Annotated in this window: 47 protein-coding genes and 2 tRNA genes (1 of these 49 running past the window's edge); 17 read left to right on the top strand and 32 right to left on the bottom strand. The window is 71.4% G+C overall.

The genetic code is table 11. From position 1 onward, the window contains the following. Both AB0C36_RS02650 and AB0C36_RS02645 read left to right on the top strand, forming a co-directional pair. A protein-coding gene (locus tag AB0C36_RS02650) for an acyl-CoA carboxylase subunit beta (protein WP_358348116.1) crosses the window boundary here: on the top strand, nucleotides 1–1,158 show its 3' portion. It extends 264 nt beyond the left edge of the window; only the last 1,158 of its 1,422 coding nucleotides appear in the window; its start codon lies off the left edge, out of view; its stop codon occupies nucleotides 1,156–1,158. 176 nt (nucleotides 1,159–1,334) lie between these two features. Next, a complete protein-coding gene (locus AB0C36_RS02645; RefSeq protein ID WP_358348113.1) occupies nucleotides 1,335–1,580 on the top strand; it encodes a hypothetical protein in 246 nt (81 codons plus the stop codon). A gap of 111 nt (nucleotides 1,581–1,691) precedes the next feature. Here the strand turns inward: AB0C36_RS02645 and AB0C36_RS02640 are convergent, their stop codons facing one another. Further along, nucleotides 1,692–2,186, bottom strand: a complete 495-nt coding sequence (locus AB0C36_RS02640) for a DUF3145 domain-containing protein (RefSeq protein ID WP_358348110.1) — start codon at nucleotides 2,184–2,186, stop codon at nucleotides 1,692–1,694. Between the two features lie 528 nt (nucleotides 2,187–2,714). On the opposite strand from AB0C36_RS02640, the gene AB0C36_RS02635 reads away from it, so the two are divergent. Continuing rightward, on the top strand, nucleotides 2,715–3,824 hold the full coding sequence (locus AB0C36_RS02635) for an SGNH/GDSL hydrolase family protein (protein ID WP_358348107.1): 1,110 nt from the start codon (nucleotides 2,715–2,717) through the stop codon (nucleotides 3,822–3,824). Nucleotides 3,825–4,098: 274 nt separating this feature from the next. On the opposite strand, the gene AB0C36_RS02630 is transcribed toward AB0C36_RS02635, so the two are convergent. Both AB0C36_RS02630 and AB0C36_RS02625 read right to left on the bottom strand, forming a co-directional pair. Next, nucleotides 4,099–4,172, bottom strand: a tRNA-Ile gene (locus AB0C36_RS02630). Nucleotides 4,173–4,686: 514 nt separating this feature from the next. Further along, nucleotides 4,687–4,759, bottom strand: a tRNA-Asn gene (locus tag AB0C36_RS02625). 263 nt (nucleotides 4,760–5,022) lie between these two features. Here AB0C36_RS02625 and AB0C36_RS02620 point away from each other — a divergent pair. After that, nucleotides 5,023–5,331, top strand: coding sequence for a YtxH domain-containing protein (locus tag AB0C36_RS02620; RefSeq protein ID WP_358348105.1), 309 nt, complete (start codon nucleotides 5,023–5,025; stop codon nucleotides 5,329–5,331). Nucleotides 5,332–5,457: 126 nt separating this feature from the next. On the opposite strand, the gene AB0C36_RS02615 is transcribed toward AB0C36_RS02620, so the two are convergent. The 3 genes from AB0C36_RS02615 to AB0C36_RS02605 form a co-directional block, all read right to left on the bottom strand. Next, nucleotides 5,458–6,924 carry an FGGY family carbohydrate kinase gene (locus AB0C36_RS02615; RefSeq protein ID WP_358348102.1) on the bottom strand — a complete coding sequence of 489 codons (1,467 nt, stop codon included), beginning with the start codon at nucleotides 6,922–6,924 and terminating at the stop codon, nucleotides 5,458–5,460. A 130-nt stretch (nucleotides 6,925–7,054) separates the two neighbouring features. Further along, the gene (locus AB0C36_RS02610; RefSeq protein WP_435838974.1) at nucleotides 7,055–8,107 is read right to left on the bottom strand and encodes a sigma-70 family RNA polymerase sigma factor; all 1,053 of its coding nucleotides are present in this window, start codon (nucleotides 8,105–8,107) and stop codon (nucleotides 7,055–7,057) included. 233 nt (nucleotides 8,108–8,340) lie between these two features. Continuing rightward, nucleotides 8,341–9,141 (bottom strand): TetR/AcrR family transcriptional regulator C-terminal domain-containing protein, encoded by an 801-nt coding sequence (locus AB0C36_RS02605; RefSeq protein ID WP_358348099.1) that lies wholly within the window; start codon nucleotides 9,139–9,141, stop codon nucleotides 8,341–8,343. Between the two features lie 119 nt (nucleotides 9,142–9,260). Between AB0C36_RS02605 and AB0C36_RS02600 the strand changes: the two genes are divergently transcribed. Next, nucleotides 9,261–9,878 carry an NADPH-dependent FMN reductase gene (locus AB0C36_RS02600; RefSeq protein ID WP_358348096.1) on the top strand — a complete coding sequence of 206 codons (618 nt, stop codon included), beginning with the start codon at nucleotides 9,261–9,263 and terminating at the stop codon, nucleotides 9,876–9,878. A 68-nt stretch (nucleotides 9,879–9,946) separates the two neighbouring features. Beyond that, on the top strand, nucleotides 9,947–11,416 hold the full coding sequence (locus tag AB0C36_RS02595) for a DHA2 family efflux MFS transporter permease subunit (protein ID WP_358348093.1): 1,470 nt from the start codon (nucleotides 9,947–9,949) through the stop codon (nucleotides 11,414–11,416). A 115-nt stretch (nucleotides 11,417–11,531) separates the two neighbouring features. On the opposite strand, the gene dnaG is transcribed toward AB0C36_RS02595, so the two are convergent. Further along, nucleotides 11,532–13,442, bottom strand: a complete 1,911-nt coding sequence (dnaG, locus tag AB0C36_RS02590; protein ID WP_358348090.1) for a DNA primase — start codon at nucleotides 13,440–13,442, stop codon at nucleotides 11,532–11,534. Nucleotides 13,443–13,543: 101 nt separating this feature from the next. On the opposite strand from dnaG, the gene AB0C36_RS02585 reads away from it, so the two are divergent. Beyond that, nucleotides 13,544–14,470 (top strand): hypothetical protein, encoded by a 927-nt coding sequence (locus AB0C36_RS02585; RefSeq protein WP_358348089.1) that lies wholly within the window; start codon nucleotides 13,544–13,546, stop codon nucleotides 14,468–14,470. On the opposite strand, the gene AB0C36_RS02580 is transcribed toward AB0C36_RS02585, so the two are convergent. From AB0C36_RS02580 to AB0C36_RS02465, 24 genes are all read right to left on the bottom strand, one after another. Beyond that, on the bottom strand, nucleotides 14,442–14,885 hold the full coding sequence (locus tag AB0C36_RS02580) for a GNAT family N-acetyltransferase (RefSeq protein WP_358348086.1): 444 nt from the start codon (nucleotides 14,883–14,885) through the stop codon (nucleotides 14,442–14,444). The two genes, AB0C36_RS02585 and AB0C36_RS02580, sit on opposite strands and share 29 nt — an antisense overlap. Before the next feature lie 119 nt (nucleotides 14,886–15,004). Continuing rightward, on the bottom strand, nucleotides 15,005–16,249 hold the full coding sequence (locus AB0C36_RS02575; protein WP_358348083.1) for a deoxyguanosinetriphosphate triphosphohydrolase: 1,245 nt from the start codon (nucleotides 16,247–16,249) through the stop codon (nucleotides 15,005–15,007). Between the two features lie 165 nt (nucleotides 16,250–16,414). Beyond that, on the bottom strand, nucleotides 16,415–17,035 hold the full coding sequence (locus tag AB0C36_RS02570; RefSeq protein WP_358348080.1) for a YdcF family protein: 621 nt from the start codon (nucleotides 17,033–17,035) through the stop codon (nucleotides 16,415–16,417). 315 nt (nucleotides 17,036–17,350) lie between these two features. Next, on the bottom strand, nucleotides 17,351–18,196 hold the full coding sequence (gene whiG / locus AB0C36_RS02565) for an RNA polymerase sigma factor WhiG (RefSeq protein WP_358348078.1): 846 nt from the start codon (nucleotides 18,194–18,196) through the stop codon (nucleotides 17,351–17,353). Further along, nucleotides 18,171–18,806 carry a tyrosine-type recombinase/integrase gene (locus AB0C36_RS02560; RefSeq protein ID WP_358348075.1) on the bottom strand — a complete coding sequence of 212 codons (636 nt, stop codon included), beginning with the start codon at nucleotides 18,804–18,806 and terminating at the stop codon, nucleotides 18,171–18,173. Before AB0C36_RS02560 ends, whiG begins: the two co-directional genes overlap by 26 nt. A 133-nt stretch (nucleotides 18,807–18,939) precedes the next feature. Beyond that, nucleotides 18,940–20,097 (bottom strand): DNA-processing protein DprA, encoded by a 1,158-nt coding sequence (gene dprA, locus AB0C36_RS02555; RefSeq protein ID WP_358348072.1) that lies wholly within the window; start codon nucleotides 20,095–20,097, stop codon nucleotides 18,940–18,942. Continuing rightward, nucleotides 20,097–21,890: a YifB family Mg chelatase-like AAA ATPase gene (locus AB0C36_RS02550; RefSeq protein ID WP_358348069.1), complete on the bottom strand. Its 1,794-nt coding sequence runs from the start codon at nucleotides 21,888–21,890 to the stop codon at nucleotides 20,097–20,099. Before AB0C36_RS02550 ends, dprA begins: the two co-directional genes overlap by 1 nt. Before the next feature lies 1 nt (nucleotide 21,891). Further along, nucleotides 21,892–22,302, bottom strand: a complete 411-nt coding sequence (locus tag AB0C36_RS02545; RefSeq protein ID WP_358348066.1) for a YraN family protein — start codon at nucleotides 22,300–22,302, stop codon at nucleotides 21,892–21,894. Between the two features lie 245 nt (nucleotides 22,303–22,547). Beyond that, nucleotides 22,548–22,874, bottom strand: coding sequence for a DUF2469 domain-containing protein (locus tag AB0C36_RS02540; protein WP_345673291.1), 327 nt, complete (start codon nucleotides 22,872–22,874; stop codon nucleotides 22,548–22,550). 76 nt (nucleotides 22,875–22,950) lie between these two features. Continuing rightward, nucleotides 22,951–23,538, bottom strand: coding sequence for an NUDIX hydrolase (locus tag AB0C36_RS02535; protein ID WP_358348063.1), 588 nt, complete (start codon nucleotides 23,536–23,538; stop codon nucleotides 22,951–22,953). 87 nt (nucleotides 23,539–23,625) lie between these two features. Continuing rightward, nucleotides 23,626–24,675, bottom strand: coding sequence for a signal peptidase I (gene lepB / locus AB0C36_RS02530; protein ID WP_358348060.1), 1,050 nt, complete (start codon nucleotides 24,673–24,675; stop codon nucleotides 23,626–23,628). A gap of 222 nt (nucleotides 24,676–24,897) precedes the next feature. Beyond that, entirely contained in the window at nucleotides 24,898–25,842 is a 945-nt protein-coding gene (gene lepB, locus AB0C36_RS02525; protein WP_435838973.1) for a signal peptidase I, read from the bottom strand. 274 nt (nucleotides 25,843–26,116) lie between these two features. Further along, complete coding sequence (lepB, locus tag AB0C36_RS43180) at nucleotides 26,117–26,782, bottom strand: signal peptidase I (RefSeq protein ID WP_435838972.1); 666 nt, start codon at nucleotides 26,780–26,782, stop codon at nucleotides 26,117–26,119. A gap of 1,593 nt (nucleotides 26,783–28,375) precedes the next feature. Next, nucleotides 28,376–28,744 carry a 50S ribosomal protein L19 gene (gene rplS / locus AB0C36_RS02515; RefSeq protein WP_358348052.1) on the bottom strand — a complete coding sequence of 123 codons (369 nt, stop codon included), beginning with the start codon at nucleotides 28,742–28,744 and terminating at the stop codon, nucleotides 28,376–28,378. A gap of 168 nt (nucleotides 28,745–28,912) precedes the next feature. Then, nucleotides 28,913–29,722, bottom strand: coding sequence for a tRNA (guanosine(37)-N1)-methyltransferase TrmD (gene trmD, locus AB0C36_RS02510; protein WP_358348050.1), 810 nt, complete (start codon nucleotides 29,720–29,722; stop codon nucleotides 28,913–28,915). Next, the gene (gene rimM, locus AB0C36_RS02505) at nucleotides 29,719–30,348 is read right to left on the bottom strand and encodes a ribosome maturation factor RimM (RefSeq protein WP_358348047.1); all 630 of its coding nucleotides are present in this window, start codon (nucleotides 30,346–30,348) and stop codon (nucleotides 29,719–29,721) included. Before rimM ends, trmD begins: the two co-directional genes overlap by 4 nt. Before the next feature lie 176 nt (nucleotides 30,349–30,524). Next, nucleotides 30,525–30,764 (bottom strand): RNA-binding protein, encoded by a 240-nt coding sequence (locus AB0C36_RS02500; RefSeq protein WP_235052715.1) that lies wholly within the window; start codon nucleotides 30,762–30,764, stop codon nucleotides 30,525–30,527. Nucleotides 30,765–30,766: 2 nt separating this feature from the next. Beyond that, nucleotides 30,767–31,228, bottom strand: a complete 462-nt coding sequence (gene rpsP, locus AB0C36_RS02495; RefSeq protein ID WP_358348044.1) for a 30S ribosomal protein S16 — start codon at nucleotides 31,226–31,228, stop codon at nucleotides 30,767–30,769. A gap of 196 nt (nucleotides 31,229–31,424) precedes the next feature. After that, nucleotides 31,425–32,837, bottom strand: a complete 1,413-nt coding sequence (gene proS, locus AB0C36_RS02490; protein WP_358348041.1) for a proline--tRNA ligase — start codon at nucleotides 32,835–32,837, stop codon at nucleotides 31,425–31,427. Between the two features lie 56 nt (nucleotides 32,838–32,893). Continuing rightward, on the bottom strand, nucleotides 32,894–33,442 hold the full coding sequence (locus tag AB0C36_RS02485) for a GNAT family N-acetyltransferase (RefSeq protein WP_358348038.1): 549 nt from the start codon (nucleotides 33,440–33,442) through the stop codon (nucleotides 32,894–32,896). 52 nt (nucleotides 33,443–33,494) lie between these two features. Beyond that, nucleotides 33,495–35,042, bottom strand: a complete 1,548-nt coding sequence (ffh, locus tag AB0C36_RS02480) for a signal recognition particle protein (protein WP_358348036.1) — start codon at nucleotides 35,040–35,042, stop codon at nucleotides 33,495–33,497. Between the two features lie 118 nt (nucleotides 35,043–35,160). Next, nucleotides 35,161–37,554 carry a [protein-PII] uridylyltransferase gene (locus tag AB0C36_RS02475; RefSeq protein WP_435838963.1) on the bottom strand — a complete coding sequence of 798 codons (2,394 nt, stop codon included), beginning with the start codon at nucleotides 37,552–37,554 and terminating at the stop codon, nucleotides 35,161–35,163. Between the two features lie 148 nt (nucleotides 37,555–37,702). Further along, complete coding sequence (locus tag AB0C36_RS02470) at nucleotides 37,703–38,041, bottom strand: P-II family nitrogen regulator (protein WP_358348032.1); 339 nt, start codon at nucleotides 38,039–38,041, stop codon at nucleotides 37,703–37,705. Continuing rightward, the gene (locus AB0C36_RS02465; RefSeq protein WP_358348029.1) at nucleotides 38,038–39,351 is read right to left on the bottom strand and encodes an ammonium transporter; all 1,314 of its coding nucleotides are present in this window, start codon (nucleotides 39,349–39,351) and stop codon (nucleotides 38,038–38,040) included. Before AB0C36_RS02465 ends, AB0C36_RS02470 begins: the two co-directional genes overlap by 4 nt. Nucleotides 39,352–39,977: 626 nt before the next feature. On the opposite strand from AB0C36_RS02465, the gene AB0C36_RS02460 reads away from it, so the two are divergent. The 10 genes from AB0C36_RS02460 to AB0C36_RS02415 all read left to right on the top strand — a co-directional run bounded on the left by AB0C36_RS02460 (nucleotide 39,978) and on the right by AB0C36_RS02415 (nucleotide 56,426). Then, nucleotides 39,978–40,904, top strand: coding sequence for an ABC transporter permease (locus tag AB0C36_RS02460; protein WP_358348026.1), 927 nt, complete (start codon nucleotides 39,978–39,980; stop codon nucleotides 40,902–40,904). Beyond that, complete coding sequence (locus AB0C36_RS02455) at nucleotides 40,901–41,809, top strand: ABC transporter permease (RefSeq protein ID WP_358348024.1); 909 nt, start codon at nucleotides 40,901–40,903, stop codon at nucleotides 41,807–41,809. The genes AB0C36_RS02460 and AB0C36_RS02455 overlap by 4 nt, the downstream gene beginning before the upstream one ends. Before the next feature lie 64 nt (nucleotides 41,810–41,873). Next, nucleotides 41,874–42,953, top strand: coding sequence for an ABC transporter ATP-binding protein (locus tag AB0C36_RS02450; protein ID WP_358348021.1), 1,080 nt, complete (start codon nucleotides 41,874–41,876; stop codon nucleotides 42,951–42,953). Further along, nucleotides 42,950–44,347, top strand: coding sequence for an ABC transporter ATP-binding protein (locus AB0C36_RS02445; RefSeq protein ID WP_358348018.1), 1,398 nt, complete (start codon nucleotides 42,950–42,952; stop codon nucleotides 44,345–44,347). Before AB0C36_RS02450 ends, AB0C36_RS02445 begins: the two co-directional genes overlap by 4 nt. Nucleotides 44,348–44,839: 492 nt before the next feature. Then, nucleotides 44,840–46,456 (top strand): ABC transporter substrate-binding protein, encoded by a 1,617-nt coding sequence (locus AB0C36_RS02440; protein WP_358348015.1) that lies wholly within the window; start codon nucleotides 44,840–44,842, stop codon nucleotides 46,454–46,456. 435 nt (nucleotides 46,457–46,891) lie between these two features. After that, entirely contained in the window at nucleotides 46,892–48,427 is a 1,536-nt protein-coding gene (locus tag AB0C36_RS02435; protein ID WP_358348012.1) for an ABC transporter substrate-binding protein, read from the top strand. A gap of 310 nt (nucleotides 48,428–48,737) precedes the next feature. Then, nucleotides 48,738–50,210, top strand: a complete 1,473-nt coding sequence (locus AB0C36_RS02430; protein ID WP_358348010.1) for an ABC transporter substrate-binding protein — start codon at nucleotides 48,738–48,740, stop codon at nucleotides 50,208–50,210. 598 nt (nucleotides 50,211–50,808) lie between these two features. Continuing rightward, nucleotides 50,809–52,443 carry an ABC transporter substrate-binding protein gene (locus AB0C36_RS02425; protein ID WP_358348008.1) on the top strand — a complete coding sequence of 545 codons (1,635 nt, stop codon included), beginning with the start codon at nucleotides 50,809–50,811 and terminating at the stop codon, nucleotides 52,441–52,443. A gap of 364 nt (nucleotides 52,444–52,807) precedes the next feature. Continuing rightward, complete coding sequence (locus AB0C36_RS02420; RefSeq protein ID WP_358348005.1) at nucleotides 52,808–54,466, top strand: ABC transporter substrate-binding protein; 1,659 nt, start codon at nucleotides 52,808–52,810, stop codon at nucleotides 54,464–54,466. Between the two features lie 595 nt (nucleotides 54,467–55,061). Then, nucleotides 55,062–56,426 carry a hypothetical protein gene (locus tag AB0C36_RS02415; protein WP_358348002.1) on the top strand — a complete coding sequence of 455 codons (1,365 nt, stop codon included), beginning with the start codon at nucleotides 55,062–55,064 and terminating at the stop codon, nucleotides 56,424–56,426. A 274-nt stretch (nucleotides 56,427–56,700) separates the two neighbouring features. On the opposite strand, the gene AB0C36_RS02410 is transcribed toward AB0C36_RS02415, so the two are convergent. Then, a complete protein-coding gene (locus AB0C36_RS02410) occupies nucleotides 56,701–57,621 on the bottom strand; it encodes a glycerate kinase (RefSeq protein ID WP_435838971.1) in 921 nt (306 codons plus the stop codon). Nucleotides 57,622–57,671 lie beyond the last annotated feature (50 nt).

Genomic DNA, 57,671 nt, shown 5'->3' with positions numbered 1-57,671 from the left:
GCCGAGAGCTGCCCGATCATCGCCCTGTTCCACTCCGGCGGCGCGCGCCTCCAGGAAGGGGTGGCCTCGCTGAACGCGGTCGGCCGCATCTTCCACGCGATGACGCTGGCCTCCGGCAAGATCCCGCAGATCTCTGTGGTGCTCGGTGCCGCCGCGGGCGGCGCCGCCTACGGCCCGGCGCTGACCGACCTGGTCATCCTCGCGCCCGAGGGCCGCGTCTTCGTCACCGGTCCGGACGTCGTGCGCTCGGTCACCGGCGAGGACGTCGACGCCCTGCGTCTGGGCGGCCCGGAGCCGCACGGCCGCCGCAGCGGCGTCGTGCACGTCGTCGCGGACTCCGAGCAGGACGCCCTCGACCGCGCCCGGCAGCTCGCCGACCTGCTGGCGAACCAGGGCGAGATCGACGGCGCGCGCCTGGACCGCCGCGAACTGGCGGCCCTGCTGCCGGAGTCGGCGAAGCGGGCGTACGACGTGCACCCGGTCGTCGAGAACCTGCTCGACCAGCCGGGCCTCGAACTGCACCCGAAGTGGGCGCCGAACATCACCACCACGCTCGGCCGCCTCGGCGGGCGCACGGTCGGTGTCGTGGCCAACAACCCGCTGCGCCTCGGCGGTTGCCTGGACTCGGCGTCGGCGGAGAAGGCCGCGCGCTTCGTGCGCATGTGCGACGCGTTCGGTGTGCCGCTGGTCGTGGTCGTGGACGTGCCGGGTTACCTGCCGGGCGTCGGGCAGGAGTGGGACGGCGTCGTACGCCGCGGCGCGAAGCTGCTGCACGCGTTCGCCGAGTGCACGGTGCCACGCGTGACGCTGGTGACCCGCAAGTCGTACGGCGGCGCGTACATCGCCATGAACGCCGCGTCGCTCGGCGCCACGAAGGTGCTGGCCTGGCCGACCGCCGAACTGGCCGTCATGGGCGCCGTCGCCGCGATCCGCATCCTGCACCGCCGCCGCCTGGCCGAGGTGCCGGACGAGCTGAAGGCACAGGTCGAGCAGGAGCTCGCGGCCGAGCACGAGAAGGTCGCGGGCGGGCTGCAGCGCGCCGTCGAGATCGGCGTCGTGCACGAGATCATCGACCCGGACGAGAGCCGCGTGGCGCTGGCGAAGGCCATCGCCGAGGCCCCGCAGGTGCGCGGCGCCCACGGGAACATCCCGCTGTAGGGACACGAACGCAGGTGCGCGGGCCGAGGGTTGTTCTCCTCGGCCCGCCCACCGGCGTTTGCGCTTCCCGGGCGACCGTGGACAACCGTTGGGCCGTCAGGGTGACGCGGTGTGCCGAAGCGCGGCGTCCGGTCGTTGGGCGGGGTGTCCGTCCGTCCAGCCAGGAAGGTCCTCTCATGCGCGTAAGCCGAGCCGCCGTGGCCACCGCCGTCGCCTTCGGAGTCGGGGCGGCCGTCGCACCCGCCGCCCACGCCGACGCCGCCGACTCCACCGCGCTCACGGTGCCCGTCGAGCAACTGAACCCCGTGTCGAACTGGTTCGGCCCCACCGACCTCTGGTACGCCGGAGGTTCCTTCGGCGGCTCCGGAACGACCTCGTTCGGTGGCTCGGGCGACACGTCCTTCGGCGGCTCCGGCAGCTGAGGCGGACGGTACGACGAGGGGCCGCTCCCGGTCGGGAGCGGCCCCTCGTCGTACCGCTGCGGTGCGTGCCGGTTGTCGGGTCGGCGCCGGCCCGATCGGGGGCGGCCGGGCTCAGACCACCTGGTGCAGCCAGCGCACCGGCGCACCCTCACCCGCGTAGCGGAACGGCTCCAACTCGTCGTCCCACGGCTTGCCGAGCAGCTTCTCGATCTCGCTCTGCAGGTCGCACTCGCCGCGCGCGGCCCGGCCGAGCACCGCGCGCAGGCGGTCCTCGGGGATCAGGATGTCCCCGTGCGCGCCCGTGACGGCATGGAAGATGCCGAGGTCCGGGGTGTTGCTGTAGCGCTCGCCCTCGGCGCCGGGGGACGGCTCCTCGGTCACCTCGAAGCGCAGCAGGTGCCATCCGCGCAGCGCGGACGCCAACTTGGCCGCGGTGCCGGGGCGGCCGTGCCACGACATCTCGGCGCGCAGCATCCCTGGCGCGGCCGGCTGACGGACCCAGTCCAAGCTCAGGCGCACGCCAAGAACGCCCTGTGCGGCCCACTCGACGTGGGGACACAGCGCGCGCGGCGCGGAGTGCACGTACAAGACTCCACGTGTCGTCACCGGGACCTCCAGGCTAAGGACGAGGTTCGCCTTCCCCAGCGGCCTCGGGACCTGCCTTGATCACCTGCTCCGACCCACGTGCCCTACCGTGCGTCCGTCTTCTTGCGTCCTGCTGTTCTGCTGTTGTGCGGTTCAGCTCCTCGGCTGCCGGCCGGAACCGGCCGCATGTGCTCCTACGTGCGGTTTGTGCGATTCATTGTGCCTCACACAGTGCCTCACGCACATCGGAAGCACCACGCGAAACAATCACTCTCCGTATACACGATCAGGATTACACCGGAAACCGGAGTTCCAAACGTCACTCACAGTCTCGGATTTTGTGAGCCACTGCACTCACCCTGCCCCGCGGATCCCGAACCCATCCCTCCGCACCCCAGCATTCACCCGAAGGGATGACATACCGTCAGGAGGAGCCGCAAACGCCAACCGCCCGCGACACCCGATGTGTTCGAGGGTAGGCGGCGGGGCGCGGATGCGCAGGAGGATTCGACCGGGCAATCCGCGTGGGTGGGGACGGAGGGGGCAACAGTGGGCATCGGGAGCGGGGCGGGGCTGCCGCGCGCACGGGCGACCGTGCCGCGCGCGAGGGCGGCAAAGGCTCGGGCCGAGGGCGCCGGCGGGCGAACACCGGGGCGTGGCACGGGCGTACGCGGAACGCTCCGCCGCAGAGCCGGCGCCGTCCTGGCCTCTCTCACCCTCGCCGCGGTCGCCGCGTGCTCCTCGGGCGGCGGCTCCGACAACGTGCAGCGCGCGGGCGACGAGCTGGGCGTGGTTCCGGCCGGGCCGCCCGGGACGTCGGCCGCTCCCCTTGCCACGTCCTCGCCGACCACATCCGCACGGACCACCACCCCGTCGACGGGGCCGTCCGCGGCTACGAGCAAGGCGCCTGCGCGGCCGTCCGGCCCGTTCCCCAAGCCGAGGTCGATGGCGGCGCTCGGCGACTCCATAACGCGCGGGTACGACGCGTGCTCGGTGCCGCTGAAGGACTGCCCGTCGAAGTCGTGGGCGACGGGCGACGACGTCGACAGTCACGCCAAGCGCCTCGGGGTGCCGCGCGACGCGGTGCACAACGACGCGCGTACGGGCGCGCGGATGAACGAACTCGACGACCAGGCCCGCGTCGCCGTCGGACAGGGCGTGGAGTACGTCACGATCCTCCTCGGCGCGAACGACGCCTGCCGCGACAAGGAGTCGCAGATGACGTCGGTCTCCGACTTCGAGCAGCAGCTGCGCGAGGGGCTGGCCGTGCTGCGCCAGGGGCTGCCTGGTGTGCGCGTGCTCGTGGTGAGCGTTCCGGACGTCGCACGCCTGTGGGAGGTGGCGCGCGGCGAGCGCCTGGCCCGGGCGGTATGGTCGACCGGCATCTGCCAGACCGTGCTGGCCGATCCGGAGTCCACCAAGCCGGACGACATCGAACGGCGCCAACGGGTGCGGGACCGGGTCGTCGCGTACAACGAGGTGTTGCGCAAGACGTGCAACGAGTGGGCGGAGCAGTGCCGCTACGACGGCGGCGCGGTCAACGCGCACCGGTTCACGAAGAACGACCTGAGCCACTGGGACTGGTTCCACCCGAGCGGCCAGGGCCAGGGAGTCATCGCCGAACTCACAAGCCGCAACGGCTTCCGCTGGCAGGCGTAGTCGGTTTCCGGTCGGCGGGGATCGGCGTCGTGGACGCGCGGCACCTAGCGGACCGGAGGACGCGCCGCTCGGGCGCCACCCCAACGCCACCCACCCGAACGGGTGAAACGTCGCGGTTCGTTGCGGACAGTGTTGCTAAGCTCGCGGGCGAAGCGCGACAGTAGCCGGGCAAACACAATCCGTGATCGGCATTCGCACCTGGTGCGTACGGTTCCCTCCGGACCTTCGGAGGAAACCACGTGACCGGTCGGCCGATCATGCGCGCCGACGTGAGTGGGGCGGGTGGGACTCGAACCCACGACCGAGGGATTATGAGTCCCTTGCTCTAACCGGCTGAGCTACCGCCCCGTGCCGACACCTACCTGTATCGGCCCCGGCAGCATAGCCGTTCGCGATGCAACCCTGCTCGCCGGGTTTCCTCTCGGCCGCCCTCCGCGCTCCCCGCACGCTCTCCCGGTACGCCGTCCGCGCACCGGTCCTGCCGTCGCGTACCGCCTGTGTTCGGGCGAAAAGCCGTGCCAGGCAGCCGTTTTCGCGTTCCGCTCCGCCGGCATGCTGCGTTCGGGTGAAGGCCGAGTGCGGCCACACCGCGACCAGAGGGCTGCCAGCGGGCTGCCGGGCCCACCCCGAGCCCGCACCGGGAGCCGTGTCGGTTGCGGGGTGGCGGCGGGTCGAACGCGCGCGGAGCGGGATCGACACGAGCTGCCTGCGGGCTGCGCGCCGGCTGTCCGCGGCTGCGTATGGGCAACGCACGACGACAGCACGGCGACGGCCGACGACGGAACGGCGGACGAAACCGCGACAACACAAAGCCCCATGGCGATGACCATGGGGCTTGCCTGTCGGGATCTTCGTGGGGCTGCTCCCCCGACTGGACTCGAACCAGTAACCTGCCGGTTAACAGCCGGCTGCTCTGCCAATTGAGCTACAGGGGATTGCGCTGACCGCCTTGGCGATCGCTGCGTGGAATACATTAGCGCACTCCGAGGGGTGCCTCGTACACGGGTTTTCCGGGGCGATACGCCCGCGGTCGGCGGGGCACACCCGACCTGCGGGCCCCCACCTGGCAGACTCGCGACCGACCCCGGCTTCCCGTGCCGTGCCCCGGCCTGCCCCCGCGGCGGTTGTCCTGCCGTCGTCGCGGGTAGTCGTGGACTCGCAGCAATCGACGGGACCGCACCTTATGGAGGGATTCCCCATGGGCACCCGCATCACCTTCGTCGCCGGCCTCGCGGTCGGGTACGTCCTGGGCGCCAAGGCCGGACGCGACCGGTACGAGCAGATCCGCAAGGCGACCCGCAGCGTCGTCGACAGCGCGCCCGTGCAGAGCGCCGGCCACGCGGCGGCGGGCTTCAGCCGCGACGCCGGCGGCAAGGCCGTGCAGAAGCTCGGCGAGCACCTGCCGGAGCGCGTCGGCCGCCACCTGCCGGACAAGTTCGCCTCGTCGGACGGCGTCCACCACAACGGGCACACCGCGGCGAACCGGCGGTACGACGACGGCCTGTAGGGCCGCCGACCGGTAGGACGGCCGGTCGGCCCGGCGGGCGTACCGCGTGCGTCACCGGCGCGCCGCCCGGGTCCCGGCCGGACGGCGGCCGGACTTCGTCGGCACGCGCGATTCCGCGCCGACCGGTCAGCCGCGGCGGTGCCGGCCGGTCACCCCGCCCGCGTCGCGCGACGCGGCCTCCGGATGCAGCCCGTCCCGTACCTCCGCGTACTGCTCGCGTACCGCGATGCCGACCGCGAGGTCCTCCTCGCCTGCCCCCGCGAACACCGTGGCGGGCCGGGGCCATGCCGGGACGTCCGGCTTGCCGGACAACGCCCAGGCCGCCTGCCGGGCCACCCCGAGCGCGGCCGCGCGGGCCGCCTCGGTCGGCTCCGGGACGGCGACCGGGACGCCGAAGAGCATGGGGGCGACCGAGCGCACCGCCGCGGAGCGGGCCCCGACGCCGACGAGGATCACCCGTTCGACGACCACCCCGCAGGCCCGCAGCACGTCGAGGGCGTCGGCCAGCCCGCACACCATGCCCTCGACCGCGGCCCGGGCGAAGGCCTCGGGCGTCATGCTCTCGCGGTGCAGCCCCGTCAACGTGCCCGCCGCGTGCGGGAGGTTGGGCACGCGCTCCCCGTCCAGGTAGGGCAGCATCACCAGCCCGCACGCGCCCGGGGTCGCCCGGAGCGCGAGTTCGTCGAAGCCGGCCGTGTCGACGCCGAGCATCGCGGCGGCACCGCGCAGCACGCGGACCGCATTGAGGGTGCGGACGATCGGCAGCCGCCGCCCCGAGGCGTCCGCCAGGCCCGCGACCATGGGGTCCGCGGTGGGGGCGTCGTGCACCGCGAACGCCGCGCCCGCCGCGCCGACCGCGATGACGACGTCGCCGTGTTCGAGGCCGAGGCCGAAGGCGAGAGCCGCCTCGGCTCCCGCGCCCGCCGAGATGACCAGCCCCTCGGGGGTACGCCCGGCCGCCTCGCCGGGGCCGACGAGGCGCGGCAGGCGTACCGGGCGCCCGAAGGCCTGCTCGGCCAGGTCCTCGCGCCAGCCGCCGGTATGCGGCGACCAGTAGCCGGTGGTCGAGGCGTCCGAGCGGTCGGTGGTCAACTCGGCCGGGCAGCCGAGGAGTTGCCAGGTGAGCCAGTCGTGCGGGAGAGCGGCGGCCACGACGCGGGCGGCGGCCTCGGGCTCGAAGCGCAGGAAGCGGCGCAGGTGGGACACCGCGGTGGCGGCGTTCGGGACGAGTCCGGTGGCGGTCAACCACTCCTGCGGCCCGCCCAGTTCCTCGACGAGTTCGGCTGCGGCGCCCGATGCGCTGATGTCGTCGTGCGGCAGGGGCGGGGCGACCACGACGCCCGTGGCGTCGAGCGCTATGAGGCCGTGGCCCTGGGCGGTGACGCCGATGGCCTCCACGTCGTCGAGGGTGCCGCCGCCGGCCGCCTCGCCGAACGCCCGCAGCCACGACACCGGGTCGCCGTGCGCGCCGTCCGCGAAGCGGACCACGGCCTGGCGGCGGATGTCGCCGGTGTCACCGTCGCACACGACGATCCGGGCGGCCCGGTGCGAGCAGTGGACCCCGGCGACGAGACGACCGCGCATGCTGACCATGGCGGCAGTTTAGGAGGCGGCGGGGACGGCGCGAGGCCGGACGGTACGTCCCGGACCCGACCGGCGCCGGGCCCGGGACGGGGTCCCGACCTGGGCCCGGCCGTTGGTACGGCCCTTGGTACGGCTGGTGTCACGTGTCGAGGTAGCCGCGCAGTTGGTCGGCGTACGACCGGTCGCGGAGCTTGGACAACGTGCGCGATTCGATCTGCCTTATGCGCTCGCGCGTCACGCCGAACTTGCGTCCGATCTCCTCCAGGGTGCGCGGCTGCCCGTCGGCCAGGCCGTAGCGCATCTGCACGACGCTCTTCTCCCGGTCGCCGAGCGTCGAGAGCAGCGCCTCCAGATGTTCGCGGAGCATCAGGTACGCCGCGGACTCGGCGGGCGAGGCCGCGTCGGCGTCCTCGACGATGTCGCCGAGCAGCACCTCGTCCTCGCCGACGGGCGTGTGCAGCGACACCGGTTCCTGGGCGAGCCGCAGCACGTCCACCACCCGCGCGGGGTCGAGGTCGAGCACGGCGGCCAGGTCCTCGGGGGTCGGTTCCTCGCCGCGCTCCTGCACGAGGCGGCGTTGCACGCGTACTACCCGGTTGATGAGTTCGACGACGTGCACCGGTACGCGGATCGTGCGGGCCTGGTCGGCGAGCGCGCGGCTCATCGCCTGGCGGATCCACCAGGTCGCGTACGTGGAGAACTTGTAGCCGCGCGTGTAGTCGAACTTCTCGACGGCTCTGATGAGTCCGAGGTTGCCCTCCTGAACCAGGTCGAGGAGGCTCAGGCCGCGTCCGACGTACCGCTTGGCGACCGAGACCACGAGCCGCAGGTTGGCCTCGATCAGGCGGCGCTTGGCCGCGCACCCTTCCGCGACGAGGTGTTCGAGCGCGGCCCGCAGGGCGGGGTCGTCGAGGGAGGGCTCGCGGGCGAGCTTCTCCTCGGCGAAGAGCCCGGCTTCGACGCTCCGGGCGAGTTCGACCTCGTCGGCGGCGGTGAGGAGCGGGATGCGGCCGATCTCGCGCAGGTATTGGCGCAGGAGGTCGGCGGAGGGGCCGTGCGAGTCGTCGGGAACCGGGGCTTCGGGAGCGGGCTCGGCATCATCGGACGCGGACTCGGACGCGGACTCGGGCGGGGGTTCGGGCGGAGGGTCGGGCCCCGTCGCGCGTGCGGGCGTGCCGGGGTCCGCGGTCACGGCCGGGTCGTCGGGGGCGTCCGTCCTCGTGTCCTGCGGAGGCGGCCGGCCGGGCGCCTCCGCGCGCCTCGTCGTGTGCTGCTGCACGTCCCCCAGTTTGGAGCACGTGGCACCCGGATGCCGAGAGTGTGAACCCGCCGAGAATGACGAAATTGTCGGCGGGCTATGGCAGATCCGGCGGAATCAGGGGTAATCCGAGGATTACGGCACGGCGTGTCTCCTCGGCCGGGCGGTCAGATACCCAGTTTCGCCGCGATGCCGTCGAGCACGCAGTCGAGTCCGAACTCGAAGCGCCCTTCGGTGTCGTCCTTGCGGACCGCGCCGAGCCCGTAACGGTGGTAGACGGGGTAACGCCCGGTCTCCATCAGCCATTTCATGTGCGGCGCGTACGCCTCGCGGAGGTCGTCGCGGGACTGCCACTGGCGGTTCTTCAGCAGTTCGAGGTGCCCGACTTCGTCGGTGATGGCACCGCGGACGTACGCCATGACGGCGTACTGCCCGTCGGCCATGGCGTCGATGTCCAGGCCCAGCCCGTCGAAGGCGGCAAGCGCGCGTTCCACACTGGCCATGACCCGCGGCGTGATGCTGACGACGCTGCGCAGCGCGAGTTCGACGGTCCAGGGGTGGCGCATCGCGATGCCGCGCATCTGGTGGGCGTGGACCCGCAGGACATCGCGCCAGGTCTCGTCGGGCACGGCGGGGTTGCGGTACTTCGTGTACGCCTCGTCGAGCATCAGCTCGAACAGCTCCTCCTTGTTCGCGACGTAGCGGTACAGCGCCATCGTCGTGACGCCGAGGTGCCCGGAGAGCTTGCGCATCGAGACGGCGTCGAGGGCTTCGGCATCGGCGATCTCGACGGCCGCGGCGGCGATCGCGGCATGGGTCAGGGTCGTGCGCGGAGCCTTGGCGGGCTTCTCCATGCGCTCCCAGATCGACACCTGGGGCGCTTGGGCCTGCTGGTCCGCCGAGTCGTCGACCGGTTTGCCGGCCGACTTGCCGGCAGGGTCGTTCGGCTTCTCGTCCACCTGGGCCATGGACGGCTCCTCTCGCTGGTTGCGTACACCGTATCAAGGGTTGTACACCGTACACATTGATGTGTACGGTGTACGCAGCTCGATACGCCGTACACACGCCACTCCTCGGGAGGATCCTCATGACCGCCACCGCCACGACCGGCGCTTCCGCCGCCGACACCACCCCGGTCCGCCTTGCCGTCGTCCTGGCGAGCACCCGCGACGGCCGCTTCGGTCCGACCGTCGGGACCTGGTTCACCGGGCTCGCCGAGCAGCGCGAGGACCTGGTGGTCGACGTCGTCGACCTGGTCGAGACGCCGGTCCCGTACACGATGGGCTGGGGCGACCCGGCCCCGGCCGACGCCGCGCTGTTCGCCGCGGTGACGCCCCGGTTGGCCGCCGCCGACGCGTTCGTCGTGGTGACGCCGGAGTACAACCACAGCTTCCCGGCACCACTGAAGAACCTGATCGACCAGCACTACGTCGAGTGGCAGGCCAAGCCGATCGGGTTCGTCGCGTACGGCGGCCTCGCGGGCGGCCTGCGCGCCGTCGAGCAGCTCCGGCAGGTGTTCGCCGAACTGCACGCCGTCACGGTCCGCGACACGGTCAGCTTCCACGGCGCCGCGGGCACGTTCGAGGGGTCCGAGCCCCGTGACCCGGAGGGCTGCGGCACCGCCGCCAAGACGATGCTCGACCAGGTCGTGTGGTGGGCGCGGGCGCTACGGGACGCCAAGGCCGCCCGGCCGTACGGCTCCTGAGCCGCCGTCCGTTTCCGCCGCGCCCGCTGCCCCCCTGCCACCCGGCCGACGAGTATCGGAGCCCCGTGATGACCACGACCGCACCGAAGAGGTACGACAGCCCGGGAGAGGCACCGGGAACCGCGCCGCCGCCGGGGAAACTCGACCGGAACCTGCTGGCGGTCGCCCTCGTGGTGGTCCTCGGCATGGCCATGACCGGCCTCGACATGACCGCCGTCAACGTCTCGCTCAACAGGCTCTCGTCGGACTTCTCGACGTCGCTGGCGACCGTCCAGTGGGTCGCCACCGCGTACACGCTCGCGCTGGCCGCGGTGATCCCGGTGAGTGCGTGGGCGATCGGCCGCTTCGGCACGCAACGCGTGTTCATGGCCTCGGTGGTGCTGTTCCTCGGCGGCTCGGTGCTCTGCGGAATGGCGTGGTCGATCGAGTCGCTGATCGCGTTCCGCGTGCTCCAGGGCCTGGGCGGCGGCATGATCATGCCGGTCGGCATGACGATCATGACGAGGCGTGCGGGCGAACGGATGCCGCAGGTCATGGCGATCGTCGGCATCCCGATGCAGCTCGCGCCGATGGCCGGCCCGCTCGTCGGCGGCTGGCTGGTCGACGCGGTCTCGTGGCGCTGGATCTTCTACCTCAACGTGCCGCTGGCGGTCTTCGCGCTGGTGCTCGCGGCGCGCGTACTCGGTCCCGACGAGCCGTCGCCCACCCGGCCGTTGGACGTCAAGGGGCTGCTTCTGCTGTCCCCCGGGCTGTCCGCGCTGATCTTCGGGCTGACGACGGGTGCGCACCACGGCGACTTCGGCGATGTCTCGGCCGCACTGCCGACCGCGGCGGGAGCGCTGCTGGTCGCCGCGTTCGTGCGGCACGCGTTGCGCACCGAGCACCCGCTCATCGACCTGCGGCTGCTGCGCGAACGGGCGGTGGCGATGTCGGCGACCACGCTGGCGCTGTTCATGTGCGGGTTCTTCGGGATGATGCTGCTCGCGCCGATGTACTACCAGATGGTGCGCGGCGAAAGCGCCACCGCCACCGGCCTGTTGCTGGTGCCGTCGGGGCTCGGCACGCTGGTCACGATGCCGCTGGGCGCGCGTCTCATCGGCCGGGTCGGGCCGCGGCGGATCCTGCTGACCGGGCTGTCGCTCTCGGTCGTCGGGCTCGGTACGTTCGCGGTGCTCGTGGGGGCCGGCGCCTCGTACTGGGCCCTGGGCGCGGCACTCTTCGCCACCGGCGGGGGCATGGGCATGACGATGATGCCCACGATGGCCTCCGCGATGCAGACGCTCCGGCCCGAGGCCGTGCCGGTGGCGAGCACTCTGCTGAACATCGTCCAGCAGGTGGGCGCGTCGGCCGGTACGGCGCTGATCTCGCTGGTCCTCGCCAACGCCCTGGCGGGCCGCGCGGCCGCGGACGCGCCGGGCGCCTTCCAGGTGAGCTACGCGGTCGGCATCGCGCTGCTGGTGGTGGCGCTCGTCCCGGCGTCCCGGGTGGCCCGCGCGATGGCGGCCGGGCCGCAGGCGTCGGTCGTCCACGAGAGCTGACCAGGGGCGTCCGGTACGTCTGGACGGGAGCCGTCCCGCGCGTGCTGGATGGGGCGCTCGGCAGCCCGGAGCACGGGGCCGCTCTGCATCTCAGATCACGGAGGCGCCCCGCACGTCACAGTGCGGAGGCGCCGCCGTCGATCAGCGAGCGGCGGTACTTCTCCAGGTCCATCAGCTCCTGGAACGTCGCGGCGTACTCCTCGGGGGCGGCGACCGGATCGAGGCGCTGGAGGCGCGACTTCACGTCGGCGATGCGGCGGTCGGCGGAGAAGGTGCGCAGCCGGACCAGGCACTCCCCCGCGTACAGCTCGTCGGGCGCGCCGGGGGTACGCACCGGCTCGACGGCAAGCTCGGTGACCAGCGCGCGGACCGCGTCGTCGGCGGCCGACTCGCGAACCGCCGGGATCCAACCGGTGTGCGCGGACGGGCCGTTGAGGCCGCCGGCGGCGGTCATCGCCTCGCGGACGGCGGCGTAGGGCGGGACGGTGAACTCGTCGGTGCCGTAGCTGTCGAACACCCGAGCGACCAACGACGGGTACTGCAACGCCAGCTTCAGGACCTCGCGCTGCACCATCTGGCGCGGGTCGCGGACGTCGGCGCGGAAGCCGCGCTGCTGCGACGCGGGCGTCGGCTGCCGCTGCGGGTCCGGGCGGCCGTCGCGCCCGGCCGGCTGGCCGCCGCGGGCGCGCTCGCGCTTCCACCGGGCCAGCTGGCCGACCCGGCCGACGACGAAGCGCTCGTCGAGGAAGCCGAGCCAGGAGTCGAGGCGTACCGCGTAGGTGTGCCGCAGGGCCTGGTCCTTGATGTCCGCGACGATCGGCGCGGCCGCGTCGAGGGCCGCGACCCGGCCTTCCGCGGTCGCCAGGTCGTACCCCTCGATGCGGCTGCGGATCGCGAACTCGAAGAGCGGCACACGCGCGTCCACCAGGTCGCGCACCGCCTGGTCGCCGCGCGCCTGGCGCAGGTCGCAGGGGTCCATGCCGTTCGGCTCGACCGAGACGAACGTGCGGGTCACGAACCGCTGGTCCTCCTCGAACGCGCGCAGCGCCGCCTTCTGCCCCGCGGCGTCGCCGTCGAACGTGTAGATGACCTCGCCCCGGAACTCGCCGCTGTCCATGAGCAGGCGCCGCAGGATCTTGATGTGCTCCTCGCCGAACGCCGTGCCGCAGGTGGCGATGGCACCGGTGACGCCCGAGAGGTGGCACGCCATGACATCGGTGTAGCCCTCCACGACGACGGCGCGGCCGGTGCGGGCGATGTCCTTCTTGGCGAGGTCCAGGCCGTACAACACCTGGGACTTCTTGTAGATCGGCGTCTCGGGGGTGTTGAGGTATTTGGGCCCGTTGTCGTCCTCGCGGAGGCGGCGGGCGCCGAAGCCGATCACGTCGCCGCTGATGTCGCGGATCGGCCACACCAGGCGGCCCCGGAAGCGGTCCATGGGCCCCTTGCGGCCCTCACTGGCCAGGCCGCTGGTGAGCATCTCCTGCGGGGAGAATCCGCGGCCGCGCAGGAAGCGTACGAGGTGCTCCCAGCCGGCCGGGGCGTACCCGACGCCGAAGTGCTCGGCGTCCGCCTGCGTGAAGCCGCGGTCGGCGAGGAACTGCCGGGCGATCATCGCCTCGGTGGAGCCCAGCTGCTCGGCGAAGAACGCCGCGGCCACCTTGTGCGCCTCGACCAGCCGGGTCCGCTGCCCCTGCTGGCGGCCGGGGTTGTAGCCGCCTTCCTCGTAGCGCAGCTCGATGTTGTACTGCCCTGCCAGCCGCTCGACCGTCTCCGAGAACGTGAGGTGGTCGACCTTCATCACGAACTCGAGGACGTCGCCGCCCTCCTGGCACCCGAAGCAGTGGTACAGGCCTTTGGCGGGCGAGACGTTGAACGACGGGGACTTCTCGTCGTGGAAGGGGCACAGGCCCTTGAGGTTGCCGCCGCCCGCGTTGCGGAGCTGGAGGTGCTCGCCGACCACGTCCTCGATACGAGCCGCTTCGCGGACCCGCTTAACGTCCTCGTCACGAATCCGGCCCGCCATGGGCTGAAGTGTACGTCGCCGGAGCGACAGCTCCGGCGGCGCGGCTGGTAACGTCGCGCTCTTCGGCCGACGGCAGTCGCCGGAGTCCTCGGGGAGCCGCCATGGCCCGCTCGCGTCGCCGCCGATCGTCCGCGACTTCCCTGCCGACCCGCGGGTCGCATGCGCGTGGGACCAGGTCCGTCCCCGGGCAGTCGCTCGACCTCGCGGCGGCCGCGGCGCGGGTGGCGGAGAGGTTCGCGGGATCGGCCCTGCGGTCGCCGCAGGACGGTTGCGGCCACTGCTTCGACGAGCGCGAACTGCTGCTCCTGGCCACCCCCGACGCGCAGCTGACGCGGGACCTCGCCATGCGCGCCGCGTGGAAGGCGCACCAGTTCGACGATGCGCACGGCCTGATGCGGCGCGTGTTGCCGTCGTTGGCGGCGGCGATCGTGGACCGCGAGTACGACATGGGCCGGGCGCTCCGCGGGCTTGCGCAGGCCCGGTTCCACACCTGGCCGCGGAGCATGGCCGCCCCGGTGCTCGACCTGCTCGACACCTGGTTCCTCACGACGCTGCGGGCTCCCGGGACCGGCGCCCACCTGGTCCTGGAGGCATGTGCCGCGGCCGGCGACGGGGTGGGCCGATGGCTGGCGATGTGGGAGCGGGAGAAGACACCGGTCGCGGACGCGCACCTCGCCCAGGCGACCTGGTGGTGGGCGGGTGACTGCGCCCCGCCCTCGATCGACTGGCTCTTGGCGCCGGAGGACGTCGTGCCCGAACTGTGTGCCTGGCTCGCGGGGTACGCGGCGGAGCGGATGGCCGCGTACGGTGCGCCGCCGGAGATGGTCCGGCGGCTGCGCGGCCTCGTACCGCCGCCCGGGTCGGAGCGGGGCGCTGACGAGACAGGCGGAGACGGGTGGCTCGGCGGGGGGTGGCTCCGCGAGGGGCGGCTCGGCAAGGAGGGAGACGGCGCGGAGTGGGACGGCGCGCTGCTGCCACGGCCGGAGGAGTGGCCCGGGGTCAGGCGTCCACAGGGATCTTGTACGTGAAGACGTAGTGGGGCGTGTGCGTCGGGGCCGGGTGGAACAGCTCCCCGGTCGCGGCGAAGCCGAGGTGCTCGTAGAAGTCCTGGGCCGACGTACGGCCGTTGCACCAAACCAGGTCGGCGCCCTGGGCGGCGGCTTCGGCGATGCCGGCCCGCAGGACGGCGGCACCGTAGCCCTTGCCGCGCACGTCGGGCGCGCTGGCCATGCCGCGGAAGCGGTACGCGGGGGCGCCGTCGAGCGGGTCCGGGAAGAAGGTGACGCATCCCGCGACGCGCCCGTCGGGGTCGTAGGCGGCGAGGTGGAACGTGCCGGGCAGCGCGTCCTCGGGGTAGACGGCGGTCTCCCTCGGAAGGCCTTCCCGCAGTACGGACCAGCGGAGGTCGAATATCTCCTCGACCGGGACACGTTCGATCCGCACTCGTCTCTCCGTCTTCGCGCTCGGCCGCTTCGTGCCCGGGGTGGCTCTCCGGCCTCCGGCCGGTTGTCGCCGTCCAGTTTTCCACGCGGGTCCGGCGGGGTCCGCGGGGGCTCCGGCGGTCAGGTGCCGAGGGCGCGGTGCAGCGCGAGGGCGGCGTCGTCGGTCAGCGAGGCGACCTGGTCGACGATGACCCGCAGGCGCGCGGCGTCGGTCGCGGCTGCCTCGTAGTCGGGGCGCAGCGCGGGGTCCAGCGCGTCGGGGGCGCCGGCGGCCAGCATCTCCACGAGATCGGTCACGACGGCCCGCTGGCGGGCGCGCAGTTGTTCGAGGTCGGCGCGCGCCATCACGTAGTGCGCGGTGAGCGCCTTGAGGACGGCGCATTCGAGGCGGGCCTCGCGCGGTACGAGGAGGTCGGCGGCGTACCGCACGCCCGGGACCGGCCCGAAGAAGTCGCGCGTCTCGCTCTCGGCGGCCAGGCACAGGCGGCCGATCAGCTCGCTCGTGGTGTTCTTCAGCCGGGCCTGGGCACGGCGCGAGCCGTCGAAGCCGGTGGGCCAGAACTCGGTGGCCAGCAGGCGGTCGAGGGCGGCGGCGAGTTCGTCCTCGGGGGCGAGGGCGTAGCGGCGGGCGGCCAGGGCGAAGACCTCGGCGCGTTCGCTCGGGGCGCTGAGGCGGTCGAGGTCGATGCGGCCGGAGTACACGGCGTCCTCGAAGTCGTGGACGCTGTAGGCGACATCGTCGGACCAGTCCATCACCTGGGCCTCCAGGCTGCGGCGTCCTTCGGGCGCGTCGCGGCGTACCCAGTCGAACACCTCGATGTCGTCCTCGTAGACGCCGTATGTGCGCACGCCCTCGCGGCGCGGCCACGGGTACTTGAGCACGGCGTCGAGTCCGGAGCGCGTGAGGTTCAGGCCGACGCTCCGGGTCGCGTCGAAGGTCTTGGGCTCCAGGCGGGTCAGCAGGCGCAGGCTCTGCGCGTTGCCCTCGAAGCCTCCGCACGAGGCGGCGGCCCGGTCGAGTGCCTCCTCGCCGTTGTGGCCGAACGGCGGGTGGCCGAGGTCGTGGGCGAGGCACGCGGCCTCGACGAGGTCCGGGTCGCAGCCGACGGCCTGGCCGAGTTCGCGGCCGATCTGGCCGCATTCGAGAGAGTGCGTCAGGCGCGTACGCGGGACCTGGCGGCCGTCGGGCGGGGTCTCGCCGGGCACCACCACCTGCGTCTTGCCGGCGAGCCTGCGCAGCGCGGCGGAGTGCAGGACGCGCGCGCGGTCGCGCTCGAACGCGGTGCGTCCGACGCGCTTGCCGGACTCCTGGACCCAGCGCTCGCGGTCGGTGTCGTGGTACGCGGTCCGGGGTTGGGCGGGCATTCTTATCCGGCTTATCCGGTCAACCATGGCTCAACAGTAGGTACCGAGTCGGACAGGGGCGTTCGGACCACGCCGACGGGGCATGCCCGATCGGCAGCGTGCGGGCGGGTTCCGCTGCCGAGCGTGCGGGCAGGTGACTCGGGCGGGGCGTCGCGGGGACCGGGGTCAGATGACGCCATGGCCGAAGCCGGAACTTCGGCGCAGGATCCACCAGTGCAGGTACCCGGCGGTCTCACGCCCGACGTACTTGGCCTGCGTGGACCGGCTGCGCACCGCGGGGCCCTGCCGGGCGGGCGACACCGAGGCGTCCAGCCCCTCGGCCCGGGCCATCGACCGCGAACGCAGCGCATGCCAGGGGTCGGTGACGATGACGACGCTGTTCCAGCGGTACGCCCGCATCACCTCGGCGACCGCGCGTACGCTCTGCAACGTGTCACGCCCCTCGGGAACCGCGAACACGCTTGTCTCGGCGACCTCGTGGGCGATCAGCCAGCGACGGCCCGTGCCCGCCTCGGTGAAGCGGTCGCCCGGCATGTTGCCGCCGACGGTGACGATGCGCGGCGCGACGCCCTCGCGGTAGAGCGCCAGGGCGTGTTCGAGACGCGCCAGCAACACCGGGGAGGGGCGGCCGTCGTACTGGCTGGCGCCGAGGACGAGGATCGCGTCGACGGTCGGACGGGCGTCCTGCCTGGCGACCCACCACACGCGGGCCGCGGTGCCGACGATGACGGCGAGGACTGCGCACAGGGTCCACGCGACGACCTGGCGCGCCCGACGCAAGAGCATGCGCCCGCGCGTCGGTTTCCCGCCGCCCGACTTGCGCCTTCCAGCCGCGGTGCTGCCGGTGTCGCCGCCGCTCCGGCCCCGGCCCGCGGAGTCCGGGCCTCGCTCGGAGGTACGGCCCTCGCCGGGGCCGCCGGCTCCTGACGAGGCATCAGGCGAAGCATCAGCGGAGGCATCGGGCGAGGCGTCGGGCGAGGAGCCGGAGGGACGAGGGGCCGGGAGGCGGAGATCCGTGCGCTGCATCGCCTCACACCCTATGCCCTCAGAGTGATCGTTATGCAACACGCTGTGACAGTTCGCAGGTCGGCGACGTGCCGTTCAGCGCATGTCCGAGAGCTTGCCGCGCAGTTGCAGCACCGCCTTCGTGTGGATCTGGCAGGTACGGCTCTCCGTCACCCCGAGCACGTGGCCGATCTCAGCGAGCGTCAGCCCCTCGAAGTAGTACAAGGTGACCACCGTCTTCTCGCGCTCCGGCAGCGCGTTCACGGCGCGCGCGAGCAGGTGGCGCATCTCGCGCGCCTCGGCGACCTCGACGGGGTTGTCCGCCGTGGTGTCCTCCAGCGTGTCGACCAGGCTGAGCCGGTCGCCGGTCTCCGAGCCGGCGTGCAGGAGTTCGTCCAAGGCCATGACGTTGACCAGCGACAACTGGCTGAAGATGGTGTGCAGGTCGTCGAGCGGGATACCCATTTCCGTCGCCACCTCGGCGTCGGTGGGCGTGCGGGTGAGGCGGCCTTCGAGGGTGGCGTACGCCTGCTCGACGTTCCGCGCCTTCTGGCGTACCGAGCGCGGGATCCAGTCGAGCGCCCGCAGTTCGTCGATGATCGCGCCGCGGATGCGGCTGATCGCGTACGTCTCGAACTTGATCGCCCGGTCGAGGTCGAACTTCTCGATCGCGTCGATGAGTCCGAAGATGCCGTACGAGACGAAGTCGGCCTGGTCGACGTTCGCCGGCAGACCGACGCCGACCCGGCCGGCGACGTACTTGACCAGCGGCGAGTAGTGCAGGATCAGGCGTTCCCTCAGCCGCGGGTCCCCGGACAGCTTGAACTCACGCCAGAGGGCGTCCAGCGCGCGGTTCGGGTCATCACCACCGCGCGGTCCGGCCGTTTCCGGCTCGGACACGGTCGTGGTGCTGCCGTCACGCCCTGGGATGTGCTTGGGCATACGTGGCCTTGAGTCGTTCCACCGAGACGTGCGTGTAGATCTGCGTCGTCGCGAGCGTAGCGTGACCGAGCGGTGCCTGAACGCTACGAAGGTCCGCGCCTCCTTCGATCAGGTGGGTCGCGGCGGTGTGCCGCAACCCGTGCGGACCGGGGTCGGGCGCGCCCGGGACGTCGGCCCGGCGCGCGTGCACCAAGGAGCGCACGGCCAGCTGATCGAGCCTGCGCCCGCGTACGCCGAGCCATGGCGCCGCGCCGCTGCGCTCCCCCCGCAGGGCCGGTCGTCCCCGCTCCGGCCAGGCGGATACCGCCCTGACGGCCGGGGCGCCCAGGGGCACCGAGCGCTCCTTGCCGCCCTTGCCGAGGACGCGTATGACGCGGCTTTCGAGGTCGATGTCGCCGATGTCGACGCCGACCCGTTCGCCGACCCGGACGCCCATCGCGTAGCGGGCTTCGAGTACTTCGAGCACGGCGCGATCCCGTAGCTCCACGGGCGTGTCGGGCGCAGCCGGGCGCTCAGGGCCGTCATCTGTGCCCGCACGGTCGGACCCGCCGCCGTCGGCCAGTTCGGCAGGCAGCGCAGCGCCGCCGCCAGTACTATCTGCGGGAGCCATCCCCTTACGGTGATCAGTCCGCCCCTCGGGGTCAAGCACCGCCACGGCCAATGGGCGCGGCCCGCACGGCCACCGAACACGTGTCCGCGGACGCTCAGGACAGCCCGCCGGCATCCACCGAGGCCGCCGGGGCTCAGCGCGGTACGGTGCGGATCCATACCGCCTCCTCCCCCGGCGCTGCCTCCGCGCTGTCACTGCCGGGCAGAGCCTGGGCGGCAACCAGGCCCCGTTCGCTCAGGGTCCGCAGATGCATGCGCACCGCGGTACGGCCCACGCCCGCGTCGCGGGCGATGGCACTCTCGGGGGCCGGTCGGTGCGGCGGCACCGCCTCCAGGACCCGGGTCGGCTCCGGGGCCAGGTTGTCCCAGACCTGGAGCGGGCCCTCCGCCCGCGGCGCCAGGTCGTCGCCGATCACACCGACGTTTTCGATCACTTCGGCGGCGCACGTGACCAACGCGGTCTCCTCCTCGCGCAGGAGCTGGTGCACGCCGGCCGACTGCGGTGCGGTGACGGGACCGGGCACGCCCATGACCACGCGCCCGAGCTGCCGCGCGCGGCGGGCGGTGATGAGCGCGCCGCTGCGTACCGCCGCCTCCACCACGACCGTGCCGCGCGACAACGCGGCGATCACTCTGTTGCGCTCGACGAATCTCACCCGGCTGGGTGAACACCCCGGTGGCAGCTCGCTCACCAGAGTCCCGGTCTCCGCGATCCGGGCCAACAGGCGCTCGTGGCCGCGTGGGTACGCGACATCCACTCCGCAGGCCAGCACGGCGACGGTCGGGCCGCCGCAGGCGAGGCTGCCCCGGTGTGCGGCGCCGTCGATGCCGTACGCCCCGCCCGACACCACCGTCCACTTGCCGTCGGCGAGCCCCCCGGTCAACTCGTGCGTGACATACGTGCCGTAGTCGGTGCACGCCCGCGACCCCACCACCGCGACCGAGCGCAGCACGGCATGCCGCAGACGGACCGGGCCGCGCTCCCACAGCCCGACCGGACGCGCGTCCCCCAGGTCGTCCAGCTGCGTCGGCCAGTGCCGGTCGCCGGGGATCACGAATCTGCCGCCGATGCGCGTCAGGGTCGCCAGGTCGTCGGCCGCCGAGGGGCCGCCGAGCCGGACCCGGTAGCCGTCCGGGTCGCGTCTGCGGAACTCGGTGGGCAGCGGCCCGTCGGCCTGCAGAACGCGCAGCACCTCGTGCGGGCCGTGCACCCGCAGGGCCGCACCCAGCGCACTGTCGCCCGGTTCGCCGAGGCGGCACAGCGCCGCCCTGGCCACGTGCTCCTCGTCCACTACGCCTCCCCGGCAAAGTCGAACTCCGGGTCGTGCAGCTCCCGGTCGACGTCCATCGTGGCGAGCTGGGCCAGCGTCGCCTGGGCCATGTCGGTCGTGATGCGGCCAGAACGCGCCGCATGCCCGAGACCACCAAGACCGCCAGAACCACCAGAACCGCCGTTGCGACCGGTACGCCCGGTGTGCTCGGCGTCCCCGACCGGCTCGACTGCCGCCGCCGCGCCGCGGCGTACCCCGGTGCGGAACTCCAGGGCGGTGTCGACGTCGGCCATCGCCGGCCGGTCCCGCCCGCGCAGGTCGGCGATGGTCCAGGCGACCCGCAGCACCCGGTCGAGGCCGCGGGCGGTCAGCATGCCGCGCTCGAGGTCGCGCGCGGCGGTGGCCAAGGCGTCCGGCTCGGTGGACCAGCGGGTACGCAGCTCGCGGCCCGGCACCTCGGCGTTGGTGGTCCACGGCGTGCCCTCGAACCGGTGCGCCGCGCGATCCCGTGCCTCCCGCACCCGGGCCGCGACGACCTTGGTGGACTCACCCGTACCCTCGGGCTCCAGCAGTTCGGCACGCGAGACGGGGTCGACGGTGACCCGCACGTCGATGCGGTCCAGCAGGGGCCCGGACAGCCGCGCGAGGTATTTCGACCGCATCGCCGCCGAGCACGTGCAGTCCAGCCCCTTGCCCGCGAAGCGCCCGCACGGGCACGGATTGGCCGCCAGCACGAGCAGGAAGCGGGCCGGGAAGCGCAGCGTGCCCGCGCTGCGGGCGACCGTGACCGTGCCGCCCTCCAACGGCTGCCGCAACGCGTCCAGCGCCCGGCTGCTGAACTCCGGCGCCTCGTCCAAAAACAGGACGCCATGATGCGCCAAGGAGACGGCTCCGGGGCGGGGGAGGCCGTTGCCGCCGCCGACGAGGCTGGGCATGGTCGCCGAGTGGTGCGGAGCGCAGAACGGCGGCTCCTTGACGAGCGGGCGGTCGGGCGGGAGGGTGCCCGCGACCGAGTGCACGGCGCTGACCTCCAGGGCGGCGGCCGTGCCGAGTGGTGGCAGCAAGCCGGGCAGGCGCTCGGCCAGCATCGTCTTGCCCGCCCCCGGCGGCCCCAGCAGGTACAGGTGGTGCCCGCCCGCGGCGCACACCTCCAGGGCGCGCCGCGCCCGGGCCTGCCCGGCGACCTCGGCGAGGTCCGGCGCCGGTACGCCGGGCACGCCCGGCCCGCTGACCAGCATCGGTCCGACCGTGTCGGGGTCGGGGCCGGGCCGGGTGACGAGCACCGGCTCGTCGGGCACGGGCTGCCCGCGCAGCACCGCGAGCAGGTGGCGCAGCGAGCGCACGCCGAGGACGGAGACATCCGGCACGAGGCGGGCCTCGACCGCCACCGACTCCGGCACGACGACGCGGCGGCAGTCGGCCGCGGCGGCCGCCATGACGGCTGGGAGGATCCCGCGTACCGGTCGGACGCGGCCGTCCAGCCCCACTTCGCCGACCATCACGAGATCGGTGAGCCGGTCGGGGTCGAGCTTGCCGTTGGCCGCGACGATCGCGCAGGCCACCGCGAGGTCGAAGCCGCTGCCGGTCTTGGGCACGGTCGCCGGCGACAGGCCCACCGTGATGCGCCTCGGCGGCCACTCCTCGTCGCTGTTGACGAGTGCGGCGCGCACGCGGTCGCGGGACTCGCTGACGCTCTTGTCGGGCAGCCCGACCAGGTTGAAGACCGCGAGCCCCGGCTCGATGTCGGCCTGCACCTCGACCAGCACGCCGTCGACGCCGAGCAGGGTGACCGAGCGGGTACGGGCGAACGCCATGTCAGCACGCACCCTTCACGTGCTCGAACAGGGCCGCGCCGCGCACCGCCGGGATCACCGAGACCAGGTCGATCCGCACCTCGCAGTCCGCCCCCACCAGGTGCGGATGGGCCGCGATCCAGTGCTCGGCCAGGACTCTCAGCCGGGCGGCCTTGTCGGGGCCGACCGCGGCGCACGGGTGCTCGAAGCCGGGTGAGCTGCGGGTCTTCACCTCGCAGACGACCAGCACCGGTCCGTCCAGCGCGACCAGGTCGAGTTCGCCCGCCGCGCACCGCCAGTTGCGGTCCAGGACGACCAGGCCCGCCTCGACCAGGCGGCGCTCGGCCACCCGCTCGCCGTACCCGCCCACGGCGGTGTTCCGGGGAGCCCTCCCCGACGGCCCGGCACCCGGGACCTTCGCCTTGCCGGTCATGCGACCACCTCCGCCCCCGACCCTGCCGGGCCCGGGGGCGGAGGCGCCTCTTCAAGATCACCAGCCTGTGGAAAACCCCGCCCTGTGGACGGGGCTTCCCCCATTCGGCCGCTTGCGGTCCGCCACCATCGCGATTAACGGCGGTCCCGCAGCGCCCGCGACCATGCTCCGTAGCCGTAGCCGCAGCCGTCGCCGTAACCGTGGCTGTAGCCGCAGCCCGTGGCCGAAGTCGCGGGCGCCCGCGGCTACGTTCCGAAGCCTTCGTTGCCCGAAGGCATCTCCAGGTCGCTCTTCGTCAGCTCCTCGACGTTGACGTCTTTGAAGGTCAAAACCCTGACGTTCTTCACAAAACGGGCGGGCCGATACATGTCCCAGACCCACGCGTCCGCCATGGCGAGCTCGAAAAACACCTCGCCGTCGGCCGAGCGCACATGCAGCTCGTACTGGTTCGTGAGATAGAAGCGCCGCTCCGTCTCGATGACGTACTTGAAGAGGCCGACGACATCGCGGTACTCGCGGTAGAGCTGAAGCTCCATCTCGGTCTCGTACTTTTCGAGATCCTCCGCACTCATGCGCGCCCCTCGCTCCTGCGCTTCGCTGTCGTTCCCATTGTGTACCGGGCTCCGGTCCACACTCGCGCGGTACCGCTCAGTTCCACCACTCGAACGGCTCGTCCACCAGTTCTCCGGCCAAAAACCCGGGCAGCAGCGCAGGGAGCCGTCCGGGGTAGAAGTGCATCGGACTGGTGACGATCTCCTCAAGGGTCCACCACCGCGCGCCCACGTACTCGTCGACCTCCTCCTCGGTCCACCCGTGCGCGTCGATCTCGGGCGCCTCGGCGTCCACCCGGGCAGCCACGACGTACTCATGCTGCACCCGACGGTACGTCCCACGCGTCCACGTCGAACTCCGCCGCCACAACGGCGCCCCGATCGCCTCGGGAGCCAGCCGCAGGCCGGTCTCCTCCGCGATCTCCCGCACCGCCGCGTCGACGTACGTCTCCCCCGGGTCCAGCCCGCCGCCCGGCAGGTCCCACCACTCGTCCGGCGTGCTGGCCGACACCTGGTTGTGGAACAGCAGGATGCGGTCCGAGGCGTCCAGCAGGACCACCCGCACGGCCTTGCGGACCAGGTCTACCCGCAGGTCGGGCGGGTAGTCGGGGACCGGATGAGGCGAGGCCTCCGGCCACGGGTTGAGGTGTCCCGCCGGATGCGGGACGGCGGCGTTCGATGTCATCTGCCGATTGTGCCCCCACGGGACGGACAAGAGGCCGGAATTCGCACTGGCGTGCGAATTCCGGCCTCATCACGTCCGCGACAGCGGTCAGGCAGGCGGCGCGCCCGCCGCCGCGTCCGACCGCCGCGACTCGACCCAGCGCCGCCGCCACAGCAGCAGTGGCACGGCCCCCGCGGCCCCCAGCGCCATAGGCGCGGCCGACGACGCCAGGCCCTTCTGGTCGAACGTGTCCGGGACACCCAGCCAGTGGATACGCCCCAGCGGCCAGATCACCGTGAACGCGCGCCCGATGACCTGGTCCTTGTCGACCGTGGCCGCTTCCGCGTCGCCGCCGCTCAGCTCGTAGTGCGCCCGCGAGTCACGCGAGTTGCTGCGGTTGTCACCCATCACCCAGATGCGGCCCTTGGGGACGGTCACCTTGAACGGCTTGTCCGACGGCAGCACGCCCGGCTTCAGGTACGTCTCGTTCAGCGGCACGCCGTTGACCAGGATGCGGTTCTGGTCGTCACAGCACTCGACCGTGTCGCCGCCCACCCCGATCACGCGCTTGATCAGGTCCTTCTCGTTGGTCGACGGCATCAGGCCCACAAACGACAGGCCCTTCTGCAGCCCGCGCACGAACCCGTTGCTCGACTGCTCCGGCTCGCCCTCGAGCCAGCCGCCCGGGTCCTTGAACACGACGACCTCGCCGCGCTCCGGCTCGGCGCCGAACCACGGCGTGAGCTTGTCGACGAGCACCCGGTCGCCGACCTTGATGGTGTCCTCCATCGACTCCGACGGAATCGAGAACGCCTGCACCAGGAAGGTCTTGATGATCAGTGCGAGAACCAGCGCGATGCCCAGCAGCAGAGGCAGTTCACGCCAGAACGAGCCCTTCTTCGGGGGCTTCTTGGCCTTCTTCGCCTTGGCCGGCTCGTCCTGTGTGTCGGCCTCGCGGGCGGCCGTGGCGCCACCCGCCGCGTCCGAGCCGGGCGTACCCGGAGCAACCGGCGGTACGGGGGGCGCGTGCGGGACCGGTGCGACCGGCACCTCGTGGGGCGGCGCGGGCCCGTCCGATGGCGGCCCGCCCGGGGCACCTCCGTCCGGCGCGGTCCCGGGATGCGGTACGGACGGCCCCGCGGAGTCGGAGTCAGGCACCGGAGCACCGTTCGACGACGGGCCGCCCGGCGCCCCGTCGTCCTCCTGCGGATCGTGCGGACGCGGCTCCCCGGGCCGGCGGCCCGACTCGTCGTCCCCACCTGCGGACCGTGCTCCGACCACGACTTCCCCCACGGCGCCTCCTCGTACCTGTGACGGCGTCGTCCGGCGTGCCGGCGCGCTGCCATCCGTCCATCGTCATGCTTCTCGTATCGGCACGCATCACGTGCCGGGTAGGCGCGCCTGGAAGTCCCGGTCCCGCGGCCGCGAGCGTACACGCCGACGGACCAGGATCACCGGAACGGCACCCGCCACCCCCATAACGACCGGGACCGTCGGGAGAACCGCAGCTGTATTGCCAGGATTGGTAAATTTCCCGGCACCCTCGAACGTCTTCGGGACCGGCAGTCCGCGCCATCTGCTCACCGGCCACGCGACCGTGAAAGCCCGCCCGACCACGTCGTTCTCGGAGATCGTGCCCTGGTACGGACGGTCCTGGTGGGCGCGGGAGTCGGAGGAGTCGCCGCGGTGGTCGCCCATCACCCACAGCCGCCCCTTCGGCACCTTGACCGAGAACGGCAGGTTCGACGGGGCGTCGCCGGGATAGACGTACGGCTCGTCCAGCGGCACGCCGTTCACCGTCACGCGTCCCGTCGCGTCGCAGCACGCCACCGTGTCGCCGCCGACCCCGATGACCCGCTTGATGAGGTCTTGCTCGTCGTCCGACGGCAACAGTCCCACAAAGACCATGGCCTGCTTGAGCTGCTTCACACCGGGCGGCGGGTCGGACTTCTGCTTCCGGCTGAGCCAGCCGCCCGGGTCCTTGAAGACGACGACCTCGCCGCGCTGCGGCTTCGCGCCGAACCACGGCGTGAACTTGTCGACGAGCACCCGGTCGCCGATGCCGATCGTCGTCTGCATCGAACCCGAAGGGATGAAGAACGCCTGTACGAAGAAGGTCTTGATGACCAGCGCGAGTATCACCGCCACCACGACCAGCAGCGGCAGTTCGCGCAGCAGCGACACCGGACGGTCCTTGCGGCGCCAGCGCCGCCGGGGAGTGCGCCCGCGCGCGGCGGCGCGGCCGCGGTAGGGCTCCCGCGCCGCACCGGGCGACACCGCGCGCAGTTGGGCCGTCGCCTCGGGGTCCGGAGATGTCGGGGCGATGCCGGCGACCTCGGGCTCGGCGACCTCGGGCTCGGCGGACGCGGAATCCGCGGGGCGCGGAATCGCGCCTTCGTGGGGCCTGACAGCGGAAGGACCACCCGTACGAGGGACACCGCCCGGGACTCCGTCGCGCGCAACCCCGTTGCGAGGCACCGAGGACGGCCCGGGCGGCGCCGACCCGGCAGCCGTCGCCCCGGGCTCCGCCGGTCCGGCCTCCGTCGCACCCGTCCGCTCGCGCCCGCCCGAAAACCGTGACTCGCGGGGCTTTCCCCGCTTACCCACGGCCCGGGACCAACGCGGGCTCCTGCCGACCGATGCCGGGCTGCGAGAACGTCGAAGGCCGGTCGACCCCGCCCATCCGGCCGAAGGGCCAGATGATCCAGTCCACCCGCCCGACGACGCGGTCCTCCGGGACGAAGCCGCCACCCGGAGCGGCAATGTGCTCGCGTGAATCGGCGGAATTGGCACGGTGGTCGCCCATGACCCACAACTCGCCCTTGGGCACGATCACATTGAAGGGCATCGCCGAGGGCACGTTGCCGGGATAGAGGTAGCCGGTCTCGTCGAGCGGCACACCGTTGACCGTCACACGCCCTTGTGCGTCGCAGCAGATGACGTGGTCGCCGCCGACCCCGATGACGCGTTTGACGAAGTCGGTCTCGTCGGAGTCGCCGAACCCGAACATCGAGCCGACGCCCTCGAACGCCTTGCCGAACGGGTTCGAGGAATGGCCCTTGCCCTCGTCGGTGAAGATGCCGGTCCCGTCGAACACCACGACGTCACCGCGCTGCGGCCGGTCGCCGAAGGTGTACGCGAGCTTGTTGACGAGAACGCGGTCGCCGACTTCAAGCGTGTGCTCCATGGAGCCGCTGGGGATCACGAACGGCTGCGCGACGTAGGAGTGCAGCACGACGACGACCAGCAGGCCGAACGCGAGCATGAGCGGCAGCTCCACCCAGGCGGGCAGCCGTCTGCGTCGGCCCTCGGATTCGTCGTCCTCGTCCTCGTCGGTGTCGTCGTCCGCCTCGTGTTCGGGGGCAGTAGGCCGTACCTCGTCCGCGGTCCGGCGCTTGGCACCTGGCGGAGCGGTCTTCTCGGGATCGGGCGCGGAAGCGGGCGCGTCGGTCGAAGGCGCCTTGGAGAGAACGACCTTGGGCGCGGCCGCCTTCGTGGCGCCGTCCGGCCCGGCCGGAGCCGCCGAACGCCCAGGTGTGGCGGGCCGCGCGGCGCGAAGCTGCGCGGTGCGGTCGACAACACGGGTCTCGTCCGCGGGGTCGGTGGCGCTTGCCTCGGAGGGTTTGGAGGGCTGGGAGGTCTTGGGCCGGACCGACGCACCGGCAGACGCCGACGGTCCGGCACCGCCGTCACCCGTTCCTGGGGCAGTTCGTGAAGCAGTTCGTGGGCCCGCCGCGGGACGCCGGTCGGCACCCGGCGTACGACGAGGCGGCGCGTCATCCGCGTCGCCGGGGGCACGCGGACCGCGTTCCGTGCCCGGCGCCCCGGACTTGTCCTCGGTCTTGGCCGAATCCTCCGGGGACACCCGGGAATCCGCATCAGCGGCCCCGGACTTCCCGGGCTTGGGCGGCGACTTCGTACGCTCGGCGGCGGACGCGGCCCCCTTCTCCGGTGTCTCACCGGCGCCCGATGCCGGGGTCTGATCGGCAGCCTTGCGCGAACCCGAGGGGGACGTACGGGAATCCGCTTCCGAAGCCGCCGAATCGGTGGCGGCCGCGAATGCCGAACCGCCAAGCTGCCCGGGCCTGGGAGCACGCAGCCGCACAGTACGGTCGCCGGCACCCGCCGCATCGCCGCTGTCGGACTTGCGGTCGGCTGTCTGCTTGGTGGGACGGGTCGCCCCCGCGGGTCGAGGCGCGCGCAGTTGCACGGTGCGGTCGACGGGCTCCACGGTCTCGACGGGATTGGCCTCGTCACCTGTGCCGGGCTTGTCACCGCGACTTGGCTTGCTGCCTGGCGTCTGCTTCGCGGGCGGCTTCGTACCCTCGTCGCCGGGGGCGGCGGCCTTGCCGGTCGGCTCCCCGCCGCCACCGGCAGGGGGCGGCGGAAGGGCCCGCAACTGAGCGGTGCGTTCACCGGCGCGCGGCGGCCGGGGAGCGCCGCCCGGCGGCGGGGCGGCTTCGCCCGCCGCCTCGGCCTCGGCCTCGGTGTCCGCGGCGTCGGCAGTCCGCTTCTTGGCCGCGGTTGCCGCCGACTTCTTGTTCGGCGCGGACCGGCCGGCGGGCGTCGGGGCACCCGGTGCGGGGCGCGCGGCGCGCAGTTGGGCGGTGCCGTCGGGGCCGTCGGGGCCGGAGTCGGCAGGCGGCGGCTCACCCGTCCGCGGGGCCGGGGGCTCCTGGGCATGCGTCGGCCGCGGCTCCGCGCGCTCCTCGGAGGGAGCGCCGGTGGAGGTGTCCACCGTGGAGCCGCGGCCGGTGTCCGGTGTGGCGGGTCGCGGGGTCTTCCCCGTGTCGACCGTGCGCGCTGCTTCGTCCATTGCGAAGGAGCCTAACGGGCAGGTCGGCCCGCCTACTCGGGACTAGACCGTGGTACGGCCGGCGGCGTCGCGCTTCTCCTTGATCTTCGCGGCCTTGCCGCGCAGGTCACGCATGTAGTACAGCTTCGCGCGGCGGACGTCGCCGCGGGTCACGACCTCGATCTTCTCGATCACCGGCGTGTGCACCGGGAAGGTGCGCTCGACGCCGACGTTGTAGCTGACCTTGCGGACCGTGAAGGTCTCGCGGACGCCGGCGCCCTGGCGACGGAGCACGAAGCCCTGGAAGACCTGGACGCGGGACTTGTTGCCTTCGATGACGCGGACGTGCACCTTGAGGGTGTCGCCGGCCCGGAAGGCCGGGATGTCGTCGCGCAGGGAGGCTGCGTCGAGGCCGTCGATGATGTTGGCCATGGTGGCGTCGCTTTCTCGCGGGTGCCACAGGTCACCCACGGCATGTCGTGGTGTCTACGAAGAGAGGGCCGTCGACCTTCGCGGTGGTACTCCCCCTGTGGCAGGGGCACCCCCGGCGCCCCCGCGGTTGGAGCGCGGCGCCGGATCAGGTCGTACGGCAACAGCTGTTCAGTCTGCCACAGGGGTGGCGTCCGGAGAAAACCGGCCGTCCCGCTCCGTCCACCCGAGAGCCGCCAAAGCGGCCCGGTCGTGCTTGTCGACGTCCCCGGACGTTAGGCGTTCCAGCAGGTCAGGGCGATTTTCCGCGGTCCGGCGCAGGGCCTGGTCGCGGCGCCACCGGGCAATCGCGCCGTGGTTCCCGGACAGCAGTACGGGCGGCACCTCGCGCCCCCGCCACTCGGCCGGCTTCGTGTAGACCGGCCCTTCGAGCAGGTTCGCCATGGCCCCCGGCGCGAACGAATCGTCGCGTACCGACTCCGCGTTGCCCAGCACGCCGGGCAGCAGCCGGGCGACGGCCTCGACCATCACCAGGACGGCGACCTCGCCGCCCGCGAGCACGTAGTCGCCGATGGAGACCTCGTCCACGCGCATCCGCGTGGCGGCGTCCTCGATGACCCGGCGGTCGATGCCCTCGTAGCGCGCGGGGGCGAAGAGCAGCCAGGGCTCGGAAGCGAGTTCGACGGCAAGCTCCTGTGTGAACGGCCGCCCCGACGGTGTCGGCACGATCAGCCGCGGCACCCCCTCGCCGTCCGGCGGCGCGACCGCTTCGAGTGCGGCCGCCCACGGCTCGGGCTTCATGACCATGCCCGGGCCGCCGCCGTAAGGCGTGTCGTCGACCGTGCGGTGCACGTCGTGGGCCTGGTCGCGCAGTTGGTGCAGGCGTACGTCCAGCAGCCCCTTCGCCCGCGCCTTGCCGACCAGCGAGACGTCGAGCGGCGCCAGGTACTCCGGGAAGATCGAGACGACGTCGATCCTCATGACCGGGGCTCCGCGCCCGGTTCCCCGCCCGGTTCCCCATCCGAGTCGCCCTCGTCGCCGTCGGGGGTGTCACCGTCCGCGGCGTCGCCGTCGCGCGAGGACGCCACCTCCGCCTCGTCCGGGTCGATCAGCCCCGGCGGCGGCGTGACCACGAGCCGCTGCTCCTCGAGGTCGATCTCGGGCACGATCTCCTCGACGAACGGCACCATGACCTCGCGCCCGTCCGGCCGCACGACGATGAGCAGGTCCTGCGACGGAAGGTGCGCGATCTCGCGTACCTCGCCGATCTCGGTCCCGTCGGCCAGCACGACGTCCAGCCCGACGAGCTGGTGGTCGTAGAACTCCTCGGGGTCCTCCGGGAGTTCGTCGGGGTCGATCTCCGCGATGAGGAGCACGTTGCGCAGCGCCTCGGCGGCGGTCCGGTCCGCGACGCCCTCGAACGACAGCAGCAGCCGTCCGCTGTGCACCTTGCCCGCGGCGATGGTCAGCGGCCCCGCGGACGGCGGGTCGGTCATCAGCACCGCGCCCGGCGCGAGCCGCAATTCCGGCTCGTCCGTGCGCACCTCGACGCTGACCTGTCCCCGGATGCCGTGGGCCCGGCCGATGCGGGCAACCACCAACTGCACTGTTATCTCCTCAACGGGGCACTTCGCGGAGCGGCACGCGGGCGAAGCGATTCACGGGCGAAGCGAAGGGGCCAGGGGAAAAGGACCGGGGAACGAAGGAAAAAGGGCGGCCCTCCACATCGCTTGCACAGATGTGGAGGGCCGCCCATAGCGCTTGACGCGCGCCGGGTGCTTCTTCAGCGCACCTGGTCGACGTCGACGAGGTCGACGCGGACTCCCCGGCCGCCCAGGGCGGTCACGACGGTACGCAGCGCCCGAGCCGTACGCCCACCGCGCCCGATGACCTTGCCCAGGTCGTCGGGGTGGACACGGACCTCGAGGATGCGGCCGCGGCGCAGATTGCGCGCGCGGACCTTCACGTCGTCCGGGTTCTCGACGATGCCCTTGACCAAATGCTCGAGGGCCTCCTCGAGCATGGTCAGCCCTCGCTCGGCGCCGACTCGGCGGCCTCGGCGGCGGGAGCGGCGTCGGCCGCGGGGGCCTCGGCCTTCTTCTCCTTCTTCGCCTTCGGCGTGGTGGCGCCGTCCTTCGGCTCGTCCGCGGCTTCCTTGGCGGCAGCCTCGAACAGGGTCTTCTTGTCGGTCTTCGGCGCGGCGACCTTCAGCGCGTTCTCCGGAGCCGGCAGGCCCTTGTGCTTCTGCCAGTCGCCGGTGAGCTTGAGGAGCACGGCGACCGCGTCGGTCGGCTGGGCGCCGACGCCGAGCCAGTACTGCGCCCGGTCGGAGTCGACCTCGATACGCGAGGGGTTCTCCATCGGGTGGTAGATACCGATCTCCTCGATCGCGCGACCGTCACGCTTGGTGCGGGCGTCGGCGACGACGATGCGGTAGTGCGGGCTCCGGATCTTGCCCAGGCGCTTCAGCTTGATCTTGACTGCCACGAGAGTGGTGTCTCCTGCATCTTGACGTGGGTGAGCGACCGCGTCGTCACGTGGGGACATGCGACCGGCCGGTCAGTGGACACGAAGTCATGCGGAGAGAGGGTCCGACGATGCTCCGGGTACTCAGCGGGCCATTCTGCCAGACATGCCGCCGGGATCCCAAACCGCGCCGACCCCCTCACCCCCGCGGTCCGGGTCAGTAGGCGCGGGCCAGGATCGCCACGTTGCCGGCCTGGTCCTCGGCGTCCGGCACCCCGCCGTCGGCGGTCACCAGGCAGCGCACCGAGACGCCCTGCTCGGCGAGCTTCGCCTCGCCCTCGGCCCCGAGGTCGGCCCACGGCATGCGCGCCCACCCGGTCGACGCGGCCTCGACCGCCTCGCCGATCGAGGTGACGTCGGCGGTACGCGCGACGCGGCGCTCACGCGACTGCGCGAGCAGCAGCGCCTGGTCCTCGTCCAGCACGGTCGCGACCGTCTCGACGACCGTGTCGAGCGCCACCGGGCTCTTGCCGCCCGCGATCCGGCGGGCCAGCATCGCGGTGCCGCCCTCCAGGTCGCGCGGCCCGATCTCGAGCCGGATCGGCACGCCCTTGAGCTCCCAGTCGACCGCGCGGCGGCCGAAGGGGGTGTCCGTCTTGTCGTCCACGACGACGCGTACCCCGGCGGCCTTGAGGCGGTCGCCGAGCGCCCGCACCGCGTCGACCACCGCGTCGTCGCCCTTGATGGCCATGACCACGACCTGGACCGGGGCGAGGCGCGGCGGGACGCGCAGGCCGTTGTCGTCGCCGTGGCTCATGATGAGGCCGCCGACCATGCGGGTGCTGGCGCCCCACGAGGTCTGCCAGACGTACTCGCGCTCGCCGGTGTCCGCCAGGTACTGCGTGTTGAAGGCCTTGGCGAAGTTCTGCCCGAGCTCGTGCGACGTGCCCATCTGGAGGGCCTTGCCGTCGCCCATCATGCCTTCGAGCGTCAGGGTGTTGATGGCGCCCGCGAAACGCTCGCGCGCGGTCTTCCGGCCGAGCACGACGTCGATGGCGAGCACGTTGCGCATGAAGTCGTCGTACACGTGGCGGTGGATGCGTGTGGCGTACGCACGCGCGTCCTCGTACGTGGCGTGCGCGGTGTGGCCTTCCTGCCACAGGAACTCGGTCGTCCGCAGGAAGATGCGCGGCCGAAGCTCCCAACGCACCACGTTTGCCCACTGGTTGATGAGCAGCGGCAGGTCGCGGTACGACTGCACCCACTTCGAGAAGTACTCGTTGATGATCGTCTCGGACGTCGGCCGCACGACGACCGGCTCCTCCAGCTGCTTGCCGCCGCCGTGCGTGACGACCGCCAGCTCGGGGCTGAAGCCCTCGACGTGCTCGGCCTCGCGCGTGAGGTAGTTCTCCGGGATGAACATCGGGAAGTACGCGTTCTGCGCCCCGGCGTCCTTGATACGGGCGTCGACCTCGGACTGCATCCGCTCCCACAGCGAGTAGCCGTACGGTCGGATGACCATGGTGCCGCGCACCGGCCCGTTGTCCGCCAGTTCGGCCTTGCCGATCAGGTCCTGGTACCAGCGCGGAAAATCGTCCGCCTGGGGGGTGAGGATGGGAGCCTTTGCCATGAGGCCACATGGTACGGGCATCCCGGTCGCCGTCCGAACCCGATGGCCCGCGCGGCTCAGCCGAGCCCCGGCCACTCCTCCGCGGTCATCGCGAACCGCTCGTGGTCGCGCCACGCGCCGTTGATGTGGATCATGCGCGGCGAGAAACCCTCGTGCCGGAACCCGAGCCGTTTGGCGAGTGCGATCGAACGCTCGTTGCCCGGCTGCACGTTGACCTCCAACCGGTGCAGCTCCAGCCCGCCGCGCGAGGCGGGGGCGAAGCAGCGGTTCACGACCAGGGCGAGGCCCTCGCTCATGCGGCCGGTCCCGGCGTACGGCAGGTACGCGTCGTAGCCGATCGTCGCGTTGCGGAACCCGCCGCGCACGATGTTGGCGACGTTGATCTTGCCCGCGAGGCCGCCGTCCGCGAGGTCGACGACGAAGAACGTGCGCATCGTCGCGCCCTGGGCCGCGAGGATCTCCGGGAACCCGTCGGGCCGCGCCGGGTTCCACGCGGTGATGTGCTCCATCGACCGCAGGACCGCGGCCCGGTACGCGGCGGCGTCCTCGTCCCGCACCGGCCTGATCCCGACCCGGTAGCCCGGACGCGTGTAGGCGGCCGTCACGTGACGCCGCCCGGGACGGGAAGTACGGGAAGTGCCATGGCCGTCGCCCGGACTACTTCAGGTAGTCCTCGAAGCCCTTCGGGAGTTCGAAGTCCGACGGGTCCGCGGCGCCGTCGCCCGGCAGCTGGAAGGCACTGGCGGCACGCTCCTCGCGGCGCTGCGCCGCGGCGAGCTCCTCCTGCTTGCGCTTCATCGGGTTGCCCGACTGGCGCTTGCCCTTGGCCTGCTTGGGTGCCTTGCCCTTCTTGCGGGCACCGCCGCCGCCGGGCATGCCCGGCATCCCGGGGAAGCCGCCGCCGCGCGCCATCGACGTCATCATCTTGCGGGCCTCGAAGAACCGCTCGATGAGGTTGTTGACCTCGGTGACCGTGCAGCCGGAGCCCTTGGCGATACGCGCGCGGCGCGACCCGTTGACGATCTTCGGGTCGTCGCGCTCGCCGGGGGTCATCGACTTGATGATGGCCGCGACCCGGTCGAGGTCGCGGTCGTCGATGCTGTCGATCTGCTCCTTCATCTGCCCCATCCCGGGCAGCATGCCGAGCAGCTTGGAGATGGACCCCATCTTCTTGACCTGCTCCATTTGCTGGAGGAAGTCGTCGAGGGTGAAGTCCTTGCCGCCCTTCTGGATCTTCTCGGCGGCCTTGAGCGCGAGGTCGGCGTCGTACTTCTGCTCGGCCATCTCGATGAGGCTGAGCATGTCGCCCATGCCGAGGATGCGCGACGCCATGCGGTCCGGGTGGAACGCGTCGAAGTCGTCGAGCTTCTCGCCGTTGGAGGCGAACATGACCTGGCGGCCGGTCACCTGGGCGACGGACAGCGCGGCACCGCCGCGCGCGTCGCCGTCGAGCTTGGAGAGCACCACGCCGTCGAAGCCGACGCCGTCGAGGAACGCCTGCGCGGTGGTGACCGCGTCCTGGCCGATCATCGCGTCGACGACGAACAGGATCTCGTCCGGGCTCACCGCGTCGCGGATGTCCGCGGCCTGCTGCATCATCTCGGCGTCGATGCCGAGGCGGCCGGCGGTGTCGACGACGACCACGTCGTACTGCTTCTCGCGGGCGTACTCGATCGAGTCGCGGGCGACCTTGACCGGGTCGCCGACGCCGTTGCCGGGCTCGGGGGCGTAGACCGCGACGCCCGCCCGCTCGGCCACGACGCTGAGCTGGTTGACCGCGTTGGGCCGCTGGAGGTCGCACGCGACCAGCAGCGGCGAGTGCTTCTGGGTCTTGAGCCACTTGCCGAGCTTGCCGGCGAGGGTGGTCTTGCCCGCGCCCTGCAGGCCGGCGAGCATGATCACGGTCGGCGCGGTCTTCGCGAAACGCAGCCGCCGCGTCTCGCCGCCGAGGATGCGGACCAGTTCCTCGTTGACGATCTTGACGATCTGCTGCGCGGGGTTCAGCGCCTGCGACACCTCGGCACCGCGCGCCCGCTCCTTGACGTGCGCCACGAACTCGCGCACGACGGGCAGCGCCACGTCGGCCTCGAGCAGCGCGACCCGGATCTCCCGGGCGGTGGCGTCGATGTCGGCCTCGGAGAGGCGACCCTTGCCACGGAGGTTCTTGAAGGTCGCTGCGAGGCGGTCGGAAAGAGTGTCGAACACGTCGGCAGAGGTCCTTCGTCGCGAGAGTTGGGGTTGCGGTCCGCTCCAGCCTACCCGGGGACCGCTCGGGAACGTCCCGAGCGGTCCGGCCGATTCCGGCCGGGTGCCCGGCCCGCGGTCAGGCCAGGGCTTTCTCCAGGCTCTTGGCCAACTGCCGGGCCGCGTCGGCGGCCAGCGGCTCCCCGTCGCCGCCCACCACGTAGAACGCGTCGACCGCGTCCGCACCGTGCGTGCTCACGCGCGCCTGCCGCACGCTCACGTGGGCGTCGGCGAGCGCCTTGCCGATGCGGTGCAGCAGGCCCGGCCCGTCGTGGGCGCGCACCTCCAGAACAGTGGCCGTCTCGGACGCGCCGTGCACGACCTCCACGCGCGGGGGCGCGGGGGTGGTGCCGCGCCGGGGCGCGTACGCCGCCTCGCGCCGCGCGAGCTTGCCCGCCACGTCGAGCCCGCCGTCCAGCGCGCGCCGCACGTCCTCGCGGACCGCGGCGGGGTCGGGCAGGGACCCGAACTCGGTCTCGACGGTCCACACCGTGATGGCCGTGCCGTCCACGACGTCGGCGACCGCCGAGCGCACGGTGAGCCGGTGCAGGGCCAGCACGCCCGCGGCGAGCGACAGCAGCCCGACCCGGTCCGGTGCCGCGACGGTGACCTCGGCGCCGTACGACAGCGGTTCCAGCGTGACCGCGAAGCCGCCCGCGCCGGCCCGTTCGAACTGCTCGGCCAGGCGTACCCGCGCGGTGTCGATCGGCTGCCCGACCGCCGCCGGACGGCCCACCAGCACCGCCCGCGCCCGCGCGACCAGGTCGCGGCACAGCGCGTCCCGCCAGTCGCTCCAGGCGGCCGGGCCGGTCGCGGCGGCGTCCGCCTCGGTGAGGGCGTGCAGCAGCTCCAGCGTCTCCACACTGCCGATGGCCTCGGCGAACGCCGAGACCGTGACCGGGTCGTCCAGGTCGCGGCGGGTCGCGGTGTCGACGAGCAGCAGGTGGTGCCGGACCAGGGTGGCGATGACGTCGACGTCGTCCTTGGGGAAGCCCATGCGGGCGGCCGCCTCGCGGGCGATGACCTCGCCGCTGACGCTGTGGTCGCCCGGCCAGCCTTTGCCGACGTCGTGCAGCAGCGCGGCCACCAGCAGAAGGTCGGGCCGCGACACGCGGCGGGTGTGCGCGGCGGCCTGGATGGCCGCCTCGACGAGGTGGCGGTCGACGGTGAAGCGGTGCACGGCGTTGCGCTGCGGGCGGCAGCGCACCCGCTCCCAGTCCGGCAGCAGCCGGGTGACCAGGCGCTTGGACTCCATCGCCTCCCACACCGGGAGCGCGCTGCGGCCGGCGCCGAGCAGGGCCACGAAGGATTCGCGCACCGCGGGCGGCCACGGGTCGGGCATCGGGGGGCTCTCCACGGACAGCCGCTCGACCGCGTGCCGGGACAGCGGGAGCCCGGCCTGGGCGGCGGCCGCGGCGGCGCGCAGCAGCAGCCCGGCATCGCGCGAGGGGTTGGCGCCGTGGGCGAGGACGGCCTCGCCGCCGTGCTCGACGACGCCCTCGGCGAGCGGACGGCGCTCGGGGCCGGACGTGCGCCCGCGCAGGACCCGGCGCACGGGTCCGACGCGCGCCGCCAGCACGCGGTTGACCTCGCGCCAGGTGACGTCGAAGGCGTACGACAGGGCGCGCGCCGACTCGGAGACGCGCCGCAGCAGGGTGTCCGCGTCCAGCAGGCCCAGGCCGCGGGCGACGGCGTCCTGCTCCTGCAGCAGCAGGCGGTCCCCGGCCCGGCCGGTGGCCAGATGCAGCGCGTCGCGTACGTCGAGCAGCGTCGCGCGGGCGCTGTCCACCTCCTCGTGCGGCGCGTCGGCGATCCACGAGGCGGCGACGGCGCGCAGTGCGGCCGCGTCGCGCAGCCCGCCGCGGGCCTCCTTGAGGTCCGGTTCGAGGAGGAAGGCCAGCTCGCCGAACTTCTCGGCGCGCTCGTCGCAGGACTCCAGGAGTTCGGGCAGCCGCTTGGGGGCGTTGGTGCGCCAGGCGGTCAGGGCCGCGGTGCGGACCTGACCGGTCAGTTCGACGTCGCCGGCGATGTGCCGGGCGTCCAGCAGGCCGAGGTGTACGCGCAGGTCGTCGTCGGCCGCGCGGCGTGCCTCGTCGGGGGTGCGTACGGAATGGTCGAGGGGCACGCCCGCGTCCCACACGGGGTACCAGACGGAGTCGGCGAGGGCGGCGATGTCGCGGCGGCCGTCGTGCAGCAGCACGACGTCGAGGTCGCTGCCGGGCGACAGTTCGCGTCGGCCGTAGCCGCCGACCGCGACGAGTGCGACGCCCGGCGGGGCTCCTCCGGCCTCGTCCAGGAGGCCGGCGAGCCAGCGGTCGGCCAGCACGGCGTGCGCGCGGCGCCGCTCCCGGCCGGTCTGCGCCTCGGCGCCGAGCAGTTCCTCGCGGTCGCGGGTGTAGCGGACGGTCGACGGGCGGGGTTCCACGACGGGCGGCCCTCCTTGTCGGTGACGGCCCTGATCACCGTAGGTCATGTGCGGTGATCGCTCTCGGTGCCGGGCCGAGGCAGTCGGTGTGCTTCGGCCGACTCGGTCTTCGACGACGCAAGCCCGCCCGCCTGGTGGGCGGTGCGGGCTCGCGTCGCGTTGCGTGCGCTGTCTTGCACGGTCGGACCGGGGTGGCCTAGAGGGCTTCCGGACCGCGTTCACCGGTGCGGACCCGGACGACGCTGTCGACCGGCACCACCCAGGCCTTGCCGTCGCCGATCTTGCCGGTGCGGGCGGCCTTGACGATGACCTCGAGCAGTTCCTCGGCGTCCTCGTCCTCGGTGACGACCTCGATGCGGACCTTGGGTACCAGGTCGACCTGGTACTCCGCGCCCCGGTAGACCTCGGTGTGGCCGCGCTGCCGGCCGTAGCCGCTGGCCTCGGTCACGGTGAGGCCGTGCACCCCGTACGCCTGGAGGGCGTTCTTCACGTCGTCGAGCCGGTGGGGCTTGACGACGGCGGTGATGAGCTTCACGCGTCCACCTTCGTCTCGGTCGTCTCGGTCGCGATACCGGCGCCGGCGCCGACGGTCGCGCTCGGGCGCCCGACCGAGCCGCCCAGGCTCGCGAAGTCGTAGCCGGTCTCGGCGTGCTCGACCTGGTCGATGCCGTTGACCTCGTCGTCCTCGGAGACCCGGAAGCCGATGGTCTTCTGGATCAGCACCGCGATCACGTACGTGGCGACGAAGGAGTACGCGAGCACCGCACCGACCGCGGTGAGCTGCTTCACGAGCTGCTCGGTGCCGCCGCCGTAGAAGAGGCCCTCGGCGTCGCTCTGGATCTTGCCGGTGGCCAGCAGGCCGGGCGCGATCGAGCCGACGATGCCGCCGACCAGGTGGACGCCGACGACGTCGAGCGAGTCGTCGTAGCCGAGCTTGTACTTGAGGCCGACCGCCCAGGCGCAGACCGCACCGGCGACGATGCCGAGCGCGATCGAGCCCATCGGGCTGAGCGCACCACACGCGGGGGTGATGGCGACCAGGCCGGCGACCGCGCCGGACGCGGCGCCCAGCGTGGTGAAGTGGCCGTCGCGGATCTTCTCCAGGGCGAGCCACCCCAGGACCGCGGCCGCGGTGCAGATCTGCGTGTTGATCGCGGCACGTGCGGTGACCCCGTCGGCGCCGAGCCACGAGCCCGCGTTGAAGCCGAACCAGCCGAACCACAGCAGGCCGCAGCCGAGCATCACGAACGGCAGGTTGTGCGGGCGCATCGGGTCGCGCTTGAAGCCGACCCGCTTGCCGACCACGAGGACCAGGGCCAGTGCCGCGATACCCGCGTTGATGTGCACCGCGGTGCCACCCGCGAAGTCGATGACGCCCTTCTTGAACAGCCAGCCGTCCGCGGCCCACACCCAGTGCGCGACCGGGAAGTAGACGATGGTGACCCACAGGGCCACGAAGACCGCCCACGAGACGAACTTGACGCGGTCCGCGACCGCGCCGCTGATCAGTGCGGGCGTGATGATCGCGAACATCAGCTGGAAGATCGCGAAAGCGGTGACGGGGACCGTGTAGCCGTCCCACAGCTCGCTGAGTCCGATGTCGCGCATGCCGTACCAGTCGAGGTTGCCGACCAGTCCGCCGAAGGCGTCCGTGCTGAACGCCATCGAGAACCCGTAAAGCACCCACAGCACGGTCACGACGGCCAGGCAGATGAAGGACATCATCAGCATGTTGAGGACGCTCTTCACGCGGACCATGCCGCCGTAGAAGAACGCCAGCCCGGGCGTCATGAGCATGACCAGTGCGGCGCTCAGGAGTACGAAAGCGGTGTTACCCGTGTCCATACTCTGCCTCTCTTCTCCGTGCCCCGGCCGACCCCCGGGGCTCATGGGAAGGAGCTTCGAGCCGTGAGGTTTCACGGCGTGTCGCCGCGTGTTTCGCACGCGTGACGGTTCTCGCACGAGTGTTTCGGGGACGTGAACGCCTGCGCATGGCCGGATGCGGAGGCCCGGTTCGGCTCCGGAGGGCCCTCGGTGGCGCGGTCGGCGGTGCGGCGGAGGGTACGGACGGCTTCACGCGTACGCGTGCGTATGGAATGACATCGCGTCAGATCCGCCCGCCGAAGCCTAATCGTTACTGGTCAGACGGGATGCGAAAACTCCCACCGGACGGTTGGTAAAGCCTCGACGGGGCGGTGAGACGGATCACCCGAATGCATTGACATTGATCGCACTCACTGCCGTAATTAATCACCGCGCTTAACTGACGGGCCGTCATGGCACGTGTCACCAACCGGAATCGCCCCGTCACCCGGCGCGCGGCCGACGCGACGCACCCCGAGGGGTGCCACGCCGGCACACAGTTCCACAGCCCCGAAATCCTTCCACACCGTCAGCCGACCAGACCTGCGAGAGGGGGTGACGCCGTCGTGTTGCGCCTGCTCGGTCGCAAGGTCCTTCATCTGATACCGGTGTTGTTCCTTGTCACGCTCGCCACCACTGCGATGCCGGACATCATGAAGCTCGGCGATTCGTCCGCAACTCCGGTGGCGCCCTTGCTCACCGCCGACATGACACCTGCGGATGTCAAGGCGCTTGAGCACGACTACGGATTCGACCAGCCGCTGTTCGAGCGCTACGCGCGATGGGTGGGCAACGCCCTCCAAGGCGACCTCGGTACGACGCTGCTCAGCAAGCAACCCGTGATGGACGGGATCAAGGAGCGGTACCCGGTCACGCTGGAGCTCGCGCTGGTCGCGCTGCTGCTCGCGCTGGCGGTGGCCGTCCCGCTGGGCGTCTGGTCCGCGGCCAAGGCGGGCCGCCTGCCGGACAAGATCCTGGGCGGCGTTTCGTCCGGCCTCCTGGCCATCCCGCCGTTCATCAGTTCGATTCTGCTGGTCTACCTGTTCGCGGCCCCCGGAACTCTCGGCCAGGTCTTCCCGAACCAGGGCTGGGAATACGCCTCGGACTCGCTATCGGGCAACATCGAGTATCTGATGCTGCCCGCGATCGTCCTGGCGCTCGCGGAGATCCCACAGTTCCAACGCCTGTTGCGCAGCGACATGCTGGCCACGCTGCAAGAGGACTACATCCTGACGGCGAAGTCCAAAGGGATGTCGTCACCGTACGTCTTGTTCAGACACGCGCTCAGGCCGTCGTCCTTCTCGCTGATCACCATCTCCGGCCTGACCCTCGGCCGCCTCATCGGCGGCACGGTCATCGTGGAGGTCTACTTCAGCATCCCGGGCCTCGGCAAGAACGTCGTCGACGCGATCACGAGCAACGAGGTCGTGGTCGTCCAGGGCACGGTCGTCGTCATCGCGGTCGGCTACGTCCTTCTGAACACGCTGGTCGACATCGCGTACATGCTGATCGACCCGAGAGTGAGGGCGCGATGAGCCTCGTCGAAACCGAGAACAGCCTCGGCCTGACCGATCCGGGCGTCGAGACGCCGGGCGAGGCCGCGGCCGAACGCAAGGGCAAGAAGAAGAAGGCAGGGCTGCTGTGGTGGTTCGCCATCACCTGGCTCTCCCTGGTCGTCCTGATGGTGATCATCGCGGACTTCCTGCCCGCCGCGTACGACCGGCCGATCGGCGACTCCAACCTGTCGCCCTTCCAGGCGTGGCCGGAGTTCCTGGGCACCGACTACCTGGGCCGCAGCACCCTGTCGCGCATCGCGGCGGGCGCCCGGACCTCGTTGATCGTGTCCACGCTCCCGATCGTCAGCGGCGTCGTCATCGGCGGCCTGCTCGGCCTCACCGCGGCGTACTTCCGCGGCATGGCCGAGACCGTGATCGACATCTTCGCGGACGCGCTGCTGGCCTTCCCGCCGCTGCTGCTCCTGCTCATGCTGTCCTCGGTGCTCAAGCCGCCGAGCGTGTGGACCATCACCCTGGGCCTCTCGGTGCTGACCATCCCCGGCTTCTACCGCCTCACCAAGGCCAACGCGATCGCGCAGTCCAAGCGCGAGTACGTGGTGGTGGCCAAGGCGATGGGGGCGAAGCCCGGGCGGATCATGTTCAAGGAGCTCATGCCGAACACCGTCGCGACGATCATGTCGTACGCGGTGATCGTCATGGCGATCATGATCGTCGCGGAAGGCTCGCTGTCGTTCCTCGGCGTCGGTGTCCCCGACCCCGAGCCGAGCTGGGGCGGCATGGTCTACAAGGCGAAGGACTCCCTCGAGGACTACCCCGCCCAGGTGTTCGTCCCCTGTGGCGTGCTCTTCCTGACGGTGTTCTCCCTCAATGTCATCGGCGACCGCCTGCGGGCGAAGTTCGATGTGCGCGACTCCAACCTGTAGTCGGCGCCTCTAGTCAGCCACAGACCCAAGTCTCGACAACGGGACTGTATTCATGGAGCGATTCATGGAACGGAACAAGGACGCACCTGCGTCGGATGTCCCGCTGCTGGAGGTGCAGGACCTCAAGGTTCACCTCAACACCCCGCGCGGCGTTCTCAAGGCGGTCGACGGTGCGTCGTTCCGCATCGGGAAGGGTGAGACCCTGGGCCTGGTCGGCGAGTCCGGCTCCGGCAAGTCGATGCTCGTACGCGCGCTCATGGGCATCAGCCCGGCGATCGCGAAGATCAGCGGCAGCGTGAAACTGGACGGCACCGAACTGGTGGGTATTCCGCGCAAGCAGGCGCGGAAGACCTGGGGCAACGACATCGCCATGGTGTTCCAGGACCCCATGACCTCGCTCAACCCGGTGGTGCTGATCGAGCGTCAGCTCACCGAGTCGATGCGCGAGCACATGGACATCTCCCGGGCGGACGCCAAGACCCGCGCGGTGGATCTCCTCAAGCTGGTCGGCATCCCCGAGCCGGAGAAGCGCGCCAAGCAGTACCCGCACCAGCTCTCCGGCGGCATGCGCCAGCGCGTGACCATCGCGATGGCCCTCGCGTGCGACCCGGAGCTGCTCATCGCGGACGAGGCCACCACGGCACTCGACGTGACCGTGCAGCGGCAGATCCTGGACCTCCTGCAGGAGATCCAGGCGGACCGCGGCATGGGCATGATCCTGGTGAGCCACGACCTCGGCGTCGTGGCCGGGCGTACCGACGAGATCGCGGTCATGTACGCCGGCCGCATGGTGGAGCACTCCCCCACCGAGGAGCTGTTCCAGCACCGCAAGCACCAGTACACCGAGGCCCTGCTCGCCGCGGTGCCGCGCCTGGACGTCCCGAAGGCCCAGCGGCCCAAGCCCATTCCGGGCACGCCGCCGGACCTGGTGACGTTCAAGGGCGGATGCGCTTTCGCGGCACGCTGTGCGGCGTCCGACGACAAGTGCGCGACCGAGCAGCCGCCGATGATCTCGAACGGCAACGCGCGGCACCTGTTCGCGTGCCACCACCCTGTCGGGGGCGGGGCGGCCGAGGCCGAGGCGTCCGACGACGACGCCGCGGCGAAGGCCGACACGAGTCTGACCAAGGAGGTCTCGGCATGACCGCCGGAACCCTGGACGGCGTGGCGCCCGCGCCCGCCCCCAACGAGGACGACGTCCTGCTCACCGTGACGGACCTGGTCCAGCGCTTCCGGGTGCCGGGCGGCGTCATGAACGCGGTGGCAGGCGTCGGCTTCGAACTCAAGCGCGGCCGTACGCTCGGCCTCGTCGGCGAGTCCGGGTGCGGCAAGTCGACGCTTGCCCGGGCGATCCTCCAGCTCACCAAGCCCACCGCCGGCTCCGTGCTGTTCGACGGGCAGGAGCTGACCAAGCTCAACAAGGAAGCGCTGCGCGTCATGCGCCGCCGCATCCAGATGGTGTTCCAGGACCCGATCTCGGCGCTCAACCCGCGCCGCAAGATCAAGGACATCGTCGGCGAGGGCCTGGTCATCGCCGGGGTGCCCAAGGAGGAGGTCGAGCCCCGGGTCGCCGCGATGCTGCGCAAGGTCGGCCTCGACCCGGACCTGGTCTCCGAGCGCCGCCCGCACCAGTTCTCGGGCGGCCAGTGCCAGCGCATCGCCATCGCGCGGGCCATGGTGGTCAACCCCGACCTGCTGATCTGCGACGAGCCGGTCGCCTCGCTCGACGTGTCGGTCCAGGCGCAGGTCCTGGACCTGCTGGACGAGATGAAGGCGTCGACCGGGGTGTCGATGATCTTCGTGGCGCACGACCTCGCGGTGGTCCGCAACATCAGCGACGACGTCGCGGTGATGTACCTGGGGACGATCTGCGAGACCGGGGACACGGACGCGATCTACGACTCGCCGGCGCACCCGTACACGCGGGCGCTCCTCGACGCCGTCCCGGCGCCGAACCCCGGCGCCCAGCACTCAGGCCCGGCACTCAAGGGCGAGATCCCGTCGCCGATGAACCCGCCGAGCGGCTGCCGGTTCCGGACCCGCTGCCCGCTCGCGTCGCCGCGCTGCGGCACCGAGGTCCCGCAGCTGCGCGAGGTGGCCCCGGGCCACCGGGTGGCCTGCCACTACCCGCTGGTCGGGGACGTGGCACCGGAGCTGGTCGAGCTCTCCGCCACGGTGGAGGACACGGCGCCGGAGCCGGCCGACGACACTCCCGAGGCGACGACGGAGACGACGGCCGAGGCGGCAAAGACGGAGGTGTCGAAGCCCGAGGCGTCGAAGACCGAGGCGGGCCCCGAGGTGGAGACCGCCACGGAGACCGCGAGCGGGACGAAGTCCGAGGCCGTTGACGCCGACGCTGCCGACGACGCCCCGAAGGCGGCGGAGGAGCCGGCCGCGAAGGCGGACGGCGAGGCCGCGGCGGAGACGGACGAGAAGGCGACCGAGGCCGCAGGCGAAGCCGCTGACGAGGAGTCCTCGGAAGCGGCCGAGGAGGCTTCCGACCCGCCGGGCAAGTCCGACTCACCGAAAGCCTCCTGACGCCAAGTCAGGACGCCGCTCGACCGCAAGACCGCACCACTGAAGCTGTAACCGCAACATCACCAGCGTGCCGCCGGGCCGCCAGGGCCTTCGGGCCCGGCGGCCCGGCGGACGGCTTTTCCGGGGCGGGGGACGAATCACCTCCAACCCCACGGAAGCCCATACGCGGACTGTAACGGCGTTATATGGGCTGCGTCACGTACGCCCCGCCCGGCCTCCCGACGGTCCGTACGACCACCGCAGCACGATCGCAACACCACCGCAGCGCCACCGCAGCGCCGCAGCGCCACCGCGGTTGCCCGCCAAGGCAGTTCCGCCCGACCAGCGGCACACACCTCGGATCCCACCGCCGGCCGGCACCACAGCACGCCGGCACCACCGCACGTCGCACCGCCGCAAGTCAGCACGTCAGCCCGTCCCGCACGTCAGCACCTCTTCGGCACCACCGGCCGGGCCCGCCCGGCCGGGCAACGCGTAAGGAACCTGTCAGCAGTGGTACACGCACGACCCTCGCACCGCCCCTCGCACCGCCCTTCCCGCCGCTCCCCGGGCGGGTTCCGCAAACCGCTCCTCCTGCTCGCCACCGCGGGCCTCGTCCTGGTCTCCGGCTGCGGATCGGATTCCCAGGGCAGGCCCCTCGCGGCGGGCACCCCCAGGCAAGGCGGCGCCCTGACCGTCCTGCTCCCCGGCGAGGCCCGCGGCCTCGACCCCTTCTCCGCGAGCTACATCAACGTGACCGACGGCAACCGGATGGCGGCGCTGTACGACATGCTCGTATGGACGAACCCCTCGACGGGTTCGGTCGAACCACAGGTGGCCGACCGCCTCACGGCCAAGGACGCCACGTCCAAGACCTGGCAGCTCGTCCTGCGTCCGGGGATCAAGTTCACCGACGGGGAGCCGTACGACGCCGCCGCGGTCAAGGCGAACTGGGACCTGCACGCCGACCCCGCCGTCCAGTCCGTGCAGCGTGCCGCCGCGGCCGGGCTGGTGACCCGGGTCGTGGACCCGCTGACCCTCGAGGTCACCCTCCCCCAGCCGAACGCCAACTTCGACCGCATGGTGGCCCGGCACCTCTCGTTCATCGCCTCGCCCAAGGCCATCGCCGGCGGCAAGCTCGCGGAGAACCCGGTCGGCGCGGGCCCGTTCATGCTCCGCGCGGGCAACTGGGTCAAGAACCAGACGCTGACGCTGGACCGCAACCCCGGCTACTGGAAGTCCGGGGCGCCGTACCTCGACCGCGTCGTGTTCAAGGTCGACCCGGACCCGATGCACGAAGTCGCCGCCATCAAGGACGGCGCGGCCGACGTGACCATCACCGTCGACCCGCTCGCCGCGGCCGCCGCGGAGCGCGACGGGCTGGGCACCAGCCAAATGCTGCTGTCCGGGGGCCAGATGCTCTCGTTCAACACCGCGAAGGGGCCTTTCGCGCAGTCCGAGGCCCGCCGTGCGGTGGCCTACGCCCTGAGCGGCGAGACGATCAACAACGAGGTCTTCCAGGGCACCGGGACCGTCGCCCGCGGCATCTTCGGGGCCAACACCCCCTTGGCGAGCATCCAGTTGGCGGCGCCGGGCAACGACCCCGCCACGGCGGCACAGCTGTTCGACCAGGTCACCGCGGGCGGCACCCGGCAGTTGGCGGCGACGCTCATCATCCCCGACACACCTGCCACCGTGCGGATCGCCGAGTACGTGCGCACGACGCTCAACAAGTACCCCGGGGTGAGCATCGGCGTCGAGGCGCTCGATCTGCCGACGTTCATCCACCGCGCAAACGTGGAGCAGCGCTTCGACGTCAAGGTGGACCAGGTCTGGCTCGACGACCCCGAGCCCGGGCTGTTCGGCCTGCTGTCCGGCGGAAACGCCGGCAACTGCTGCTTCTACAACGACCCCGAGGTGAACGACGCGCTGACAGACGCCCGCCAGACCAGCGACGTCGAGGCGCGGCGCAACGCGTACACGCGGGTGCAGGTCGCCCTGAACCGCGACATGCCGATGTGGGTGTACCAGGAGGCCGTCGCCGTGGGCGTGTTCTCGTCGAAGGTCACCGGGGTCCAGATGTTCAACGACGGTGTCTTCATGTTCGACCGTATCGGCATGAAGCGGTGACTCCCGGGCCGAAGGCCCGACCCCGGATGGACCCGATCGGCCCAAGGCAGTAGAAAGGGGCAGCCCGATGGACCTGGGGGAGGCCGGACGCGCCGCGTGCCGCGCGGCCCGCCCGGCCTTCCCCTGCCCTCTGGCCACGGCACCGCACCACCGGTGCCGTCCGCACCACCCGGGTCCTCCCACCGGAGTACCCGGCAGCACGGAGCACGAACCAAGCACTGCCGAACCACGCACAACCCGGCACCGCTTCGGCCGGCCATCCCCCGACGGCAGACCGAGCGAGACCGGCCCCGCGCACCACCGCCGCCCTACACAACGGACGGCCCGTCAGGTGAAGGTTGGCCCGTAGTGACTCGTACTTCCCACGCACTTCGAATACCCCCGTCGCCCCGGCGGAATGCCTCATTCCGCAGGGGCCGGATCGTCGCAGCCGCAATGGCCCTGGGCATCCTCGTGGCCGGCTGCGGCAGTTCCGACGAGGCACCGCCCTCTCCCGCGGGCACGCCGCAAAAAGGCGGCTCGCTCACCATGACCCTGCCGGGCGATGCCGCCAGCTTCGACCCGACCCAGACCTCGTTCGTCAACGTCGCCGACGGCAGCCGCATGGCCGCCGTCTACGACTCCCTCGTGTGGACCGACCCGTCGACCGGCTCGGTGCGCCCGAAGATCGCCGAGAGTCTCGCGTTCGAGCGCGACGCCTCGATCTGGACGCTCCGCATTCGTCCCGGAGTGAAGTTCAGCGACGGCCTGCCCTACGACGCCGCCGCGGTGAAGGCCAACTGGGTACGGCACCAGGACATGGCGCTGAAGTCGTTCCAGATCATGGCCGTGACGAACATCAAGCAGTTGGACGTCGAGGATCCGCTCACCCTGAAGATCACTCTTCGGACACCGAACGCGAACTTCGACCGCATCGTGGCGCGCAATCTGTCCTACAACGCGTCTCCGGCCTCGCTCAAGCCGGACACTGTGGGATCACTCCGCGACAAGCCGGTGGGCGCCGGCCCGTTCATCCTCGAGCAGTGGCTCCCGGGCGACAAGCAGGTCTACAAGCGCAACGACACGTATTGGCAGAAGGACAAGGGGCTGCCGTACCTTGACCAGCTCGTCATCCGCGTCGACATGGACGTCAAACGCGGCGTCGACAGCCTCGGCAAGCAGTCCGACCTCATGGTCACCGTCGACCCGGAGAACATCGTCCTGGGTCGCGACCGCGGGCTGGGTGTCGAGGAACTCCGCCTCAACGGCGGCGCGATGGTGCTCTTCAACAATCTGAAGGGACCGTTCGCCGACCCGAGGGCGCGCAAGGCCATGGCGCTCGCGCTGAGCGGCAAGGAGATCAACGAGACGTTCTACAGCAATGCGGGGGTGCCGGCGAAGGGCATCTTCAGCTCCACGTCTCCGCTGGCCAGCATCCAACTGGCGGCGAGCGAGAACAATCCGGCGGAAGCCCAGAGGCTGTTCGACGAGGTGACGGCGAACGGCACCAAGCCGCTCACCTTCACCTACATCGCACCGTCCGCTCCCACCACAGTGGAAGTGGCCCGGTTCATCCAGCAGAAGCTGAGCGCCTACCGAGGCGTGACGATGAAGGTCCAGCAGGTGGACATCCCCACCTACATCAGGACCGTGCGGCAAGGCCAGGACTCCTGGAGCGCCGCGGTGGGGCAGCAGTGGATCGAGGACCCGGAACCCGGGATCTTCGACATGCTGCACTCCCAGAGCCCCGGGAACTCGTCCGGCTACAACAACCCTGAGGTCGACCGCGCCCTTGAGGAGGCGCGTCGTTCGACCGACCCAGAGGCACGTCGGGCCGCCTACACCAAGGTCCAGGTCCACGTGAACAAGGACATGCCCTTCTGGGTGTACCAGGAAGCGATCACCGCCGCCCTGTACACCTCCAAGGTCACCGGGCTGAGCCTGTACAACGACGGCCTCATCCAGTGGGACCAGATCGGCATCAGGAAGTAGCGGACCGCCGCACGCCGCACCACCGCACCGCGAGCACTGCCTGCACGACGAGCACGACTTGACCCCGCGCGGCCTTCACCGGCCGCGCGGGGCCACAGAGCGCCATCCGCAGCAAGGCCACGACACAGGTGGAGGTCAGGCATCCGTGAATCAGCACGTCCGTAGACGGTGGAGCCGCAGGCAGTTTCTGCGGAGGACACGAATCGGCTGTGCCGCAGCCGCACTCGTCATGCTCGCCGCATGTGCGCAGTCGTCGTCCGGATCCACCCCGGATCCCCATGCGACGCCCCGTTCGGGCGGAACCCTCGACATGTTGCTGCCGGGGGACGCACGTGGGTTGGACCCGTACAGCGCGAGCGCGAGCAACGTCGCGGACGGCAGCCGCCTCGCGGCCTTGTACGACGTCCTGGTCTGGAGCGACCCGTCCACCGGCACGGTGCGGCCGCAGATGGCCGAGTCCCTGGTCTCCGACGCCGGGGACACCTCGAAATGGACCCTCACCCTGCGCCCCGGGATCACCTTCACCGACGGTGAGGAGCTGAACGCCGAGGCCGTCAGGGTGGCGTGGTCCACCCACCTGCGCCCCGAGCTGCGCTCCCTCGGCATGACGGCCGTGCGGAACGTCAAGCTCACCGTCGTGGACAAGTTGCAGCTGCGGATCGAACTTCCCTCCCCCAACGGCAACTTCGACCGCATGGTCTCGCGCCTGCTCAACTTCATCCCGTCGCCCAAGACGCTGGTGTCGCTGGAGACCATCGCCGCGTCGACGCGCGCACCGGTCGGAGCCGGCCCGTTCAAGCTCCGCGAGTGGGCCCCCAAGTCGCACATGACGTTCGACCGCAACCCGAACTACTGGCAGAACGGCCGGCCGTACCTCGACAGCGTGACCTTCCGCGTCAACCCGGACACGCCCGGAGCGGCGCGGATCATCGACGAGGGCAAGGCCGACGTCACGGTGAGCACCGACGCGCTGCTCATCGGGGACGCGCGCAAGCGCGGGCTCGCGGTGGGTGACATCCCCCTCAACGGCGGCCAGATGATCGCCTTCAACATGAGCCGTACGCCGCCCGGCGTGAAGACCCCCCGCGCGTTCGCGAACGCGGAGCTGCGCCGGGCGGTCGTGCTGTCGCTCAGCGCCGCCGAGATCGACAAGCTCTTCTACGAGGGCATCGGTGCCCCGGCCAAGGGCATCTTCGACTCCACGTCGCGCCTCGCCAGCATCCAGCTCGCCTCACCGGAGAACCAACCCGCCGAGGCCACCCGGCTGTTCATGCAGGTGACGCAGAACGGCACCAAGCCGCTGGAGCTGACGTACGCCGTTCCGGACAGCCCGAAGGCGCGGACCATCGCGGAGTTCTTCCGGACCCGCGTGGACGAACTCTCCAAGGGCTCGGTGAAGTTGAAGCTCGTCGTCGAGGACATCGCCTCCTTCATCAAGCGCACTTCGCTGGACGGCGACTTCGACGCGGCGGTGTTCCAGCTCTGGGCCGACGACCCGGAGCCCGCGCTGTACCAGTTCCTGCACTCGCAGGCCGGCTTCTCGAACGTCACCGGCTACAACAACCCGACCGTCGACGAGGCACTGCGGCTGGCCCGGCTGAACACCGACACCGACCGGCGCAGCGAGGCGTACACGCGGGTGCAGGTGGAGCTCAACAAGGACCTGCCGTTCTTCGTCTACCAGGAGGCCGTCGCCGCGTACGTGTGCGACCCCAAGATCACCGGGCTGCAGCTCTTCAACGACGGGCTGCTGCTCTTCGACCGGATCGGCGTACGGAAGTGACCGTGGCGTAGACCCGGTTCGCGCGCCCCGAGAGCGCGCCCGTTGTACCAGCGGCCCCGTACCCACGCGCACACCGCGTGGGCGGGGCCGACCTCCGATGGTCTCCGGCATCGTCGGCGTCAGGACGGCGGGATGCCCATGGACCGGGTCGGGGTGAGCGGCTGAAACCGGGCGCCCGGAACGGCGGCGCTGTCATCGTTCGTTGACACGACCGCCACCCGGTCCGGGCGCTACTCCGCGTGCCGTTGATCAATGGCACATCCGAATCTGACGATGTAACAGATTCGCGTCGACAAGGTGTCTTCCCCGCGGCATCCGCCTACGGTGGCCGGACACCACCACGCACCGGCGCGGGATCACGGTCCCGTGCCGGTGCGTGCACCACCGCACGAAGCACCACACGAAGCACCACACGAAGCACCGCACGAAGCAACGCACGAAGCAACGCACGTAACCGGCACAGAACGCTCTGCACACCTCGCACGACCTTGCACAGGCTCCACTCTCCCGGCCCGCCCCGGCGTCCGGGAACCGCACGGCAGCACGATCAGGCCGGCCCGGTCCGGCCGCCACGTACTCGCCAGGAGGAGGCAAGACGGTGTCAGCACGACGTACGGTACGACCCGGGCTCGGCCGGTTCGCGACGCTCGGCCGCGGGGGCCCTGCGCGCCGCGGCGCGGCGATCGCCGGCATGATCGCCCTGGGCCTCGTGGCCAGCGCCTGCGGGGGCGACGACGACGAGAAGTCCCCCGGCCCGAGCAATGCGCCCGCCACCGCGGCCGCCAAGAGCGGCGGCAGGATCACGATGCTGGCGGTGCAGGACTCCGCCGCCCTCGACGTCTTCCGCACGTCGAACGTCGCGGTCGCCGACGAGCCGCGGCTCGCCGCCCTCTACGACCCGCTGGTCTACATCAACCCCAAGGACCAGAAGGTCAACGCGCACCTGGCGGAGTCTCTGTCCAGCGCGGACAACGGCGCGACCTGGACGCTGAAGCTGCGCCCGGGCGTGACGTTCAGCGACGGGACGCCGTTCGACGCGGACGCGATCAAGGTGAACTACGACAAGCAGGCGGACATGGCCACGCGCTCCGTGCACATCGGCGCGGCGTCCACGTTCAAGGCCGAGGTCGTCGACCCGCTCACCGTCAAGCTGACCCCCGTCGGCGCGCCCAACCCGAACCTGGACCGCCTCATCGCGGTCGAACTGCCGTACATCGAGGCACCGTCGGCGATCAGCAAGGGCCCGGAGGCCTACGGCGCACAGCCGATCGGCGCCGGCCCGTTCGTCCTCAAGAGCTGGTCGCGCGGCAACGAGCAGGTCTTCGAGCGCAACCCGAACTACTGGCAGAAGGACAAGGGCCTGCCCAAGCTCGACGGGTTCACCGTCAAGAACGTCCCGGACATCCAGCAGCAGTACACGAGCGTCAAGTCCGGCCAGGCGGACCTGTTCGTCAGCTCCGACCAGAAGCTGCTCGGTGACGCGGCCAAGGAGCTGAACGCCTCGGAGCTGAAGACCGACGGCGGCCAGATGGTCCAGTTCAACCTGCGCAAGGGCCCGTTCACCGACCCGCGCGCCCGGCGGGCCGTCACGCTCGCGCTGGACCCGGCGGACATCCCGAAGACGCTCAACAACGGCTACGTCCCGGCGAAGGGCTTCTTCAACCAGTCCGGGCCGTACGCCGACCCGGCGGTCACGCAGGCCGCGCAGAACAAGGCCGAGGCGCAGAGGCTGTTCAACGAGCTCGCCGCGGAGGGCAAGAAGCTGAACTTCCGCTACCTGGTCCCGCAGAACCCGTCGTCGGTGCGCGTCGCCGAGTGGATGCAGGGCCAGCTGCGGACGTTCCAGAACGTCGACATGAGCATCGACTCCGTCGAGATCGGCGCGTACATCCAGAAGTACGCGATCTCCCGCGACTTCGACGCGATGCTCTTCCAGCAGTGGGTGGTCGACCCCGAGCCGACCGCGTTCAGCGCCTGGTACTCGAAGAGCCCGTTCAACGTCATCGGCTGGAACAGCCCGGCCGCCGACGAGGCGCTCGCCAAGGGCCGGGGCAGCACCGACCCGGCGGTGCGGAAGCAGGCGTACTCGGACCTGCAGAAGGCGATCGTCGCCGAGCTGCCGTTCTGGGTGTACGCGGAGTCGTCCAACGGCGCGATCTTCAACGACAAGGTCACCGGGATCGAGCACTACAACTCCGGGGTCTTCTTCATGGACCGGATCGGCCTGAAATAGCCGTTCCGAAGGTGCCCGGCACCGCCACGGCACCGCGCCAGGACGGTTCCTGACGACCCGTCGACAGCGATAACCTCAGGGTGATCACCCGGCGCCCCTCCGAGACGGAGGGGCGCCGTCACATGTCCAGGGGACGACAAAGAAACTTGACTGTGTAACAGATCGGCTTCGGAGACGTGCACTTTGGCCCAACTACTCCTACGGTGGCCCCCAGCGCGACAAGATCCGTGATCTTACGCACACACCGGTGGGGGTGGCCTTGTCGCCAACTCCCCGAAGCACGGCCAAGGCTCCAAATAGCACGACAGCACCATCCGACCGGCCCTTGTCCGGTCGTCATGTTCTCGGCGGAGGTGGCAAGACGGTGTCAGCACGACGCACGGCAGCACGACGCACCACGAACAGCTCGGTGGTACCCGCAATACCCGGCGGCTCGGGTCTCAGCCGCATACGCAAGCACGGCACAGTCGTGGCGGGCCTCGCGGCCCTCGCCCTGACCGTCTCCGCCTGTGGCAGCGACGACAAGGACAGCAAGTCCGGCGGCGCCTCCAGCAGCCCCGGCGGCGAGGCCAAGGCCGGCGGCAAGATGACCATGCTGGCGGTCCAGGACTCCAAGACCCTGGACGTGTTCCGCACCGCGTATGTCGCGGTCGCCGACGAGCCCCGGCTCGCGGCCCTGTACGACCCGCTGTTCTACATCGACACCAAGACCGGCAAGGTCGAGCCGCACATGGGCGAGTCCCTCGCGAGCGCCGACGGCGGCGCGACGTGGACGCTGAAGCTCCGCGCGGGTGTCAAGTTCAGCGACGGCACCCCGCTCAACGCCGAGGCCGTGAAGCTCAACTACGAGACGCACGCCAAGCAGGAGACGCAGTCGCAGCACCGCGCCGCCGCCGCGATGATCAAGACCGAGGTGGTCGACGAGACCACCGTCAAGATCACCAACCTCATGGGGCCGAACCCCAACTTCGACCGCACGGTGGCCACCGAGCTGACGTACATCGAGGCTCCCTCGGCCATCAACAAGGGCATCGACGCCGCGGGCGCCGAGCCGGTCGGCGCCGGACCGTTCATGCTCAAGAACTGGGTCCGCGGCTCCGAGCAGCAGTTCGTGAAGAACCCGAACTACTGGCAGAAGGACAAGGGCCTGCCCAAGCTCGACGAGCTGACGATCAAGAACGTCCCGGACATCAAGCAGCAGTACGCCACCATCAAGTCCGGCGGCGCCGACATCTTCCACAGCTCGGACGGCGCCCGCCTGGCCGACGCCGAGAAGGAGCTGCAGGTCCAGAAGATGGCCGACCTGGGCGGCCAGATGATCCAGTTCAACATGACGAAGGCGCCGTTCGACGACCCGCGCGCCCGCCGGGCCCTGGCGCTGGCGTTCGACCCGGCCGACATCCCGAAGACGCTCCAGAACGGGTACGTCCCGGCCAAGAGCTACTTCAACCCGTCGTCGCCGTTCTTCGACCCGACGCAGGTCCAGGAAGCGCAGAACAAGGACGAGGCGCAGCGTCTGATCAACGAGCTCGCGGCCGAGGGCAAGAAGCTCGAGTTCAAGTTCCTCATCCCGAAGAACCCCTCGTCGCAGGCCGTCGCGGAGTACATGCAGAGCCGCCTCGCGCAGATGCAGAACGTCAAGATGGAGATCGACTCCGTCGAGATCGGCGCGTACATCCAGAAGTACGCGATCGCCCGTGACTACACGGCGATGCTCTTCCAGCAGTGGATCGTGGACCCGGAGCCGCAGCTGTTCAACAGCTTCCACTCGGCCAGCCCGCTGAACTTCATCGGCTGGAAGAACCCGGAGGCGGACGCGGCGCTGCAGAAGGGCCGCGCGAGCACCAACCCGGACGAGCGCAAGGCCGCGTACAACGAGCTCCAGAAGCAGATCCTCAAGGACCTGCCGGTCTGGGTGTACGCCGACTCGCTGATCGGCCCGATCTACTCGAAGAAGGTCACCGGCGTCCAGCAGTACAACACCGGCGTCGTCTTCATGGACCGCATCGGCTTCAAGAGCTGACGCACCGCACGGCCCCGGCGGCGCCCCTCCGCGACTCGCGGACCCGCTCGTCCGCCCGGCGGGCGAACCACCGGGCCCGGGCATCGGTGTACACCGGAACCGATGAGCGTTCCTCCCGAGCCACCGTGCGAGGCTAACACCCGTCCGCGGCACCGGAGTACGCAACAGGGCACGGCACGGCGGCGCCGGCGCCCCTGGGGGAGGTCGGCATCCCTGGCGGCGCCGGTCGTGTTGTAGGACGAACTGCACCTGGGTCCCGGGCCACAAGCGCTCGAACGCCTCGGATGGGATTCCGGCGGCCCGGGGGTTCGTCCTGCCGGCCGTCCAGGTTGCCTTCTTAGAGCACACCAAACTGCCGCTCATAGCGGCCCATCGCCGCCAGGTTGGCGTGGTCACGCAGCCGCAAAACCTCATCCAGGGACGCAGCCTTCACCGGTTGCGCGTCCGCCCCTCGGACGTCAACCTGACGCGTCGCCCACCCCTCGTCATCGGCGGCGCGCGCCGCGTGCCCTGGCGTTACGGGCGTTAGTGCTCCAGCCTGTCAAGGGTTCGATCAGGACACCGGACCCGACCAGGACTCGATCAGGAGCCGACGATGACAGCCGGACCACGTCAGCGGCGGGACACCGCGTGCGTCGCCGCCGCCTTGGCACTGGCGGCGCTGCCGTTCGCGGGCACATCCGCGCGGGCGGCTCCCGCCGAGGTCCGGCCGTACCACGCGACCGGAACGCCGGTGAAAGGCTCCGTCAACGGCTGCGCCGACGCGCCGTTGGTGGAGCCCGGGCGGTACGTGGACAGCCTCGTCGGCGACCGCGACCTCTTCTACAAGGTGCGCAAACGCGCCGACCAGCAGCTCCAGGTGAGCGTCACGGCGATCGCCGGACGCGAGTACACCCGCAACGCCAACTTCACCGTGCTGGCGGGCGATCCGGGCAGTGGGGAGCCGCTCGGGTGGCTGCGCGCGTCCGGGCACTCGGTGGGGTGGTCGACGGTGATCACCGGTGGGGCGCGCTCCGCACCCGGCGCGGGGGCCGGCCTGCGGTTGCCGGACGACGTGGGCTGCGTCATGGTCGACAACCGGGTGAACGAGCCCTGGGAAGACCCGGTGCCGGTCGAACTGCGGATCGGCATCGCCGACGAGACAACGCGGCGCAACGGCGAACAGGTACCCGCGCCCGTCACCGGCGCCGCCGTCCAAGGCGGACTCTCGTTCGACGACGCGACCCCGATCGGGGCCGGGACGTACCGCCAGTCGCTCGTGGTCGGCGAATCGCCGTTCTGGCGAGTGGACCTGAAAGCGGGTCAGCAGCTCACCGTCACGGCCGGCGTGGAGATCCCGGTCGGGTTCCCCCAGAACACCGAAACCGGCTGGACGGTGCACATCTACAACGCCACCCGAACCGAAGCCGCCTGCGACGAGGACGATCCCACCGTGACGCTCCTCCTCGCCGACCGCACGGGCCGCTTCGAGCGGATGTGCGGGCCGTGGACCGTCACCAGACCCCAGGACTCGGCCGATCCGGTCGACACCGACGGCTACGCCACACCCGGGACCTACTACGTGCAACTCGACATCGCCGAGCCGAACGACGCCATGAAGGGCATCGCCGTGCCGATCGACCTCACAGTCGGCATATCCGGCACCCCGCTACCCGGCGACGACCCCGTCTTCGTCTTCGGCCCCGTGGTCCCGCCCACAGTCCCGCCCGCCCCCGCCCCGAGCACGCCCCCGGACCCCAACCCCGGCACCCCGACCACCCCGGGCGCCCCCGCCGGCGACACACAGCAACCACGCCCGCCCGCCCCCACTGGGCACCCGGACGGCGCATCCGACACAGCCTCGCCCCGACGCGGGGAGTCAATCCTCGAACAACTGGCGCTGCCTGTCGGCATCACCCTCGCAGTCGCCCTGATCGGCGCCACCGCCTACTACGGACTCCGCAGACGCCCCACAAACTGATGCCAGCCTCCGGCCCAGGAACTCCACCGCCACCCGGGCTGGTTCTGCGTGAGATCGTCGGCCCAACCCGACTCCAGCGGCGGTGACGCGGTGATCCGCGCATTCAGCGCCACCGTCGGTCCGATGTTCTCGACCACCGGCAGCAGGGCGAATCTCCGTACGACTCGCGAACGGCATGGTGAAGGCGTCGGCTCCCATCCGCAACACCAGCCATCCGCACAGTGGTTCCAGCAAGGCCGACTGATCACGTGCTACCGGGTTGCGTTCGTTCAGGTCATGAAGAGCTTCGCCGTTTGACGGGGTCCCGCGGCTCCTGTACGCCTGTGAAGCGTGCGGCGAGCAGCCGGCCAGCTCGGTGCAGCCAGTGTGCGGCGTCGGCGGTGGCCGCGGCGGGAGAGCCGGCGAGGTCGGTCAGGGACAGGGCGGCGGCGACGCCCACCGGGAGGGGCGCGGCGACTGAGCCGGCGACGAGGGCGACCGGAGTCCGGTGTCGCTGCCGCGCCGCGAAGCCGAGGACGGTTCCCGCGACCTTGCCCTGGAGTGAGGTGGCGTCGAAGCGGCCCTCGCCCGTCACGACCAGATCTGCGTCTGCCAACGCGACGTCCAGGGAGATGAGTTCGGCGATCCGTGCGGCGCCGGAGGTGATGGTCGCACTCCATGCGGCGGCGAATCCGTAGGCGGTGCCGCCGGCGGCTCCTGTGCCTGGTGCGGTGGGGTCTCCGCCGAGGGCCGCGGCCAGGCGGGCCAGGCCGGCTTCGAGAACGGCGAGGTCGTCGGAGTCGGCGCCCTTCTGCGGGCCGAAGACCCGCGCGGCGCCCTGCGGACCGAGCAGAGGGTTGCCGACGTCCGTGAGGATCTGGACACCGCCGGGCGGGGGTGGGGTGAGGCCGGTTGCGTCGAAGGCGGCCAGTGCCGGCAGTGCGCCGCCGCCGTACGGGAGTTCGCGGCCGACCGTGTCGAGGAAGCGGGCGCCCAGGGCGGCGAGTGCGGCCGTGCCGCCGTCCGTGGAGGCCGAGCCGCCGACGGCGACCGCGAGTTCGGAGACCCCGGTGCGGAGGGCGTCCGCGATCACCACACCGAGTCCGGCGGTGTGGGCGCCGAGCGGGTCCGGGGCGGCGAGCATGGGGAGCCCGCAGACCAGGGCGAGTTCGACCACGCCGGTGCCGTTCGGCAAGCGTAGCCATGCTCCGGGCAGGGTTCTGCGGCGCGGTGGTGCGGGTGGAGAAGACCCCGGAGGGGTTCACC

Source organism: Streptodolium elevatio (genome assembly GCF_040649515.1).
GTDB classification, from domain to species: Bacteria; Actinomycetota; Actinomycetes; order Streptomycetales; family Streptomycetaceae; genus Yinghuangia; species Yinghuangia elevatio.
The sequence above is the reverse complement of the archived record's forward strand: the minus strand, read 5'-3'. Positions and strand labels throughout refer to the sequence as shown.

Bases quoted from the DNA above. Each gene is read 5' to 3' on its own strand.
- AB0C36_RS02645 (WP_358348113.1), top strand. From the start codon at position 1,335: ATGCGCGTAAGCCGAGCCGCCGTGGCCACCGCCGTCGCCTTCGGAGTC.
- AB0C36_RS02620 (WP_358348105.1), top strand. From the start codon at position 5,023: ATGGGCACCCGCATCACCTTCGTCGCCGGCCTCGCGGTCGGGTACGTC.
- AB0C36_RS02615 (WP_358348102.1), bottom strand. From the start codon at position 6,924: ATGGTCAGCATGCGCGGTCGTCTCGTCGCCGGGGTCCACTGCTCGCAC.
- AB0C36_RS02605 (WP_358348099.1), bottom strand. From the start codon at position 9,141: ATGGCCCAGGTGGACGAGAAGCCGAACGACCCTGCCGGCAAGTCGGCC.
- AB0C36_RS02600 (WP_358348096.1), top strand. From the start codon at position 9,261: ATGACCGCCACCGCCACGACCGGCGCTTCCGCCGCCGACACCACCCCG.
- AB0C36_RS02595 (WP_358348093.1), top strand. From the start codon at position 9,947: ATGACCACGACCGCACCGAAGAGGTACGACAGCCCGGGAGAGGCACCG.
- dnaG (WP_358348090.1), bottom strand. From the start codon at position 13,442: ATGGCGGGCCGGATTCGTGACGAGGACGTTAAGCGGGTCCGCGAAGCG.
- AB0C36_RS02585 (WP_358348089.1), top strand. From the start codon at position 13,544: ATGGCCCGCTCGCGTCGCCGCCGATCGTCCGCGACTTCCCTGCCGACC.
- AB0C36_RS02575 (WP_358348083.1), bottom strand. From the start codon at position 16,249: ATGCCCGCCCAACCCCGGACCGCGTACCACGACACCGACCGCGAGCGC.
- AB0C36_RS02570 (WP_358348080.1), bottom strand. From the start codon at position 17,035: ATGCTCTTGCGTCGGGCGCGCCAGGTCGTCGCGTGGACCCTGTGCGCA.
- whiG (WP_358348078.1), bottom strand. From the start codon at position 18,196: ATGCCCAAGCACATCCCAGGGCGTGACGGCAGCACCACGACCGTGTCC.
- AB0C36_RS02560 (WP_358348075.1), bottom strand. From the start codon at position 18,806: ATGGCTCCCGCAGATAGTACTGGCGGCGGCGCTGCGCTGCCTGCCGAA.
- AB0C36_RS02550 (WP_358348069.1), bottom strand. From the start codon at position 21,890: ATGGCGTTCGCCCGTACCCGCTCGGTCACCCTGCTCGGCGTCGACGGC.
- AB0C36_RS02545 (WP_358348066.1), bottom strand. From the start codon at position 22,302: ATGACCGGCAAGGCGAAGGTCCCGGGTGCCGGGCCGTCGGGGAGGGCT.
- AB0C36_RS02540 (WP_345673291.1), bottom strand. From the start codon at position 22,874: ATGAGTGCGGAGGATCTCGAAAAGTACGAGACCGAGATGGAGCTTCAG.
- AB0C36_RS02535 (WP_358348063.1), bottom strand. From the start codon at position 23,538: ATGACATCGAACGCCGCCGTCCCGCATCCGGCGGGACACCTCAACCCG.
- lepB (WP_435838972.1), bottom strand. From the start codon at position 26,782: ATGCTCGCGTTCGGCCTGCTGGTCGTCGTCGTGCTGCACTCCTACGTC.
- rplS (WP_358348052.1), bottom strand. From the start codon at position 28,744: ATGGCCAACATCATCGACGGCCTCGACGCAGCCTCCCTGCGCGACGAC.
- trmD (WP_358348050.1), bottom strand. From the start codon at position 29,722: ATGAGGATCGACGTCGTCTCGATCTTCCCGGAGTACCTGGCGCCGCTC.
- AB0C36_RS02500 (WP_235052715.1), bottom strand. From the start codon at position 30,764: ATGCTCGAGGAGGCCCTCGAGCATTTGGTCAAGGGCATCGTCGAGAAC.
- proS (WP_358348041.1), bottom strand. From the start codon at position 32,837: ATGGCAAAGGCTCCCATCCTCACCCCCCAGGCGGACGATTTTCCGCGC.
- AB0C36_RS02475 (WP_435838963.1), bottom strand. From the start codon at position 37,554: ATGACCTACGGTGATCAGGGCCGTCACCGACAAGGAGGGCCGCCCGTC.
- AB0C36_RS02465 (WP_358348029.1), bottom strand. From the start codon at position 39,351: ATGGACACGGGTAACACCGCTTTCGTACTCCTGAGCGCCGCACTGGTC.
- AB0C36_RS02455 (WP_358348024.1), top strand. From the start codon at position 40,901: ATGAGCCTCGTCGAAACCGAGAACAGCCTCGGCCTGACCGATCCGGGC.
- AB0C36_RS02450 (WP_358348021.1), top strand. From the start codon at position 41,874: ATGGAACGGAACAAGGACGCACCTGCGTCGGATGTCCCGCTGCTGGAG.
- AB0C36_RS02445 (WP_358348018.1), top strand. From the start codon at position 42,950: ATGACCGCCGGAACCCTGGACGGCGTGGCGCCCGCGCCCGCCCCCAAC.
- AB0C36_RS02435 (WP_358348012.1), top strand. From the start codon at position 46,892: ATGGCCCTGGGCATCCTCGTGGCCGGCTGCGGCAGTTCCGACGAGGCA.
- AB0C36_RS02430 (WP_358348010.1), top strand. From the start codon at position 48,738: ATGTTGCTGCCGGGGGACGCACGTGGGTTGGACCCGTACAGCGCGAGC.
- AB0C36_RS02415 (WP_358348002.1), top strand. From the start codon at position 55,062: ATGACAGCCGGACCACGTCAGCGGCGGGACACCGCGTGCGTCGCCGCC.